The sequence below is a fragment of the Arthrobacter sp. SDTb3-6 genome (assembly GCF_013376095.1).
Classification (GTDB): Bacteria; Actinomycetota; Actinomycetes; order Actinomycetales; family Micrococcaceae; genus Specibacter.
Map to the genome: position 1 here is coordinate 55,436 of NZ_JAAMFN010000007.1, position 57,367 is coordinate 112,802.

The following is a 57,367-nucleotide window of genomic DNA, read 5'->3' on the forward strand; positions in this document are numbered from 1 at the left end:
GCACGGGCCCGGACCAGGGGAAGGCGCCGGGCGGCCGCCGCTGTGCCCGAATGCCGGTGGCGCCCTTGCTTCGCAGCAGGGTGCCGGGGCGGCTCCTGCCCTCAGGGCCGGTCCCTCCCGCTCCCGGGACCGGACGGGAATCAGCGTCGCGCCGGGTGCCCCCCAAGGGATGGCGCCTGCGGGCTAGTTTCCGAAGGGGGTGGTGGTGAGCTGGTGGAGCTGGGCGGTTCCCCCTTCTGCGTAGAGCCAGACTTCGCGGGCGGTGTCCGGTGGGAAGATTTGTTCCGTCAGCGTTGTCAATCCGTCATGGCTGAATACTTCCACGGACGTGCTGTCGAGGTGGATGCCCAGTTTCAGGTGGCCGCCGGCCAACGCCACCGGGGCGTGCTCGATGGAGGCAAAGGACGGGTTGAATCCGGTGTCCCCAGATGCGGTCCGGTCAACGACCACGGATGCGCTCGCGGTGTCGTAGCCGATTTTTGTTCCGACGCCGCCGGCGCCGGCGCGCACGATCAGGCCGAACGTGGACGCCGTCCCGGGGGTGAAGTCCACGTCGATGCGCTGGGCTGTCCCGTGGGCCGGGACGGGCAGCAGGTGGCGGCCTTCCTCGATGGGGCCGGGGACGGCAGTGTACGACGGTTCGGCACCGCCGGCCTGGAGAACCTCCGTTGCGACCGATTGTGTGAGCCTGATGCGTCCGTCGATGGTGCGCAGTCGGACTTCGCGTGGCAGGGCCATGGCCCCGCGCCAGGGGTCCGTCGGGATGTCCGCGCCATAGTCCCAGTTGTTCATCCAGCCGACCATGATTCGCCGGCCGCCGGGCACGCCGTTGAAGGAAACCGCGGCGTAGTAGTCCCGCCCCCAATCAAGCCAGCCATAACGGCGCAGGCAGTCGGGATCGGGTTCCAGTCCTTGTGTCACGGTGCTTTCAGGGACGAAGGTGGTGCCGTCAAAATGGCCAATGAAGTACTGCCCGCCGGATCCTCCGGACACGGCTCCGGGGTTCAAATTGATGGTCAGCACCCATTTGGTGGCGCCGGCAGCCCCTTCGACGGGCAGTTCAAACAGGTCCGGGCATTCCCACACGCCGCCAGTGGCGTTCTCCGGGCCGAACTCGCTCAGGAATTCCCAATCGGTCAAGTTGCCCGATTTATAGAACACGGCCTTGCGTTCCTGGGCCTCGACGGCGACCATGACCCAGCAGGCCTCGGGGCCGTGGCCGTACCAAAAGACCTTCGGGTCGCGGAAATTGGCCGAATTGCGGGTCAGTACGGGGTTCGCGGGATGCCTGGCCCAGGTATAGCCGCCGTCGAGGCTCAGGGCCAGTGACTGGGCCTGTTCGCCGCAGTGCTCCGACTCCTGCTTGAAGGCGCTGGTGTAGACGGCAACGAGCGCCGGTGTTTCGGCGGTGCCCAGGCCGGAGCTGTTGGACGCATCGAAGACCACACTGCCGGAGAAGATGTCCTCGCAGGCATCGGTGACGATGGCCGGGGCATGCTCCGTCCAATGGAGCAGGTCCACTGAGGTGGCATGGCCCCAGGACATGTTGCCCCAGGTCGATCCCCGTGGATTGTTTTGGTAGAACAGGTGGTAGATGCCGTTGTGGAGGATCAGGCCGTTGGGATCGTTGATCCAGGTGTCCCGCGCGGTGTAGTGAAACGCGGGGCGTCCGTGTTCCCGGGCCAGGTCGGATGGCCGGTCCTGTGGCCGGTCCCCGCTGGCGATGGCAGTGCCTGCGATTGCGGTGCTGGAGGAATCGGGCATGGTGGTGGAAGTCAAGGTGGGGTTCTTTCGGTGCCGGGTTCTGCTGGTGGCGGGTGGAGGTGCTTTTCGGCGGTGGTTGGCGGGCCAGGGCCGGGTCTTGGGATGTTCTCAGCCCTTGACGCCGGTGGAGGCGATGCTGTTGACGAAGGACCGCTGGAAGGCGATGAAAAGGACCAGGATGGGCAGTGTGATGAGGGTGGTGTAGGCCATGATCTGCCCCCAGGCCACATTGAGCTGGTAGAAATACTCCACACCCACCATCACGGGGCGCAGGTTCTCGGACTGGACCACCATGATGGGCCACAGGTAGGAGTTCCAGGCCGGAAGGAAGGTCAGGATCGCCACGGTGGCGATGGCCGGCCCGGAGAGCGGCATGATGATCTTGCGGTAGATCTGGAACCAGCCGGCCCCGTCCATGCGGGCTGCCTCGTCGAGTTCCTTGGGAATGCTGTCGAAATATTGGTGGAAGAGGTAGACGGAGAAGGCATTGGCGATGAAAGGGATGATCTGGACCCGGTAGGTGTCCAGCCAGCCGTGCGTCAGGGCCAGGCTAAAGCCGTTGACCTGCAACCAGGGCAGCTGGTTGACCCACCAGACCAGGGGCAGGGCCAGTGTTTCGAAGGGAACGATGAGCGTGGCGATGATGGCGGTGAGAATGATCTTCTTGCCCCGCAGGCGCATGCGGGAAAGTGCGAAGGCGGCCAACGAGTTCACCAGCAGGCCCAGGATGACGGTGGCCGCCGAGATTCCGACGGAGTTCATCAGGAAGGTCACGATCGGCACGCGGTCAAACACACCGGCATAGTTGGCGAACGAGATGTGTCCGGTGGGCAGGAACGCATTGATCGAGCCGAGGTCCGAAAAGATTTGCGCGTCCGGCTTCAGGGAGGAGACGAACATGAACACGATGGGCAGGACGAAGACCAGGGCCAGGACGATTTTGGCCACGGTGCCTACAATATGGCGCGGTTTCGGGGCAGGGCGGAGGGCCTGGGCGGGCTGGCGGCGTGCGGGGGCTGTGGTGGTAGCCATGGGGTTAGGCCTTTTCTCGGGTGAGGAAGCGCTGTATCGCGGCGACGATGAGGACCAGGGCGAAGAACACCAGGGAGATCGCCGAGGCGTAGCTGGTCTGTTGCTGCTGGTAGCCGGTCTGGACGGCGTCGTAGACCACCGTTGAGGTGGAGTACAGGGGCCCGCCCTGGGTCATGACACTGACCTGGGTGAACAGGCTCAGGGCCTGGATGGTGATGGTGACCAGCACCAGGGCGCGGGTGTTGCGCAGGCCGGGCCAGGTGACAAAGCGGAAGCGCTGCCAGGCGCTGACTCCGTCCAGGGAGGCTGCCTCGTGCAAATCCGGGGCGATGGTTTGCAGCCCCGAAAGCCAAATGACCATGTGGAAGCCGACGCCCTGCCACACCGACATCAGGATGATCGCCGGCATGGAGGTGGCGGGGTTGTTCAGCCAGTCCGGTCCGGTGACCAGGCCGAGCGTGAGGCGGTGGATAAGTTCGTTGATCAGGCCGTTTTGCTGGTACATGAACAGCCAGAGCATCGATACCACCACCATGGAGGTGACGACCGGCAGGAAGTAGACGGTGCGGAAGAAGCTGGTGCCACGGGTCTTGGTGTTGACCAGGATGGCCAGGCCCAAGGCGGCCCCGCCCTGGACCGGGACGACGACGGCGGCAAAGTAAAGCGTATTGAGCAGGGACCGGTAGAAGACGGGATCCTGGAAGAGCTGGATGAAGTTGGTCAGGCCCACAAACCCAATCGGGTTGGGCGAGATGAGCTGGGCGTTGGTGAATGCCAACACGAAGGCCAAGGCGGCGGGGACAAAAATGAAGAGGGCCAGGAGCAGGACCGCGGGGGCCACCATGCCCAGGGCTGTGAGCGATTCTTTCCGCCGGCCGCGGTTGACCTTGCGGGGTGGGCTGGGTTTTTTCACTGACGGTGCTGTCTCCGCGCGGGAGGGGTGAATGAGAACCATGGGCTGTCCAAAGGTGTGGGTCCGGGTGCGGGCGGCAGCCCGCACCCGGACGAGGGGGAGTGGCGGCTTACTTGTAGCCGTTGTTGGTCTTGATGTTCGCGTCGATGCCGCGTACCGCCTGGTCCAGGGTGCTCTTGGGATCGGCACCGGCCAGGATGTTCTGTGCGGCCGTGGTGAAGGTGGTGGAGATGAACGGGTAGGCCGGCGTCGGGGGCCGCAGCTCGGCATACTTGCGCGATATTTGGGCAAAGATTTCATTCGACCCGCCGGGGCCGTAGCTGGGGTCCAGCTTCAGGGCTGCGGGGGAGGACGTCGCGGGGATTGTTCCCGCCGCGACAGCCACAGAGGCCTGGTATTGGGGTTGGAGGGAGAACTTCAGGTAGGCCGTGGCAGCCGCCTTGTTCTCGCAGGTGTTCGTCATGCCCCATTCCCAGGACCCGCCGCCGATCTTGGGGCCGCTGCCAAAGTTGACCGGCGGGATGACCGCCAGGTCCTTGCCCAGCGTTTTGGACAGGGGCGCCGCGGCCCAGGATCCGCTGTATTCGATGGCTGTCTTGTTGTTGGTGAGGTCGGCGTTGGCATCCGCGCCGGACTTCTGGGCAATGAGGCCCTGCGTGACCAGCCCGCGCATCCACGTGGCCCAGTTGACCGCGTTGGCGCCGTTGAGTGCCCCGTCAGCGCTTTGGTAGTCGGTGCGGTTGATCAGGTCGCCACCGAAGCTTTGCAAAAGGGGCGAGTAGGCGTACGTCCACCATTCCCCGGTGCCGCTGGTGCCCAGGTCAAGCGGGGCAGCCCACTTGCCGGTCTTCTTCAGCGCGGCCAGGGACTGGTTGAATTCGTCCTGGGTCCACGGGGTGTCGATGGTGGGGATCCTGATGCCGGCAGCCGTCAGGACCGACTTGCGCGCAAACATGGCCAGGGCCACGTCGTAATAGCCAACCGCATAGACCTTCCCGTTCCACTTGCCGATGGTGCTGGGCAGTTGTCCCTTCAGGGAGGTGCCAAGGTCCAGCGGCGCGAGGTACTTGGCCCAGGCCCAGTTGGGCACGTTCGGTGCATCCATGTCCAGGACGCAGGGGAGTTTGCCGGAAGCGGCGGCAGCCACCACGGACTGGTTGTACGACGCTTGCGGAAACGCCTGGACAGTGACCTTGTATTTGCTTTGGCTGGAATTGAAGGCGGAAACAATTTTCTGGTCCGCAGCCAATTCCGCCGGATTTCCGGCATTGTGGGTCCACAGCGTGATCGAGTTTCCTGATCCCCCGGACCCGCCGGAAGCGCTGGCGGTGCCACTGCATCCCGCCAGCGGTGCCGCGATGACCATGGCCGCTATACTGGCGGTGAGAAGCCGCCGCGATTTATGGAACTTCACTGTATTTCCTCCATTGTGGTATTGACCGGTGGTTTTGCCGGCCGGAAACGCTCGCTGCAACGAGCGTCCGTTGCCCCGGACCCGCCACCCCGCTTACAGCAGGGGTGGCGGTGCGACGGAGGCACGGCGGACTATTGGGCAATCCAACGCAGTCCGCAACGGTTCATGTGGCCCGTCCTTGGCGCGGGCGATCTCCTCCTCAAGCCGGTTGATGGCCCATACCCCCATTTCGTAGTGGGGCAGTTGCACCGTTGTCAGGCGCGGGTGGAGAAAGCCTGAAATCAATTCAAGGTTGTCAAAGCCGACGACCGAAAGGTCGGCCGGAATTTTCAGGCCCAGTTCTGCCGCGGCCCTGTAGGCCCCCATGGCCATCTGGTCATTGAAGCAAAACAGGCCCGTGGGACGTGCCGGCAGCGTCAGCAACTGCATGGCAGCCGTGTAGCCGCCGTCCGTGCTGGACTCGGCCGCCACCGTCAGGGCCGGATCGTAAGGCAGCCCGTGCCCGGCAAAGGCCGCCTTGACGCCGTCGAGCCGGCCGGCAGTTGCCGGAATGGCGTCTTGGTTTGAGACAAAGCCGATCCGCCGGTGGCCGGCGGCCAGCAGTTCATGCATGGCGGCGCGTGCACCGCCAAATTCGTCGGGGACCACCGAAGGCAGGGAGGCCTCCGGCGACGTGGCGTCAAGCAGGACGGCGGGAATGCCCTTCAGTGAGTCCGGGACCTGGATGCGCCGGTGGTACATCGTGGCGTAGACAATGCCATCCACCTGATGCTGGAGGAGTGCCTGGATGCCTTGTGCCTCCGCCTGGGCGTCACCGTCGGTGTTGATCATGATCAGCAGCAGGCCGTGCTTCTTGGCCGCGTGCTGGGCCCCCAGGATCATCTTCCCCGCAAAGGGGGTCGTGGAGATCTCATCGCTGATGAAGCCGATGGTCTGGGACTGCAGGTTGCGCAGCCCGCTCGCCAGCCGGTTGGGCGCATAATTCAGGTCCGCCGCCACTGCCAGCACGCGCTGGCGGGTCTCCTCATTGACGCGGGCGCCCTGCACGTCGTTGAGCGCGTGGGAGACAGTTGTCACCGAAACGCCGGCCGCCTTCGCGACCTCGCGGATTCCGATCCTGCTGCGCATCAAGTCCTCCAAAACGTTTTGGCATTGTCTGTGAGAGACATTACAAAAACGTTTTGGCAATGTCAAGGGACGGGTGCCTGGGAACGGAACCGCCTGGCGCCGGCAGCAAAGGCAGCCGCCCAGGTCCCCACGGCCAAAATTGCCCATTCGGTGCGGCGCGGGCCTGCACTCGCGCCCGAACAGTTCCGTGCGCGCCGACATTGCCGGGCGCGCGCCCCTGCTCGCTTGAACTAGCGGTGTGGCCGATTTCGGACGACCCGTCGGGGCCGGCCACGCATGGGGCCGGCACCGTGGACGGCTGGCCGCGGTGTTGTTTACGAGGTGTGTTTTAGGAATCCTGCTCCAGCACGCGCTTCAGGTTTTCCAGCTGGGCCACTTCCGCCTGCATTGCTTTGGTGACCATGGGCCCCATCAGTTTCATCAGCCCCTTGGGCTCCAGGGTCAGGCTGAAGGACACCGTGGTGCCGGCGTCGTGCCCGGAGAGGGCAAAGCTGCCGGTGGGCCGTGCCGGGCCGGCAACCACGTCGAAACCCAGCCGCACCCCCGGCTCGGCCACGTTGATTTGGTAGTCGCCGTCAATGCTCCGCCCGCCGGGGCCTGCCATCCGCTGGCTGTACACCGCACCGACCCCGGAGGCCGGCCCGCTGGCGAGGCGCACCTGGGTCACCCCGGGGCGCCAGAGCGGATTGTTCAGTCCGTTGGCCAGGAAGTCGTAAACGTCGCGGGTGTTGCGTCTGATGAACACTTCATTTTCTGCGTGCGCCATGGCCGGCTCCTTCGTCTCAGGCTGGATCGAATCCTACGTTGCCCCGTCCCCTTTTTGAAAGAGGCTTGCGCCTCCTTGCCGGTTCGGCCTGGAAAATCACCCGCCGCCGCTGCTGCGCCTGCTGAACCTGGTTGCCGACGGCGGGGCCGATGTCGTGTTCATCGCGCCGACGGACACCGCGTCCGTGGCGGCCGCCTGCCCCACCCTGGTTGTTGAGCCGCTGAGCGAGATTCCGCTGTGGCTGGTGACGCCCTTGGAACGGGAGGTGGCCGGCCTGGCGCCGTTGCAGTCGGCCGTTTCGTGCCCACCGGACGGCCAGTTGAAGATCACACTGCGCAGCGAAATCCGATATGTGTTGACGCGCTGTCCTCGGACTGTGCCTGCCTTGCAGCGGGCCGGTAGCGATGGCAGTAATCGGCTGAACAGAGATGGGAACCGCCCTTGACCACGCGGCGGGCGGTTGATTCCCCCGGCGGGGTGGACAGTCGCTTCATGCGTCGCTTCGGGTCCTCCAGGCAACAGCAAGCCTGGGGGCGCAGCGTTTCCCCGACTGCGGCATGGTATGGATTTCCATGGGCCGAAGCCTTGCCGGCGCCCGACAACCTGTCCGCGACTTCCCTGTCCGATCCTTCAGCGAAGAGCGTGGAAGTCCACTCCCATACGTTTCCGATGAGGTCGACCAGGCCCAACCTGTTGGCCGGGAATGACCCGATGGGTGATGTTCCAACCCATCCCTCGGCGCCCGTGTTAAGGTAGGGGAAGCGGCCCTGCCACGTGTTGGCCATCAGCTGCCCGTTGGGGCGTTCTTCCTCTCCCCAGGCATAGGTGGTCGCGGGATGATCGGCACGCATGGCATACTCCAGCTCCACCTCCGTGGGCAGCCTTCGTCCTGACCAGCGGGCGTAGCCGGCCGCGTCCTCGAAGGAAACCTGCACGACAGGGTGGTCCATGCGTTTCGCGATGGAACTGCCCGGTCCTTCCGGACGGTGCCAGCAGGCGCCTGGCACCACTCTCCACCATTGTCGCCAATCGTCGAGCGGGACCGGGCCCGGCGTCGGGGTGAAGACGAGGGCTCCTGGAGTGAGAAGCCGTGGATCCACGCCCGGATAATTCGCAGGCTCAGGTTTCCTCTCGGCTTCCGTGACGTAATCGGTGGCTTCCACGAAGCGGGCGAACTGCGCATTGGTGACCGGGTGGCGCTCCAAATGGAAGGAACCAACACTGCGATGGCGCGACGGAGCTTCCTCCGGATACGCACTGTCCGAACCCATCCGGAAGGAGCCTGCAGGCACGCTGACGAGCTCGGTCAGCTTTGGGTTGGTGGAGTTGGCACCGTGGCTGTTCGTCCCTTCCAGCCACGGAGGGTCGATGTCTATAGGCAATTGGCCACGACCCTGTCGGCATCTTCCATCCAGTCGATCTGGCGCCACCGGCCGCTGGGCGGGTTTGGCTGGTTCCGTTGTTCAGCCCCTGGGGTTGACCGTCCGCGGCGGATGTGGCTTGCCAGGAGCTCCGAGAGTTCGTCGACGATCTCCGGGTGGTCGTCGATGAGGTTGTGCGTCTCCCCGGGGTCCTCGCCCAGATGGTAAAGCTGGGCGGCCCGGTACTCGGTAGGCTTTCCGCCTTGTGCTTCTTCGAACCGCTGGTCCATGCCGTCCCCGGTCGTGACGAATTCCAGCTTCCATTCTTCCCGGCGGATGGCAAAGCCGCCGCCGCCCGAGTGGGAAACCACATCCGTGCGCACCGGAGCGCGATTACCTGTCCATAGCGGGAGGTTGCTGACTGAGTCCTCAGCGGCGGTTTCGGGGAGGGGCACATCGAGGACCTCGGCCACGGTTGCAAAGAGGTCTGAATGGGAAACGATATATGAGCTGACAGAGCCCGCCTCGATGGTTTTTGGCCAGCGCACGATAAAGGGCTCACGGTGCCCGCCTTCCCAAATGTCAGATTTGTGCCCGCGCCATCCATTGGAGGGGTCGTGGCCTTGCGCCTTGAGCGAGGGAAGGTTGGCGACACCGGAAGCACCGTTGTCGGAGGTGACGATGACAATCGTGTCTTCCCGGGCGCCTGCTTCGTCGATGCGTCCGACCAACTGTCCCACATAGTCGTCGAACTGCAGGACGAAATCGCCATAGGGACCATGGCCGCTTCGACCTTGCCATGGCAGGTTGGGGATGATGGGGCCATGTACCAGGTGGCTGGGTACGTAAAGAAACCAGGGGTCTTCCCCGGCGAGAAGGTCGTCCAGAATGGTCAGGGCTTTAGCCTGAAAATCCGGTGCGACTTGGCGGACGTCATAGCCCTCAACCATCGGTCCCTTTTGAATGGCTTGCTGGTGGTTGGCGGTGCGCCGATCAAGTCGCGTGTGGTCCCCACCCAGGACGGACGGGACTCCCAGTGGAAGGCCGTTCTCAAGATAAACATACGGAGGCTGGTCGAGACTGGCCGCCGTGATGAACGAGTAGTCGAAACCGACTTCGCGTGGGCCGAACGTGACGGGCTTTGCATAGTCGATATCAAGGCCCTCCGCGTGGCCCGGGAACCCCGGGTCGAAATTGCCGTTGCGCCCCATGCGGTGCGGCGATTCCTGATGGTCCCCGGCGCCGGGTCCGGAAAGCATCAATTCGTCGCCGCCGGACTTCAGCTGCCAGTCCAGTCCGAGGTGCCACTTTCCAACGACGGCGGTCCGGTAACCCTCCGCACGCAGAAAAAGCGGCAATGTCAGCCGGTCCTTTTCTATGAGCGCCGCAGAATCGCCAGGGAGTACGGACCGTTTCAGCCGAGACCTCCAGTTGTACCGTCCCGTCAAGGCACTGTACCGCGACGGAGTGCACAGGGAACTGGTTGCATGGGAGTCCGTGAACTGCATGCCCTCTGCTGCCAGGCTGTCCATGTGCCGCGTCGTCCAGCCCGCGTCCGGGTTGAAGCAGGACACGTCGCCTTGACCTAGGTCGTCGGCCAAAATGAACAAGATATTGGGACGTCGTGACACTGTTCCTCCTGGATACGTGGGGGTAGTCGATGTGGGCCACTGGTCCCGAGCATTCTGTGCGTCGAGAGACGTGAGCAATGGGCGTTGGCGGCTGCCCCCTGTCCCCATTCACGAGGGAAGAATGATCGGTGGTTCCGCCGGCCTTTTCTGGAGACCTTGACCGCGGGGACCGTAATCACGATGGGAGCGCTGGTTGGCAAAACGGCAATCGTGGCGCCGGCACCCAGCCGACGCCATTCTACGAACGCAGCTGCGAGTTTTGTCAACTGCGGGCCACATGACGGAACCCGATCCTAGAGGTTGCATTCAATCGTAGAGAATTTATTCTGATCATGATAATGTTTTCTTGAAGTTCACGACGGAGAGGATGGGCCATGGCCTGGGGCTTGATTAGAGAGATGGGCCACGTGTCCATCCAGACCGACAACATCGAGGGCTCGATCTTCGACGCCACCCAGCTGTTGGGACTGCGCGTCACGGACCGCACGGCAAACGAGGTCTATTTGGCGGCCAATGCGGTCCACCATGAATTGGTGTACGTGGAGAGTGACGTTAACGGGATTCATTCTCTCGGCCTCATCGCCCAGGACGGCAACGCGCTGCGGGAAATCCGGCGACGCGTTGAGAACGAAAACTTCAAATTTGTGTCCCACACCGCGGTCAGCGCAGGGGTGGAGGACGGCTTTAGCTTCATCGGCCCTGAGGGCTGGATCTTCGAGATCTACACCGGGATGCAGACCGTTGACCCAGTGTTGCTCGGCTTTGGGCCGGACCGCTACGGACACATCAACTTCCATCCGCGCGACGCGCGCGGCATGATGGAATTCCTCCGCCGGATCTTTGACTTCCGGCTTTCGGACATCATTGGCGACGATTTCGCCTACTTCATGCGCTGCAACCCTGACCACCATGGGATCGCGTTGATCCAGGGTCGGGGTGCCTTCCACCATCATGCTTGGCAGGTCCAGTCGATCGCCGAGCTGGCCAAGCTGGGGGACCGGTTGGGCAGGGCGGGGCGCGAACTGATTTGGGGTCCGGTCCGCCATGGCGCCGGCCACAACATCGCCGCGTATTACGTGGAAACCTCGGGAGCCGTAGTGGAACTCTATGCCGATCTTGAGCAGATTTACGACGACGAGCGCGCCCCGGTCATCTGGGGCGAAGACCAAAACTGGTGGAACATGTGGTCAAACCGCCGCACCGACGATTTCCGCACCTACGGAATCCCCTCGGTCACCGAGCTGAAGACTTTTCGCTAGCCAGACACGCGGGCCAGGCCCTTGCCTCCCGCACACTTCATACACTGAAACGACACACAGTTGAAAGGCTTTTCCCCCATGCAATATGCATCCTTTCTTGCCATCGACGGTACCGAGACCTGGGGTCTCATCATCGATGAAACCGCCTACGATCTTGGACCCACGGGACTTAACCTCGCCCGCACCATGCGCGAGTCGATTGAAAAAGGCGTCTTCGGCACCGACATCGACGTCACCGGAGCGCCCGCCCGCCCCGAGACCGAAGTTACTTTCCTGCCGGCAGTGACCAACCCCGGCAAGATCATCTGCATCGGCGTGAACTACCGTGCTCACCAGGAAGAATCGGGCAAGACCGGTCAGACCGCTCCCACGGTGTTCACCCGCTTTGCCGATTCGCAGATGGGCCACCTGGCGGACGCCGTCAAGCCGGCCAGCACCACCAAATTCGACTATGAAGGCGAAATGGCCTTGGTCATCGGCAAGGAAGCCTGGCACGTTTCGGAAGATGATTCCTGGGACCACATCGCCGGCTACGCGGCGTACAACGACTTCTCGGTCCGCGATTGGCAGAAAGCTGCCAGCCAGTGGATCCCCGGCAAGAACTTCCCGACCACCGGAGGCTTCGGTCCGTACCTGGTTCCGGCGGCCGACCTGGGCGACGTCAACAACCTCACCCTGGAAACCCGCGTTAACGGCGAAACCCGCCAAAAGGCGTCGGTCGCCGACCTGTACTTCACCATCCCGCAGCTGATGGCCTACGTCACCGGCTTCACGAAGCTTAACCCGGGAGACGTCATCGTGACCGGCACCCCCGGCGGCGTGGGCCTTTTCTGGGGCGAGGGCGGCCTGCTCAATGCCGGCGACGTGGTCGAAGTGGAGATCACGGGACTGGGTACCCTGCGCAACTCTGTCGTCGACGAAGTCAACTAGGCGCAGCGAACGTCCGGGTGGAGGAGTACAGCATGGCAGAGCGTATCGATGCCGATGTTCTGGTCATCGGGGCCGGTCCCACCGGCCTGACCGCGGCCAACCTCGTGGCCGATCAGGGGCTGCGAGTGGCGCTGATCGAGAAGCATTGGGGCAGCGGCGACGAACCACGGGCCATCAGCGCCACCGACGAGACGCTGCGCGTGATGAACCAGATCGGCATCATGTCTCGCCTCGCTCCCGAGATGCTCATGGACACGGGTGCCAGATACTACGGGCGCGGGGGCAGAATCCTTGCCGACGTCCGGCCGGGCAACCCGCGGGTCGGACAGCCGGGTAAATCCCAGTTCGACCAGCCCGTCATGGAGGGACTGCTTTTCGAGGCAGCTTCCGAACGTCCTGGAATCGACTTGCATTTCAATACGGAGGCCACCTCGATCACGCAGAATGCCGACGGGGTCACGGTGACAGCGGTGCGCCGCGGCGCACGTTCCCGCGGTGTCTCCGGCGTGCTGGCCGGAGACGTTGGCAACGACCACACGCCTGCGCTCGATGCTGCCGACACCGAGCTCGTCGTCAATGCTGCCTGGGTCATTGGCTGCGACGGCGGACGCAGCTTCACCCGCCGCGAGCTGGGCATAGGCCTCAGTGGTTCCACCCAAGTGGAGAAGTGGATTGTCATCGATCTCCTGGATGTACCCGGTGAACCTGAGCCCTTTGCCTCCTTCCACTGCAACGGAACCCGGCCCACCGTCGTCGTGCCCGGGGTGCGCGGCCGCCGCCGCTACGAATTTATGCTCTTTGAGGGCGAGGACGAGCAGGAGATGGTTTCCCCTCCTTCGATCGCCAAACTTGTCGCCCCGTACCAGGACATCACCACGGTCACCGTCCGTCGTGCGGCCGTCTATACTGCCCACCAACGCGTTGCCGAGCGCTACCGGGTCGGCCGCGTCCTGCTGGCCGGAGACGCAGCCCACATGATGCCGCCCTTCGCGGGCCAGGGGCTGAACGCCGGCATTCGGGATGCCGCCGGCGCCGCCTGGCGCGTGGCTGCCCACATCAGGGGAGAAGGCACCGATGCGCTCATCGACGACTACGCCTTGGAGCGTCGTCCGCATGCGGTGGAGATGGTCAAGCTCTCCAAGCGCATCGGCTCGGTGGTGATGAACACCAACCCCATGATCACACGGCTGCGCGACGCGTTGGTCGTGGCGACCCGGGCGGTGCCGCCGCTGAATCAGTGGCTTACCCGAATGAAGTTCCTTAAGCAGCCGCACTACGTGGACGGGACGGTGGTTCCGCCCTCAGGGCGGATATCGGCTGCGGCGGCAAGCTTGGTGGGTCGTGCGCTCCCACAGCCGAAGGTGGGCCTTGAGGGTGGGCATGTTCCGCTTGATGAGCTGCTCGACGTTGGCTGGACGGCCATCGAAGTCCACGACGGAGGAACCCTCGTTGTGGAAGGCGGGGAGGGGTGGCGCCAAGAGGCGATGGATTGCGCGGGCGTCTTTGCCGCTGCATGTGGCCTCGTGTTGTTGGTGCGACCGGATCGCTACGTTGCCGCCACGGCCGAAATCGGCCTGCGGGCAGATGTGGTGGCCGCCTTGGCAGGGAAGGTGCCGGGTCTGCGGACGATGCCCAGCGTGCCCTGACACCGAGACCTCGTGAGGTCGCAGTGGCCATGGCGGTTCGAATCCATGGATATGCGGCAGCCCCGGGTTACCCTCCAAGTGAGGTGAACCCGGGGTTGCCGGCTCGCATATGCCGGGGAGGCTAATGCAGCTTCACGGTAACTGACTTGAGGGAGGTATAGGCCTCGATGCCCTCGCGTCCATTTTCATGTCCCCAGCCCGACTGCTTGAATCCACCAAAGGCATGTTCGCGTCCATGCCCGCACCAGTGTTCACGCTGACATTGCCGCCCTGGATGCGCATGGCAAAGGTGAGCGCGCGTGAAATATCGCGGGTGAAGATGAAGGAGTTTAGGCAGTAGTCAGTGTCGTTGGCCCGGCGAAGCACCTCGGCCAGGTCGTCATCGTCCGTGAAGGTGCTCACCGACAAGACGGGCCCGAAGACTTCCTCCCGGACCACGGACATGTCCGCCGTCGTGTTGCGCAGGACCGTGGGAGCGACAAAGGACCCCTCACCCTCGAGGCCGGTTCCGCCGGTGGCCGGCTCGGCCCCTTCGGCGATGCCCGAGGCGACGTGAACGAGTACGCGTTCGCGCTGCTGCTCGGAAATGTGCGGACCCAGATTTGTCGACGTGTCCATGCCAGGGCCTGAGACCATCGGATCGGCGAAAGCGGCGACGCCGGCAATGACTTGTTCTGCCACGTCCTCATGGACGTATAGGCGTGACCCGGTGACACACGCCTGTCCCGCGTTGGCGAAGATGCTCATCGCGGCGCCCGGAATTGCTTTGGCGAGGTCGGCATCCGGGTAAATCACGACCGGAGATTTGCCGCGAAGCTCAAGGCTCAGCCGCTTCAGATTGTCGGCGGCCGAAGCCAGAATCCGCTTGCCTACGGCCGTCGATCCAGTGAACGAGACCTTATCGGCACCGGGGTGGTCTGCCAGGGCCTGTCCGGCCACACGTTCCAGACCCTGCACAACGTGGAGCACGCCACCCGGGAGGCCGACCTCGAGAGCGATCTCGGCCAGACGCACCGCGGTGAGGGAGTGAGCTCTGAGGGCTTGAGCACGACGGTACAGCCGGCCGCCAGGGCCGGTGCTATCTTCGAGATCGGTGAAAGGCACGTTCCACCGCACGATCAACGAGGCCACGCCAAGCGGCTGGCGAAGCGTGTATGCGTGCCATTCGCCGGGAAGGGAAGTGGTGCCCCGCGTCTCGCCGTTGAGCTTGGTGGCCCACCCCGCGTGGTACCGCAGTATCTCGATTCCCTGAGTGAGTTCGAAGTTCCTGGCCACCCCAAATGGCTTCCCGCAGTTTAGGGACTCCAGAGTGGACAACTCGTCGAGGTTGGCTTCCAGTGCATCGGCGTAGTTCGTTCAGGAGGCGCTGGCGGCCTGCCGGGGCCAGTGAAGCCCAGGGGCCGCACTCGAAAGCGGTGCGTGCCGCGGCCACCGCCTCGTTGATTTCCCCGGCGTTTGCGCTGGCCGTGGATGTCAGCCGCCGGCCCGTAGAAGGGTCGGTGACCGGCAACAATTCGCGGCGCCAGCGACGGGCGCGGCCGTTGACGATGAGCGGCAACGTGGAAGCCGCCAGGCGCTTGCGCACCTGGGCTTCCACGGCGTGGGATTCGGCAACGGTAAGGGTCATGGCATTTCCTCGGATCAGGGTCGGTGGGTCATTGCGCCTGTTCGGATGGAGCGGCAAACTCTGCGTTCTGTGAGACTTGCCACATAATCAGACTAAGGATATATTGTGATGAACGGAATGCATTATGTAGTCCGACATCGTGGGAACATCTCCCACTGCCCCACAGATCGACGGGGCACCTACAACTCCCTGGCCCATGTGCCAGGAATCTCGCTGAGGAGAAATTCTGTGGGACACACTCGACGCCAATTTTTTGCACGGGCCGCTTCCGGTCTTGCCATCGCTTCCTTGGCCGTGGCCGGACTTGCCGGCTGCGGCAGCGACACCGGCTCCCCCGCCGCCAACGGCGCCGGCGCGGACAAAGCTGCGACCATCCGCGTGTCCGTGGCAGCCATCCAGTTCGAAACCGCTTACCTCGCCCAGGAAAAGGGCATGTTCAAAAAGCAGGGACTGAACGTGGAAATCGTCAACGGCGCCGATCCGGCGTCACAGCTCGCCCAGGTGGTTTCCGGGGACGTGAACATCGCCACGGGTTCGTGGATCAACGTGGCAACCTCGGTCGCCAAAGGCCTCCCGGTCAGCGTGATTGCCGGCAACGGCGTGGTCGATCCCAAGACTGACAACTCGGGCGTGCTGGTTTCGAAGCGCTCCGGCATCACTTCGCTGAAGGGGTTGGCGGGGAAGACCATCGGGGTCGTCGGCGTGAAGTCCGGGGGTGACATCCCGGTGTTGCAGGCGCTGGAAGGTGCAGGCGTGGATGTGAATGGCGTCAAGGAGGTCGCCATTCCGTACTCCGGCATGCAGGCGGCACTCGAGCAGGGCACCGTGGATGCGGTGGTCCCCGTCGATCAGTTCTACCGTCAAATGCTTGGCGCGGGCTTCGTTTCCATTTCCAACCCGGTGCGGGAATACCAAGCCAACATGCCAGTGACCGTGTGGACCGCCAAGAAGGACTGGCTGGCCTCGAACGGGGCCGAGGCAACGAAATTCGTGGCGGCGATGAAAGAGGCGGTCGCTTACTACAAGGACCCTGCCAACCTTGCCGCGGTCCAAAAGGTTAACGCCGAGGTCAACCAGATCGACGTTGCCAAGGCGCCGAAGGCTTTCGTCCCGGCGGACACCACGATCAACGAAGCGGAAGCGCAGGCCGGCATCGATGCCATGGTGCATTTCGGTTTGCTGAAAAAGTCGATTTCCGTTGACGACGTGCTGTGGTCCGGCGCTCCCCGCCGTGCCTCGGCGAAAGCGCAGTAGCAACCGTCCCTGTGTGCGGTCGGCGTCCCGGATGCACGGGACGCCGGCACCGCACGCTCCCACCCCCCGACTTGAGGTAGAACATGAAAGAGACCACGACGTCCCCGCGCCTGTTGCTGGCGCAACGGGTCGCGGCGATCCTGATCCTGCTGGGCATTTGGTGGCTTGTCATAGCAAGCGGCGCCGTGCCCTCAATGCTCCCGGGCGTTTCCCAGATTCTTGCTGCCATTGGGAAGGCCTTCGTCAGCGCCGCGTTCTGGGGCGCTTTGGGCAAGACGCTTCTGGCAGCACTGTCCGGCTGGGCCATCGCCGCGGTCGTCGGGGTCGTGGCCGGCCTGGTCATCGGATCGATCAACTTCCTTGACCGGTCCACGTCCATCTTGGTGGACTTTGGACGCTCCTTCCCGGTGCTGGCACTGATGCCCGTGGTGATCATGCTCCTGGGGTCCAATGCCCGCATGGAGATCGTCGTGGTGGCGCTCAGCTGCCTCTGGCCGGTGCTGGTGCAGACCGTCTACGGGGCGCGTCGCCAGGAGGCGGCGGTTTCGGACACAGTTGCCGTCTTCCGCATACCGCCGTTGCTACGCTTCCGCAGGGTGTTGCTGCCCTCGGCCCTGCCATTCATCGCCACGGGCGTGCGGATCTCCGCCTCGGTCGCCCTGTTGATTGCCGTCGGTGTCGAGGTCATCAGCCAGGCACCGGGGATTGGACGGCAGATCACGCTGATGCAGCAGGAGCAGCGCTGGGACATGGCCTTCGCCTACCTCTTTTTCACCGGAATGGTCGGCTGGGCCATGGCCGCGGTACTGCAGCGCTTCGAAAACCGTCTCCTGATTTGGAAGAGGCAAGAAAATGACTAGTGCCACCCTGACCGCCGCCCAGCCGCGTGCCGCGCGCAAGGTTCGCCGGGCAGGCGGCCCGAACACCGGGACGAGGATACTGCAGTCGACGTGGCTGGTCTTTGTGGTGTTGGCGGCCTGGTGGGTCTTCTCGGCCCGCAGCACCAACTTCTTCATTCCCTCCCTCGAGCAAATCCTCACCGTGCTGGTCCGGGACCTGGGCAACGGTGTCATTATGGCCGGCGCCCTCTACTCGCTGGCCAACCTCTTCGTGGGACTGTTGGTCGCGGCGGCACTGGGCATTGGCTTCGGGCTGTTGCTGGGCGAGGTGGGGTGGCTGTGCCGCATTGTTGATCCGATCATCCACTTCTTCCGTTCGGTGCCGCAGGCCGCCTTGGTTCCCATGATCATCGGAGTCTTTGGCTTGGGCCAGGGACCGAAGATGGGAACGATCGCGTTCGCTTGCCTGTGGCCGATCCTGCTGAACACGATTGACGGTGTGCTCGGCGTGGAGCCGACAATCCGCAAGTTCTCCAAGGTCTACCGCATCCCGAGGGGTCTGCACTTCCGCAAGGTAGTGCTTCCGGCGGCCCTGCCGCAGATCGTGGCAGGCGTCCGGGTTGCGTTGCCCATCGGCATCACGGTCATGGTGGTCTCCGAAATGTTCGCCTCGACCGAGGGCCTGGGGTTTTACATCCTGAACTCCTCGGCCACTTTTCAGGTGCCTGAGACTTGGGCCGGCGCCTTGCTGGTCGGCGTCGTCGGTTACATCATTTCCATGCTTTTCATCCTGGCCGAGCGCCGGATGCTGCGCTGGTACTACGCCTCCGGCTCGCAGTAGCCGACCGTGACCATTTCCGATCCACACAAAGACCAAGGAGAAGCCATGACTGCCCCCGTACAGGCCGACTCGCAGCTCGCCCAGAGCACCCTGTTGATGAAGGTCCGCGGCATGACCATGAGCTACGGCTCGGGAACCGCTGAAAACAAGATCCTCGAAAACCTCGACCTGGACGTCAACACCGGTGAGTTCATTTCCATCGTCGGTCCCTCCGGCGTCGGCAAGACCACCTTGCTGCGATGCCTCTCCGGATTGCTGCACCCCAAGGCCGGAACCATCGAGGTCGGGGGCGCCATCATCGACGGCCCCCACCCGGACTTGGCTGTGGTCTTTCAGGACTACAGCCGTTCGCTGATGCCGTGGATGACCACCCGCGAGAACGTTGCGTTCCCGTTGCAGGGCAAGGGGATGAACAAGGCCGACCGCATACGCGTGGCCGAGGAGAACCTTGCTGCGGTAGGGCTGGCGGGCCAAGGCGGCAAGTATCCGTGGGAAATGTCCGGCGGCATGCAGCAACGCGTGGCCATCGCCCGTGCGCTGGCCTACAATGCCAAGGTGCTGCTGATGGATGAACCGTTCGCCTCCGTCGATGCACAGACCCGCTTCGACCTCGAGGACCTGGTTATCAAGCTCAAGCAGGAATTCGGCGTGACCATCCTGCTGGTCACCCATGACATCGACGAAGCCCTCTACCTGGCCGACAAAGTCGTGGTTATCGCGGAGAAGCCCGCCACAGTGGTCGACGTGATCGTGACCGGCTTCGGCGAGGAGCGCGACCAGGTCGACACCAAAGCGGACCCTCGCTTTGGTGAGGCCCGCGCGCGGATCCTGCATCGGCTGCGCAAGAACTAGGGCGCGTCAGGAGACGCCGCATGCGTCGCTGGGATGCGCGCGTTCGGCAGCGGTTTCGGCAGTGAGAACGTCAAGGTAGCCGCCCCCGGCACTGCCGAGGTCCTGATCAACGACTGTGTCGAAACCCTGGAGTCCGCGGTTCACGCTGGATCGAATCGAGCCGGGCGCTGAGTTGTCTCGTCCCGTGGGGCGCCGTGGCCGGCGCTGTCTTCACCTCGTTGACGCAGGCCCAGCCGATATCGTCAGCTGGCACGGCAATGGTCCCGGTTCACCGAACCGGGACCATTTTTGTGGGGGACTAGAAACTCGTGATCAGGTTGCGTGCCACGGCGCCTGAGCGCAGCGACTCGTATCCAGCCTCGATGCCGTCCAGCCCTATGTACGAGGACACCAGCTCGTCGAGCGTGAAGCGTCCCTGCAGGTAGAGCCCGGCGTACATGGGGATGTCAATGGCGACGTTGCTGGATCCCATGGTCACCCCGCGAATGTCCTTTTGCTTGCCCATGAGGTCGCCAAATGGTGTCACGTTGATCGTCGCGCCCGGCTGGTGGACTCCGATCAGGTAGGCTGTGCCACCGACTCGAGCATGGCCACGGCCTGTTCGGTGGTCCGCTTCAGACCGATGACCTCGAAGACGTGGGTGACCCCGCCGCCGGTCAGCCGCAGCACCTCCGCCACGGAGTCTGCGTCGGCACCGTCGATGACATCGGTTGCCCCGAACACGGTGGCCAGTTCCAGCTTGGCCCGCTGCAAGTCAACGGCGAGGATTCGCGGGGCGCCCGCCAGCCGTGCACCCTGAATGACGTTCAGGCCAACGCCACCGGCACCGATCACCACGACGGAGTCCCCGGGGCGGAAGCGCGCGGTATTGATCGCGGCTCCAGCCCCCGTCACCACGCCGCAGCCGAGCAGCGCGGCCTTGTCGAAAGGAATCTCGCGGGGGACCGGTACCACGGTGTTCTGATGGACCAGAACCTGTTCGGCAAAGCCGCCGACGCCGATTAACTGGGTGAGTGCCCGACCCTCCAAGCTCAGGCGCGGCGCGTGCCCTGGCGCCCTGGAGGTGTGTGCCGGGAAGCGGCACTGGAAGGGCCGGCCGGCCCGGCAGGAGTTGCACGTTCCGCAGGAATGCACGGGGGACGTCACCACATGGTCTCCCACCGACAGCCCCGTCACCGCGGAACCAAGCGCAGCCACGACGCCGGAGACCTCATGTCCCAACACCGCGGGCATCGGAAAACCCACGTCGTTGCTGGCAACATGCAGGTCCGAATGACACAGGCCGCTGGCCCGGACATCGATCAGGACCTCCTGGGGCGCGGGGTTGTCGATGGAAATCTCGAGTACCTCGAACGCGCAGTCATCGATGCCATCGGAGCGGGCTTCGAGATCGAAGACCTCGAGATCGACGAGCCCCGCGGTGCCGAAGTCATGGTCAGGGTTGAAGCCGCAGGCCTGTGCCATGCCGACATGATCGTGGCCAGCGTGGACCGCGGCCGGCCGTTGCCCATGGTCGTTGGGCACGAGATGGCAGGCGTCGTGGTGAAGCTGGGCCCCGACGCGACTGATTTCGAGATCGGCGACCACGTGGTCGGCAGTGAAATAAGCTTCTGCGGCGCCTGTGAGGAGTGCGTTGCCGGGGCAAGCTACAGGTGCCTGAATCCGGGTGCCGTCATGCGCACCGCGCAGGACCCGTGCCGGCTGAACCGCAATGGGGAGCGCGTCGAGGCCTTTGGCGTCGCGGGTTTTGCACAGTTCACCGTCTTGCACCAAAACAAATTGGTCAGGTCCCCCGCGAGATCCCGTTCGCCCAGGCCGCCGTACTCGGCTGCGCCACTGCGACGGGAGTCGGCGCGGTACTGAACTCGGCCAAGGTGGCACCGGGGCAGAGTGTGGCTGTGGTGGGCCTTGGCGGTATCGGGCTGAACCTGGTGGCGGGGGCGCGGCTGGCAGGGGCGCGAACCATCATCGGGATCGACCTGCAGCCGGAGAAGCTGGAACTGGCCCGCAAGTTCGGCGCCACCCATCTGGTCAATGGCGCCGGGCAGGATGTGGTGGCGCGCGTCGAAGAGATCACCGGACGCGGCGTGCACCATGCGTTCGAGGCCATCGGCCTGGGCGCCACCCAACGGCAGGCCATCGAGGTGACCCGTACAGGCGGCGATGTGCACTTCATCGGCATCCCCCGGGGCAAGCCGCTGGAGCTGAGCGTCATGATGGATTTGTTGGTGAGGCAGCGCTCGCTGCATGGCATCTATATGGGCTCATCCAACATCCGCAAGGATATTCCCTATTATGCGGAGCTGTACCTGCAGGGTCGGTTGAACCTCGATGACCTGATCGCGCAGGAGGTTGGGCTGGAGGGGATCAACGAAGCTTATGAGCGCCAGGAGACCGGCGTGATCGCGCGCAGCATTATTCGTTTCTGACCTGGCCGGGGCGGCAACCCGTAGGCGCTGGGCGGTGCGGTGACCTTCCAAGGATGCCGCGCCGCTACGCCCGCAACATTGCACGGTTCCCTTAAGCTGAAGTTACGTTAGTTGAGACAGGAAGATCCCCGGGTTTCCGGGGATCTTCCAGTCTTTGTGTCTGGGGTGTCTGGCTACTTTCTGTTGTTTTTGGTGGTGTGGTCGTGGATCAGCACGGCGGCTTGGTGCTGGGTGGGTGTGGGGGTGGCGAGGAGTTCGAAGGTACCGTTCTGGCCGGTCCTTGTCATGGTGTTGCGGGTTCTGGTGCCGAGGTGGCGCAGCAGGTCTTGGTAGGACCGGGCTGGGGTGCCGTCGTCCAGTTTTTGGGTGCTGGCCTTACGTGTCGCGGCGCTCGAACGGTGGACGGCGGTGACGGGTTCCTCCGGGACGGGCCGGTCTTCATCGGTGCAGGTCAGCGGTGCCAGGGCGGTGCGGAGGTGCCAGGTCAGGTGGCCGGCGAGCATGCAAAGGAACACGTGGGAGCGGGTGCGTTCCTCGGTGTGGTGGTAGATCGGGCGGATCTGCAGGTCCCTGAATTTGAGGGTCTTGAAAATCTTCTCCACGTTCGCCAATGACTTGTAGACCCGCACGGCCTCGGCGGCATCCATGGTGGTTGTGTCAACGCCGGTGCGGATGATGTAGATCCCGTCCAGCTCCGCCTCCCTCGCGATGGTCTCCGGGTTCCTTTCCCAGGCCAGGGTGGTGTCGGTGATGGTCAGGGTGAAGTGCTTGGCCATGTTGTTCTTCCCCAGGGTTTTGCCGACCCGCAGCCCGGTCTTCCCGGCGTCCTTCAGCCGACCTGCCGTGACGGCTTTTTGGATGGTTTTCAGCCGTTCCTCGGTCACGGTCAGGAGTTCTTCGCGTTTATGTTTGCGCATCGCGGCCAGGGGCGGGTTGTAGCAGGCGATCAGCCGTTCCCCGCGGTAGTCCGGGTGGCTGATCTCGGCCAGGTTCTGCTCATCGAGGAGGGACATTTGCAACGGTCCGTGGTCCTGGGCGAGGGCCTGAATTGCGGTGTTGCGCAAGGCACTCACCCAGCCTAGCGTCGTCTTCTTCAGCGCCGTGATGCGGGCGGAAGTGATCATGCCCCGGTCCCCGACCATGACCATGTCCTCCACTTTCGCAAGGTCCTGGATTTCCTTGGCAATGGCGATGAACGCGGTCGGGTCCGCAGTGTTCCCCGGCACGACGCGCACCGCGACCGGGATCCCGGCCCGGGTGGCGAGCATGCCGTACTCGATCTGTTCCACGCCGCGCTTTTTGTCCCGGGAGTAGCCATGGGCGGCCAGCAGGTTGCGGGTGCCTGTCACCCAGGAGGAGGAGAGGTCGAACAGGGCCAGTTTCCCCGGGTTCACTTCCGGGCGCAGGTACTGCCGGGCCAGGGTCTTTTCAATGGCTCCCTGCCGGTTCCCGAGCCAGTCCATGGCCCCGTAGAGGTCATCCGTGCTGACCGGTCCCAGATCACGGCCCAGGGTCGTGTCCGCGAACCAGGACAAGGTCGCCAGCTTCGAGGACGGGGCACAGATCCGGGCTGCGAGCAGGGCCATGACCAAGTCCCTCTCCCGGCACGCCGGACCCAGCATGGCCTCGAAGCCCAGGCCGCGGGCCATGGCGTAGACGGCCTCAATGTGCCCGTGCGGCAGGGAACGGGTGACCTGCAGCCCGGCGCCGGCTTCGATCATGGTCTTGCCCGCCAACGAGGAGCGCAGCGTCTGAACGGCCGCGTCCGGCAGGGCCGAGAGGTTCGCCATGGTTTCGTGCTTGACCTTCCCGCCTTCCCGGTAGGAGCGGCGCAACAACACGGAACGGTACTGGACCTCAGCGCCGGACTTGTTGACCCGATGCGTCATTTGGACGGCTACGTGCATCGCGGGTGTCACCTTGCTCATACCCAAGTAATACGCGTCTCCGTCATGAAAATGAAGGGATTTTCAACGAATTTAGTGGCTACAAACATTGGCACAAGAACGGCCCTTCCCCGGAATCCAGCAGGAAGCAGGGGAAAGGACCCACGTAACTTCAGCCTAAGGGGACCGTGCAACGTCTTTTGATGGTCTGCAGCCATCGGTGCCTGCCACCACTACCGGGCCCACGATGGCGAAGCACCGAGGCAGATCCGCCCCCGAACAGGAAGGGACCTGCCTCTGTGTTGTTGTGCTCCGCTGCCGGCTACACCGTGCCGCCGTGACGGGTCACGACTTCGCGGGCCAGGGTCTTGCCGAAGGCCGTGTGTGCCGCCAGCGCATCCTGCGCCGCCACAGTGTCGTGTGCGGCCAAAGCCTCCGTCAAGTCCACAACGTGGGTGTGGTCCATCTGGCGGGACCATTCAGCCGGAGTGAGCGCCTGTCGCCACACGGTTCCGACGCCCAAGCGCCGGAACGAGTCGCTGAGCTGCGTCGAACCGGCGACCCCGACCAGGGCGTCGTGGTAGGCAACATTGAGGGCCAGGAAGTCGTCCAGGTCCGCTTCAGATTGCTGGCGCAGGCGTCCCAATTCCGCAGTGATGCGGCGCAGCTCCGCGATGACCTCATTGGAAAGCTTGTCCATGTGCGAGGCGATGATGCCGGACTCGATGATCGCACGTGAATCGTAGGCCGAATCTGTGAATGCCGCGTCGATCGGCGTGGACTGGAACGTGCCCGCTTCGGTGCGGAAGACCAGGTGCTCGCTTTCAAGCTTCACCAGGGCATTGCCCACATGGGCGACCTCGGAGCGGGTGGCCCCGGCGATTTCCTCGATGTCCAGGTCGGTGTCCAATGGGGTCTTGCGCTGCAGGACCCAATTGCGGGTGGCCCGGTAGGCGTTGAGTTCCTTGACAGGCTCCAGGCGTCCCATGGTGCCGCGGTAGTAGGCCAGCGGCTTGCGGTCGTGGGCTTCGGCACTGGTCGCCAGCCCCAGGAACACCGTGTGGGTGCCGCCGGTCGCCGTCTCGTCGACCTTGCACACGATGGTCGCCAGGGCGCCGTCGATCAGTGGAATGCCTTCGGGTGAGATGGTGTGCGGGACGGTGGCGAACTTGTCTTCGCCCTTGCGGCCGAAATGGAAGGCCAGATCGCTTTGGTCCTCTGCCAGGATGTTGATGCCGAAGTAGCCTGCGGTCACCACCCGGTCATGGGTGGAACTGGAACGGTTGAGGCAGGCGAGCATCATCGGCGGTTCCATCGACAGTGAGGAGACCGCGGATGCTGTCGTTCCGTACAGCATGCCATCGACGACGGTGGTGATGACAGTGACGCCCGAGGCGAAGTGGCCCACCACGTTGCGGAAGGTCCCGGCGTCGACGACAGAGGCTTCTGGAGCCGTGTTTTGGGTATTCATCGGTACTTCTCCTTTAGGAGATCAGGGTTGAAAGGGTGGGTTTGGGGTCGAAGGCCCGCAGGAGGCCATCGAGAGAGCCGGCCGTCTCCAGGGTCTGGACCCCGTCGATGACCAAGGCAGCGCGGTCGGCGAGCCCAGGCAGGCCGAAGGCGAGGTTGAGCGTGAACTTCTCCCTCAAGGCCGAACTGCCCAGGGGAGTTGAAACGTGGTCGCCGGCGGGTGTCTCGACACGTACATGCCGGATGCTCCCATCGCGCAACATGGCGGTGGCCTCGGCCGTAAGCCGTTCGCCGTTGTCCAGGGAACCGGTCAGCTCGATGCGCTCGAGCAGTACCGCGAGCCGTGGATCGGCCATGGCCTCCGGGAGCAGGTGCTCAGGGCGCACGGTCCCGTGCAGCAGGGCCGTCGCCGCCGTGAAATGGATCGAGAACAGCCCTGCCACGGCCCGGCGCTCGACCGGGTCGAAGCGGGCGCCCACGAAGCCGTTGAGGGTCCGCGGCGTCACGTGGAGCTGGACCTTGTCGATGTCCTCCACTTTCACGCCCTCCTCCGTCACCAGGCGGATGCAGGCCTCCAGCGAGGGCTGCGCGGCCCGGCAGCAGGACCACGGCTTGATGGTGGTGTCGCCGAAGAAGCGGACGCCGAGTTCCTCGCCGGCCAATCCGGGCTGGGGGTCGGTGCAGTACATGTCAAAGAACCCGTGCCGGCCTTCCAGTGGATCGTTCGGTCCGGTGAGCCCCGCCGCCGCCAGCTGGGCGGAGGCGATGGCGGTGCGCGCGGCAAAGGCGATCGGCAGCTTGAACGCGCTGGCCGCATCGAAGATGTTGGCCACGGTGCCGCCGAGCTGGTTGGCCGCGATTCCCAGCGCGTGCTTGGCGGCGGCCGCGTCGAGCCCCAGCATCCGGGCGGCCATGAGTGTGGCACCGAGGGCGTTGACGGTGCCGGTGTTGTCCTGCCCGGAGTAAACGTCGAACCCGCTGGCCACGGCCAGCCGCGCGGTCACATCGTCGCCCACTGCCAGGGCCGCCAGCAGGTCCCGGCCCGAGGCCCCGGTCAGTTCCGCCAGGGCAAGTGCGACGGGCACGGTGGTGCCGGAGATGTGCGCGGCGGCGCGTTTTCCCCCCGGCCCATCGGCTTCGACGGGCTCGAAGTCGAAGGACCTGGCCAGCACCGCGTTGGCGAAGGCGGCGGAGGCGGCGGGCAGGCGCAGACCGGCGCCGGGAACCGCCGCGTCGTTGCCTTCCCCCCAAGCTGCGGCAACGCGGAGCACGGCCGCCGTGTCGGGCGCGCCGTGGCCGGCGGCCATGGCCCCAAGGGTGTCGAGCAGGCGTGTTTTCACGCGTGAAACGGTCTGCGCGTCCAGGTCGCGGTAGTCGACCGTGAGGGCGTGATCGACCAGGCGGTCAACCAGGGGGAGTGGGCTTTCCATGGTGGCCGACTCTATGCCCGGGTCTCAAGCCCGGCGATGTCCAGGCCGAGATCCTCGGGCTCGGTCACGACGGGCACTATGCCCAGCTCGGCGAACATGGCCTCGAAAGCCCCGCTCTCACCCTTGGCCTGTGCCTTTTTGTGGTCAAGTGCGCGGGCGCGCCCGACGGAACCAAGGTAGAAGCGCTCGTAGAGTTCGATCCGGCTGCCCAGCGCGGAGCCCGCGAAGTCCCAGGCGGTGCGGAAGATCTTGGCGCGCTCCTCGGGAGAAATGCCGCCGGCGCCTGGCAGGTACTTGCGCAGCAGTGGTCCGAGGCGGGGATCCTCGAAGGCCGCCGCCGTCGGGGTGGCCAGCAGGTTGTGTGAGCCCATGGTCTTGATGATGTCGTTGACCCGGGACATCCACAGCGGCATCACGGTGCGCAGGGCCGAGATGTCGTCATGGCAGAAGAAGGCGCCGCCGCCCCAGTCGGAGGCGTTGACTTCGGCGGAGTGGATGACGGAACGGGCGATGCGCAGGTACGAGTAGATCTCACCGAGCATCGAGGCCGTGTCGGGCTTGGAGTCGGTGCCGGTGACCTTGGCCATCTGGGTGCACAGGTCGTAGGCGAACTCGAGTTTCACCGATGCCCGGATGGCGGTCTGCTGCTGCGTGTTTCCGGTGGCGGTGCCGCCGTTGAGTGCGTTGTAGACGTCCAGCTGGCCGTCGATGAACACGCGGTCCCAGGGAACCAGCACGTCATCGAAGATGATGACGGCGTCCTGCTCGTCGAAGCGCGCCGAGAACGGCTTGTCGACGACCTCCTGGTCGACCCCGTAGTGGTCCCGGCAGACGGAGACGACGCCGGCCGTTGCCACGGGAATGGCGAAGGAGAGCGCGTATTCCTCGTACCCCTTCTGGATGGGCACGGCCGGGTAGACGTAGAGCTCGTCGGCGATCGGGCCCAGCGTGGCCAGCATCTTGGCTCCGCGCACGATCAGGCCCTCCTCGGTACGGTCCACGACGCGCAGCGTGAGCTCCTCGTTGATGCCTTGGAGCTCACCCACCGATTTGTCGATGGCGGCGTGCACGATCGTGTGGGTCAGCGCCAGGTCGTTCTTCTGCACATGGCGCCAGTACGCCTCAAGCCGCTCAAAATACACCGGATCGCCGGCACGGTCGAAGATGTCCTTGCGTGATGCATGGCCGGCCAGGACCACGTTTACGTAGTCGGGGGTACGGCCCAGCATCCCGTTGGAGTAGCGGGCCAGCCGGTCAAAGGCGCGGTGGCGGCGGAAGATGTCCGCCGCGTTCCGGGGCCGGAGGAGGGCCACGTTGTGCTCCTCGCCTGTTTCCGGGTCGGTCATGAGGCAGTCTGCCGCGTACTTGTGCTGGTAGTCGAAATAGGCAGCCATGCCCTCGATGGATCCCGCGAAAGTGGGGTGTTCGGTGACGTCGATGCGTTCATTGCCGAGCCAGACCTCGCGGGAGTCCTTCAGGCCCGCCTTGTACTGTGCTCCTGTGCGTGCGCTCACGTGTTTCTCCTTAGGATGTCTGCCCGCCCCGGTGAGGCGAGAATATATTCTGTCTACAAGTTTATATAGCTGGCGCCGATTGCGCAATGACCGGAGCGGCTGTTTTTGGCTGGATCCTCCCAAGGTGACCGTGGATCCCAGGGAGAAGAAAATATTCTTAGCCAAGAAATGCGTAACTGTTGCCAAAGCATGTGACGTCCGTCATTATGTACTCAGTCACATTTTTTGTCGTCTACGGAAGTGCTTCAGTGTCACGAAAAAAAATCTCCCCCGCCTTGGATGCGCCTGCATCCGAAACCTTGAACACCAAAGACCTGCGCCGGGTGCTCGGTTCAAGCCTTCTCGGCAGCATCATCGAGTACTACGACTTCATTCTTTATGCGACCGCTGCCGCGCTCATCTTTGACAAGGTCTTCTTCGGGAACCTGACACCGGGACTTGCACTGTTCGCTTCCTTTGGCACCCTGGCTGTCGGGTATGTGGCCCGCCCGCTGGGCGGCCTCATTTTCGGCCACTTCGGCGATTCAGTGAGCCGCAAGAAGATGCTCGTCCTGTCCATGATGATGATGGGCTTTGCAACAATCGCCATCGGCCTTCTGCCTTCGACCTCGACCATCGGGGTGGCGGCCCCCGTCATCCTCGTGCTGGTGCGCCTTGTCCAGGGCATTGCCGTCGGCGGCGAATGGGGCGGCGCGACCCTCATGGCACTCGAGCACGCGCCCGCGTCGAAGCGCGGATTCGCGGCGTCATTTGCCAACGCCGGCGGCCCGGCCGGGGGACTGCTGGCCACGTTCGTCGTCTCCGGTGTCTCCGCCGTCACCGGCGACCAGTTCCTGGTGTGGGGCTGGCGCATTCCTTTCCTGTTTTCCGCCGTGCTGATAGCAGTGGGCTTGGTGATTCGACTCAAGGTTGCGGAGTCGCCGGTGTTCAAGGAATTGGATTCCCAGGCCCAGGGCGTGCAGAAGCGCCGTCGCGCGCCTATCCTGCGCGTACTGCGGGACCATCCGCGCATCGTCGCGATCACGTTGGTGGCCACACTTGGCTTTTACACCTGCCAGGGCGTCCTGACCTCGTGGGGCGTGTCGGTGGCCGTCGGCGAAGGAGTCGACCGTTCCGCGGTGCTGAACATCAAGGGCCTGGCCGCGGTCTTCACGATCGTCGTCTGCTTCTGGGCCGCGCGGCTTTCGGACCGCATCGGGCGCCGCGCGGTGCTGACGTTGGGCGGCGTCCTTGGTGTCCTCTGGGTGTTCCCGGCGCTCTACCTTATGCATGACGGGACCGCCTGGGGATTCATGCTTGCGGTGGTCGTGGGCAACGGCGTGGTCCAAGGCATCTTGGCCGGACCGATCGGGGCCTATATATCCGAGCTGTTCCCGGCGGACGTCCGCTACACCGGCGCGTCGCTGTCCTACCAGGGAGCCGCCACGCTGGGCGCCGGGTTTACGCCGATGATTGCCACAGCGCTCACCCTGATCGGCGGCTTCGCCTGGGTTGGTGTTTTCTGGGTAGCCATCCTCGTATTTGGCCTCATTGCCGTCCGCGTGGGACCGGAGGGTGCTCACTCGAAGCTGGCCGGCGCGCCGCTGAAGGACAAGCAGCTGCAGTCCCGCTAGGCATGCCTATTCCCGCACCGAGGACATGAGTCAAGGGGTCGATGCCGCAGGCATCGACCCCTTGACGATCCATCCGTGCTGTCCGTCAGTTCGATTGACTTTATTCAGCGGAAATTTCTGTATTTACGAACTTGTCGTCTCTTGCGACGATTGAAGCAACGCCACACATCCGAACCCCGTCCCACTGCGCTGCAGCTGTGGACGCCCGCGAAAGGAACAGCCGCAATGGCACCGAAGAACCCCAAGCACATGGTCTTGACGACGTTTATGTTGCCCGCCGGTTATCACAAGGATTCTTGGCGCATGGAGGGCAGCCGCTCCGAGGAACTCGCCAACCTGGACTTTGTCTACGACCTGACGAAGATGGCCGAGGATGCGAAGCTTGACGCAATCTTCTTCGGAGACATCGTCCACGCCAACACGGTAATGCGCGGCGATATAAAGATGAATGGTTTCTACGAGCCGATGACCGTTCTCTCAGCCCTGGCCGCCCGCACCAAGAACATCGGTTTGATCGGGACCGTGTCCACCTCCTTCTCGGAGCCCTACAACGTCGCCCGCCAGATGGCCGGCCTGGATCATATGTCTGGCGGCCGCGCCGGCTGGAACATTGTCACCTCCTCGGACGGCTTTCAGAACTTCGGCATCACCGAAGCACCCGACCCGGCGACCCGCTACCGCCGTGCCACCGAATTCGTCGACGTGGTGCAGAAGCTCTGGGACTCCTGGGAGGACGATGCGGTGACGAATAACAAGGAAACCGGCTGGTACGTCGACGCCGCCAAGATTCATCCGATCAACCACCGTGGCGAGTTCTTCAGCGTCGAGGGCGCCATCAACATGCCGCGTTCACCGCAAGGCCGCCCGGTGCTGGTGCAGGCCGGCTCCTCGGGACCCGGCATGGAGCTCGGTTCCTCGGTCGCAGATGGCATCTACACCGCGCAGCCCATGAAGGAGCCGTCCGTGGAGTTCTACGCCAAATTCAAGGCCATGGCTGAGGCGAAGGGGCGCCGTGCCCGTGACGTGCAGATCATTCCCGGCATCCTGCCGATCCTGGGCGACACGCAGGCCGAGGCGGACGAGCTCGCGGAGCATCTCGCAAACCACATTCATCTGGACAATGGGCGTGTCCAGGTGGGTGCGGATCTGAAAATGGACCTGTCCTCGCTGGCCTTCAACGAGTCGATCCCGGCCGAGTGGTTCTCGGACGACCCGGCGCTCGGCTCGCGCTACCAGATCTACCGCCGCAAGTCGGTTGACCAGGGCATGAGCCTGCGCGAATTGATCGTGGATCTGGCCCGCTCGACCGGCCACCAATGGATGGCCGGTACCCCGGCCGCCGTGGCTGACCGGATGATCGACTGGTTTGATTCCAAGGCCTGCGACGGGTTCAACCTGAACTCGCCCTTCAACCCTGGCGGCTTCAAGCTGATCTGCGACAAGCTTGTGCCTGAACTGACGGAACGCGGCTACTTCCGATCCGAGTACGAGGGAAGCACGTTGCGCGACAACCTCGGTTTGTCCCGCCCCTCTTCGATCCGCACCAACGTTCTGGCCTAGGCGGACGGCCCGGCATGGTCGAAAAGCTCGCTGGCCACCTCTATCCAAGCCTGGGCGCGCGCACTCAGTCTCGTACTGCGCGGCCAGGCCACGGAGACGGGAACCGCTTCGGCGGGGCCCTGCCGGGGAAGAACCAGACGCTTGAGCACCACGCGCAATTCCTGATAGGGCGCCTCGAGCGCCGGCTGCTGGAACAGCACCGCCGTCCCGCGGCCCGAGCCAACCAGCGAGCGCACCGTCGCGTAGCTCCTGGAGCGGTGGCGGACCAGCGGGACGATCCCGGCCTGCTCGTAGAGGCCCAGGATCCGGCGGGAAACCGGTTCGGCGTCGAAAAGTATCAGCGGCTCTTCGGCAATGTCGGAAAGTGTGATCGATTCCCGCGTGGCGAACCGGTGGCTGGAGGCGACGAGCACGTACGGTTCGGCGGCGGTGACCGGGGCACTGCGCAGTGCCGGGGAGATCTCGGCGCCGTAGAGGAAGGCCACGTCGATCGACCCGTCGAGGAGGGCCTGCTGCATCTCATCGTGGTAGCCCTCGACGAAGTCGACTTCCACCTCCGGGCATTGTTCGGCGAAGGCGGAGAGCATTGTGGGAATTATCGTGGGTCCCAGCGTCATGAAACATCCGACAGTCAACGGGCCGCGCAGCGAGACGCGGGCGCCGCGTCCCAGGGACTCGAGCTCGTCGGCCAGTTCCAGCAGCGTCCGGGCCTGATGGAGCACGGTCTTGCCGGTGGCGGTCAGCGTCAAGCCCTTCGCGCGGCGCTTAATGGCCAAATCGGAGCCGACGATCCTTTCGAGCTCCGCAATCGACATGGAGATCGCCGAGGGGGCCATGTGCAGCCGGCGGGCCGCCTCGGCCATGCTTCCGGTTTCGGCGGCCACCACAAAATGCCAGAGCTGGCGCAGGGTCAGCTGTGGATGGGACTCAAGATTCATATTTATCAATCTAATTGATGCCAAACGTAATCCAGTACATAAACACTGACTGAAACCGTCAGGGCCGGGCGGCAACGCCCGATCAAGGAAGGAAGAACAATGGATCGCCGTGAGGAATTCCTCCGTCGGGCGGCAGACGTCGTCGGGACGGAAAACGTCGTCGCACTCGAGAATCCCGAAGGATACATCGATCCCTATCCGCTGAACGCCGGGCGTGTCCCGTGGCCCGGCGTGCGCCCGGCGGACACCGGCGAGGTGCAGGAGATCGTGCGCCTCGCCACCGAACTCGAGGTGCCGCTTTGGACCTTCTCCTGCGGCAAGAACCTTGGCTATGGGGGCCCCGAGCCCCGCGATGCCGGCACGGTGGCACTGGACCTCAGCCGCATGAACAGGATTCTGCAGGTCGACGACCGCCTCTGTTTCGCGGTGGTGGAACCAGGTGTTACCTTCTTCGACCTGTTCGACTACATCAAGGAACGCGGACTGAAGGTCTGGATGAGCGTTCCCGCCCTCGGCTGGGGCTCGGTGCTGGGCAACATGCTCGACCGCGGCTACGGCATGACACCGCATGGGGACCACGTGAAGTCGCTATGCGGCATGGAGGTCGTGCTGCCGGACGGCGAGCTGGTACGCACCGGAATGGGGGCGATGGAGGGCACCGAGCTCGGTCCGATCTTCCAAGGCGGGTTCGGCCCCACGCTGGACGGGCTGTTCACGCAATCCAACCTCGGCGTGGTCACGCAGGTGGGGCTCTGGTTGCAGCCGGCCCCGCATACCTACGTCAACGGCGACATCGCAGTGGAGCACGAGGAGGACCTGCCGGCGCTTATCGACATCCTGACCACCTTGCGGCGGGAGGAAATCATTCAGAACAACGCCCTGTGTGGCAACGTGGTCCGCGCCGCGACCATGCGCGGCAACCGGGCCAAGTTCTGGGATGGAGAGGGCTCGATCCCCGACTGGAGGCTCGAGGAGATGCGCCAGGAATTCGGCCTGGGCCAATGGAACGGCAAGTTCGCACTCTACGGCGACCGTCGCCTGTGCGAGCGCCGACTGGAAATCATCGAGGAACGCATCGCTGCGATCCCTGGTGCGCGCGTGGACGCCCGGTTCTATTCAGGCACCGAGGGCATGGCCCTGCAGCATGAGGACATCGCGGAGCGTGACCGCACCCAGATGGCCGGGGTGCCGACGCTCAAGCCGCTTTCCACCGTGGGATGGGCCGCGGAAAACGGGGGCCACATCGATGCTGCTCCGATCATCCCGGCGCGCGGCGCGGAAGTTTACTCCTTCTACAAGGAAGCCAAACGCCTCTACACAAAGCATGGATTCGATCTGTACATCGGATACCACCTTTACCCGCGCCACATGGTCCATGTGACGATGATCTTCTTCGAGCGCGGCAACGAGGAAATGCTGGCCCGGGCGCGTGCCCTGTATTCCGAGTTGCTGGAGACGGCCCGTTCGCGCGGGTATGCGCCCTACCGCAGCCATGTGGACTACATGGACCGAATCGCCGACGGCTTTGATTTCAATAACCACGCAGTCCGCCGCCTGCAGGAAAGGATTAAGGATGCCCTGGATCCGGCGGGGATCATTGCTCCGGGTAAGCAGGGGGTTTGGCCGGCGCGCTTCCGCGAGGCGCGGTCCAAGTCCGACGCTATTCTGGCGGCACGTTAGCCGCCGTGCGAACAAGTCCTGCGGTGTCCGGCCCTCGAAGGTCCGGACACCGTGGGACTTGTCATGCCCGTTGCCGTCTGCCGGCGGGGGAGTCTCGCTGGTGGGGGTGGGAAACGGCCGGAACGCGCCTAGGAGGCCTGTTCCGCAGCGTCCGCAAGGCCGACCTCACCGGCTTGGCGTACGGCCTTCAGCGTCGTCTCGTAGTGCCGCCGCAGCAGGCCAGCGGTCTTTTTGGCGTCGCGGTCCAGTGCCGCGTTAAGGATCTCGCGGTGCTCCTTGGCCACATCGCGCTTGACGTCGCGGGTGGCGGCGCCGGCCCATCTGCCGTACAACTGGCTCAGGTCCGAGAGCGTGCAGGTCAGGTCAATGAGCACTGGTACGCCGCAGGCTTCCACGAGTTTCGCGTGGAAGGCCTGGTGGGCATGGTTCCAATCCTCCGTGTGAACATCGGGGTTCTCCGGATCGCGTCGGACCGTACGTTCCAGGGTGTGATGTGCTGCCATGAGTTCGCTCTCCCATTCGAGCGAACCACGTTCGATGGCCATGGAAACTGCCAGGGACTCGTTGACGCAGCGCATCTCGGTGATGTCGCTGAGTTGGGCCAGGGACAGCTCGGGCACGAAGAAGCCGCGGTTGGGCCGCAGCGCCACCAGGCGGTCGCCCACGAGCCGGGTGAGCGCCTCGCGGATCACGGTGCTCGAGGTCGCGTAGTGCAAGGAAAGGTCGGTCAGTTGCAGCCGGGCCCCCGGCGCCCATCGCCCTTCGAGGATGTCATTGCGCAGGGCGTCCCTGATGTGCTTGGACAGGGTCGCTGAATCGGTCATCTTGGCCATAAGGAAATCTTACCAAACGATGTCAAGAATGCATTGTGTCTTGACTTATGCATAGTTTAGGCATGAGACTTGATGCAGATCACTACGTGGCCCCGTGGCCAAACCCGGCTAACCCCAGCACCTAGGAGCGGACATGACCGAATCCCTCATGCAGGATCGAACGCAAATGCGGGTCGATGACTTGTACTGGCGGGAGGAATACTCGCCCATTACGGAGGACGACGCCTTCCTGCGCCGCGTCGCGGAAACCGCCGACCTTCCGGCCCTCATGATTGCCCTGGCCGCGGTGACCGGGGACTACTCGATGCTGCGCCAGGAGTTGCGCCCGCCGCAGCCGCCCGTCGACACCGTCGGTACGCCCCACGGTGGCATGGACGAGGCACAGCGCCAAACGGCCCGGGAACTGGCTTTTGAGGCGCTGCGGCAGGTCCGCGACAACGCGCTGACCCGTGCGAATGTGCTCAGCGACGAACAGGCCACGACCATCCTGGACTGGCTCACCAATGGCGCCAATCCCGATTACCACCCGATGCTCATGCACGACATGGCCCTGGTGCCGCAGCACAACGGGGCCCCGCGCTGGAACGCCGCGGAGGTGGCCCCGGAACGCAATTTCACCGTGGCGATCATCGGATCCGGCGTGGCCGGCATGGCCGCCGCCTACCGCATGCGCCAAGCCGGCATCCCCTACACCGTGTTTGAAAAGGGCAACGAAGTGGGTGGAACCTGGTGGAAAAACACCTACCCGGGCGTGCGGCTTGACACACCCAACTACGCCTACTCCTTCTCATTCGCCCAGCGCGACGACTGGCCGCAGCAATTCTCCGAGGGCCGGGAAATCCTCGAATACACCCGCACCGTCGCCCGGCGCAGCGGCATCACCGAGAACATCCAGATGAACACCGACGTCCTCGGGGCCACGTGGAACGCGGGGGATTCCCTGTGGGAGCTCGAAACGATGCGCGACGGCGTGCGCGAAGTAAGGCGGTTCTCCTCCGTACTGTCCGCCGTCGGCCAGCTGGACCGCCCGAAGGTCCCCCAAACCCCCGGCCGCGAGTCCTTCGCCGGCGTGCAGGTGCATTCGGCGGAATGGGATCCGGCCATCGACCTGCGCGGCAAGCGCGTGGCGGTGATCGGTTCGGGCGCCAGCGCCTATCAGATCGTGCCGGCCATCGTGGACGAGGTCGCCGAGCTCAAGGTCTTCCAGCGCAGTTCCCCCTGGATGCTTCCGACCCCGTTTTACTACGAGGACATGCCTGAGACCGTGATGTGGCTCGCGGAGCACCTGCCGCAATACGGCCAGTGGCTGCGCTTCTGGCAGCACTGGCTCGGCGTTGAAGGACGCCAGCACACCACCGCCGCGGATCCGGCGTGGACCACCCCGGGCTCGGTGTCCGCCGTGAACGAACGCGTTCGCCAGCAGCTCATGGAGTTGCTCAAGGTGCAGTACTCGGATCGCCCGGACCTGCTCGCCAAGGTCACCCCCGACTACATCGTCGGCGGCAAACGAATGCTGCGCGACAACGGGGTCTGGTCGGCCAGCCTGAAGAAGCCGCAGACCTCGCTCATCACCAACGGCCTGGCCGGCATCCGACCGGAGGGCATCGTCGACGGCACGGGAACGCTGCACGAACTTGACGTCATCATCTATGCCACGGGCTTCCAGGCCTCCGAATTCCTCGAACCGCTGAAGGTCACGGGCCTTGAGGGCCGCGACCTGCACGAATATTGGGCGGGCAATGCCACCGCGTACGCGGGCATCACCGTGCCAGGCTTCCCGAACTTCTTCATCGTTTCCGGACCGAACACCGGCCATGTGGTTAATGGTTCGCTGTTCTCCATGATTGAGTACGGGCTGAGCTACATCCTCGATGCCATGCACATCGTTCTCCGAAGCGGAATCGTCGCGCTCGACCTCAAGCAGGAGGCGCTGGAAAGATTCGTCGAGACCATAGACGCGGCCAACGCACAGAAGGCCTGGGGCCACCCGGATGTGCAGACCTGGTACAAGAACAAGTTCGGCCGGGTATCCCAGATTTGGCCACTGCCTGTGCTCGAATACTGGAACGTGACCCGGGCGGTCAAGCTCGAAGACTATGAGATCGTCACGTGAGCCCCAGGGCCGTCCAGGCTTTCCGCGGCATACACTATGGCCGGCCGGCCAACCCGGGGGACCGGTTTAGCACCCTCGTGGATCCGGCACCGGGCGAACGCAGCGAACCGGCCGCCTTTCCGCAGCTTCCCGGCGGCCTGGACTGGCTGTTGGGCCCCGCGCTGGCCGAACTGCCGCAACGGGAGGACGCCTTTCAGCTGAACGTGTTCGCCCCGGAGGGGGCCTCGGGGCTGCCGGTGCTTTTTTATATCCCGGGTGGCGCCTTTATCTCAGGTGCCGGAACCGTGCGCTGGTACGACGGCGGACGGCTCGCAGCGGAAGGCAGCTGCGTTGTCGTCAGCGTCAACTACCGCTTGGGCATGCTCTCGCACGCCGGCGAAATTGGCGGCGGCAACCTTGGCCTGTCCGACCTGGTGCAGGCGCTGCGCTGGGTGCGCGGGAACATCGCGAGCTACGGGGGCGACGCCGGGAAGGTCACGCTGGTCGGACAGTCCGCCGGGGCGTTTTATGCCTTTGCACTCAGCCAGCTGGAGGAGACCCGCGGGATGGTCGCGAGGACGGCACTGCTGTCCCTGGCGTTCCAGCCGCCGCTGGACACCGCTGAGACGGCCGGGCGCCGGGCGCTGGCGGCCGACGTGCTGGAGGGTAAGGACCCGTCCGCCGTCGGCATCAACCGGCTGCTCGAGGCCCAGGCAAGGATTGGCCGGGCTCATGCGGGGAAGGGGCTGGGCATCATGCCCAGTGCCGACGAAACGATGCCTGCCGACCTTTTTGCGCCTGGGGCCGCTGCGCGACGGCTGCACGTGGACGAACTGTTGCTTACACATACGGCCTCTGAAGCATCCGCGTTCCTTGGCCAGGCCCCGGAGGCAGCTTTTGACCCGTCCGCCGTGGCAGGATTTCTTCGTGCACACTTTGAGGATCCGCAGGCCGTGGGGACACACCTGGCAGCCCTGAACCCGGAATCACCCAAGGCGCAGCTGGCCGGGGCCATGACGCTGCACCAGTTCGAGACGTACGCGACGGAATTGGCTTTGGCCGTCCAGGCGGCAGGCCGGAAGGCGGCCTGTGTCCGCTTCGAGCATGCTGCGCGGGACGTCCGCATGGGAGCGGCCCACGGTTTCGACGTCCCCTTCCTGTTCGGCAACCGCCTCGATTGGGCAGATTCGCCCATGCTGGAAGGCACCATCGAGGAGGAGTTCGAGGCTGTGGGCGCCCACCTCCGCTCGCTGGTGCTGGGTTTTGTCAACGAGGGATGGGGCGGCGTTCCAAATTCCACGGGGGTCAGACCCTTGAACGGGGCCGATCCACACGGCTACGCCCTGGATGCCCGGGGGGTGCGCCGAGTGCCGCTTGCGGACCGCTTTGCCGCCAAGCGGGGGGGTGCGGAACGCCGCCGTCGGCAGCTGACCGGGTAGGCGGTCTGCAGGGGAGCGCCACTCCGGCAGGGCGTGGTCGCCTGTCCTAGAGCCCTAGAGCCTTGGAGCCTTGGAGCCTTGGAGCCTTGGAGCCTTGGAGCCTTGGAGCCGTGCGCCCGCCTGACTGGCTCTTGTGGCAGCTGGGCGTGAAGGCCTACGCCCCTGTTACGGACCGCAGCGCGGCATCCGGCACCGTGTTCGCCTCAACTCACCACCAAACAACTGCGCACGCAAGGTCATTGTGACCGTATCGTCGTAATTTTTTTATGTCCGCCCCCAAAGTTTTGTGGTCGCCGTGGTGGTGATTGGTGCGGGCCACTGTCCGGGGCAGTAGGCCGGCCATCAGGGTGGGCAGAAAGTTGTACCAGTCGTCGATATCAGCTGTGACTTCCGTCCGACCAGCAGCCCAGTTGGCGTTGTTGGCTGGCAGGTTGTCCGCTCATGCGGCGGGAGGCCTGGCGATGAGGGCTGCACCGTCGGTCTTCACCGTTATGGGCCCGGTGGCGGCAGGAACCACGGCGGTCGTGCCCTTGGCCATGTTCAGGGTTCCCGCTGTGCTGATGAGCCGTGATGACCCTTCCGTGGCAATGATGATGGCAAATCCGGGGCCGTAGCCGGCGGACGAAGTCGTCCGGTCGAGCCGGAACCAGGCTTTGGTGAAGGTGGGCAAGGCAGGTCCCTCCAGTGCCGCGCGGCGCACGAGATCGCCGATTTGCCTGGGGGCGGTGGCCTGGATGTTCACTGCTTCGAGGGCGCGGTCGAAGCCCAGTCCCAGATGACCCTCTGCCGCTCCGTCGACGGCAAACCCTTCCCATTCCAGCAGGATCGACAGGTCGGAGGGCTGCTGGACTTCCGCCAGGAGCACGGACTTGCCAATGGCGTGGAGTGTTCCGGGCGGGACGGTGACCGAGTCATTTTTGGCGACGGCCACCTTGTTGAGCAGGCGCAGGAGCGTGGTGGTGTCCTGGGTGCGGACCAACCGGGCGAGCCCGGCGCGGTCAATGTCCGCGCGCAGGCCCAGGTAGACGTCGCCAGGTTCCAGAATGAACCACGCCTCGGCCTTCCCGTGGGCTGAGGCGAGTTCCGTTGCGGCGAAGGCATCGTCTGGATGCGCATGCACGGGCAGTCGCTGTCCGGCGTCCAGAAGTTTTACGAGGATCATCGAGTCCGCGCCCCAGCGCGCCACGTGCCCGGCGCCCAGCCAGGCGATCGGGTCTTTTCTGACTGCGTCCAGCAGTAGGGTTCCATCGGGAAGTGTGGTCAGCCCGGCTGGCGCCGCGCCGCGAACCGGTGTCGTGGATGCCACCCAGTCCTCAGGGGTATGGTCCAGGCCAGGGGGGAGTGAGCGGAAAGCGTCGATTTTCGCGCCGCCTTTGTAGAACCGCGCCGCCGGCCGGTTTGTCCCCACTACCAATGGGCCGTGGGGCGGTTTCATTGCGCGGCTTTGTGGTTTTCGGACTGGCCGGAGGCTGTGGCGACAAGGATTTGGACGCCCGCATGCCCAAGTGCCTCGGCGAGTTCTGACGGCGGGGCGGCGTCGGTAACGAGGTACTGAGCGCGATCGAGCCCGGCGATCTGTGCAAAGAGAGGCTCGGTGAATTTGGACGAATCGGCGAGAATGGCAACGCGCGTCGCTCGCTCCATCATTTCACCCATCATTACGGCTTCGGAGAGATTGCTGGTCGAATAGCCGCCCTTGGCCGACACGGCACCCACGGAGATGAGTGCAAGATCGCAGCGCAGCTGAAGGTCCCGGCCCCCTGGAAGCTGGAGACTCACCGGTCCGATCGTCGCCTGGCCGCCAATACGTACGGATCCGCCGAACAAGTAGAGGTCGCGGACGATATTCGGAGAGATTTCTGTTGCGATGCGCAGATTGTTGGTTGCGATCGTGAGATCCCGCCGCTCACCCAGGTGCCGGACCACCGAAAGGGTGGTCGTGCCGGCGTTGATCATGAGCACGGAATTGCTGGAGACCAGCGTTGCGGCAAGGGCGCCGATCCGTTCCTTCTCCTCGGTGTGGATTTGCATGCGCACGTCAAGCCTTTTCTCCGCCGCGCCAATGACGTCCACGCTCACCGCACCTCCGTGGGTACGGACCACCAGGCCTCTTCGGTGTAGCTGGTGGAGGTCCCGTCGGATAGTGTCGGCGGAAACTTCGAACCGGGCTGCGAGCTGCGCGACCGTGGCGTGCTCGGCCTCGGCGACGTAGGCGAGGAGTTCAGCCTTGCGGCCGGCGGGGAGGCGCGCCGGCGCTGGCGTTGTTTGATGGTCCACGTCCCATTCCTAACAGATTATGCGGTTTTGTGCGAGTTAAAGATGTAGATATCGGAAAATTACCGCACGCCGGACACCCCGGAAGCGTTCCACACGGCAATGCTCGACGGCTGGTGTGGGCGTGGATGCACGGCTTCCCCCTGGTTTGCGAACTATTTTCGGCATATCCGTAAAAGTCCTTGCCCGGGGGAGGAGGACGCGCGTAAAATCGCAATACCATGCAGAAAACTGTAACTTCAAGCACATTCAGGCAAGACCTTGAAACCCTCTGATTGGAGAAAAATGAGCATCGATGCTCGGGGTCGTTCGAAACGGCTCGCTTGGAAGACAACGATCGTGGCGCTCGTAACGGCGGTGGTGCTACTCGTGGCAGGATGCACGGGCACCCCCAGCAACAACAACGCGAACACGAACCAGAAAGTGCAGCTCACCTTCTCCCAGTGGTGGGCGCCGGAGATGCCGGCCGGTGCACTGCAGAACTTGATAGACCAATTCCAAACCCAGAACCCCAACATCAGCGTCAAGCTGATCAGCGCTCCGTTCGCGTCGCTGCAGACCCAAACCATTTCGGAGGCAGCGTCCGGTACCCTTCCCGACGTCGTCGGCCTCGACGGGGCATGGGTCAATCCCTTGTTCAAGCAGGGTGCCCTGCTGAACCTGACCAACGCGATGAAGAGCGCGAATTATGACCCGAAGGATCTGGCAAGCCAGGTCGGGTATAACGGCGCCACGTACATGATCCCCGTCGTGAACTTCGTCTACCCCCTGTTCACGAACGACGCCATTCTCGCCAAGGCGGGCATCTCGAGCCCGCCAAAGACGTGGTCCGAGTTCACGGCCGACGCAAAGAAGATCAGCCAGTCCCAAGCCGGCGCGAAGGGGTGGGTGGTGCCCTTGGGCACGACCAACCCGAACGGCGTCCAGAACGACATTCTCTCCTGGGCCTGGGCATCCGGCGGGAGCATGCTCAAGAACGGCAAGCCTAACCTGACCGGAAACCCTGATGTCACCGGCGCCGTAAATCTGGTAAAGGATCTCGTCCAGTCAAACGCTGTCTTGCCTGGTGCGAACGGCCTGCAGGAAACCGACAAGGTCGAGAACTTTATCAACGGCCGAGTCGGAATGATGGTCGACTCGCTCGCCCATGTCACCACCATCACCAAGGGCAACGCCAAGCTGAAGTTCTCGGTCTCGGCGCAGCCGGTGAAGGACGGCTATATGGGAAAGCCCGGCATCCTCACGGCGTCCTGGGGCATTGGCATCTCAGCGAAGTCGCAGCATCCGGCCGAGGCGTGGAAGCTGGTGCAGTTCCTCATGAGCCAGGCGACCAATTCGAAGCTTTCGACACTCGCTAACGGCTTCCCCGGGAACAAGGTGTCCAAGCCGGACTTCACTGGGGCAGACCCGCACTTCCAGCAGGCCTTTGCGATCTATCAGAGGAGCAACCCGGTTAACGAGTTTACCGGCCTTCCAGCTGCGAACCAGCTCATGACCGATTTCCTGAACGAATTCCAAAAGACGGTGGCCAACCAGGAATCCACGGACAAGATGCTCTCCAACGTCCAGGCCCAATGGCAACAGCAGTTCTGATCCGTGCAGCCCGGACTTAAGACCCCTTTGCCGGCTGCGTGCCTGAAAAAACCCGCAGCCGGCTGGGACGGAGACGAGGATATGGCTTCATCACTTTTGACACCTGGGCAGGACCAGCGCTCCGCGACTGTTCCCGCCGGCCGCCACCAGCGGCCGCTGAGGGAACGACTCGAGCCGTACCTGTTGATCAGCCCGACGATGCTCCTCATCCTGGGGCTGATGGTGATTCCCATCGTCATCGTCATTGGCTACTCGCTGATGGACAACGTGGTCACCAACCCAACGCCGAAGTTTGTTGGCATTTCGAACTACGTCACCATCCTCACGACGCCCGCCTTCTGGAGTGCCGCGGGCAACACGCTGATCTTCACGGTCGGCAGCGTCGTCGCGCACATGGTGATCGGCATTCTGTTCGCGCTGATGCTCAACTCCAAGACCATGGCTCGGGTACCCCGGGCGATTTTCCGGGCGATCTACATACTGCCTTGGATCTTCACCGCCTCGGTCGTGGCCGTGCTTTGGCGGCTCCTGCTGGATCCCAGCGGCGTCATCAACTACCTGTTCACAAGCGTTGGTCTCTTGCATGAAGCAGTGCCGTGGCTCGCAACGGCCTCCACAGCACTGCTGGCGGTGACCGTGATCAACATATGGTCCGGCTATCCCTTCTTCATGATCAGCCTGCTCGCCGGACTTCAGGGCGTGCCGACTGACCTCTATGAGGCGGCCAGGGTCGACGGCGCAGGGTTTTTCCGCCAGTTCGTCAGCGTTACGTTGCCTGCGCTGAAACCGATCCTGTACAGCATGGCGCTTCTGGACCTGCTCTGGACCACCCAGCAGTTCACGCTGATTTGGGCGACCACCGGAGGTGGCCCGCTGGAGCGCACGGAGGTGCTCAGCACGTTCACCTACAAACTGGCCTTCAACAGCTATCAGTTCTCGATGGCCGCGACGAGCGCCGTCATCGTGCTCGCCGGTTCCCTGGTGGTGGCCGTCTTCTACGTGCGCCGCCAACGCAAGGCGGCGCAGCGATGAGCGCCTTCACAAGCAGTGCATTGCGGCGCCGGGTAAGGGCTCGCATCGGCCTCTATTTCGGCCTCACGCTGGGAGCAGTTTTTGCAGGCTTTCCGGTCCTGTGGATGCTGTCGAGTTCGTTCAAATCGAACAGCAACATCTTCGCGTATCCGCCCAAGTTGTTCGACTCGTCGTTCACTCTGGCGCCCTACCTGGCCGTTCTGTCCAACCCGGTCCAAATTGGCTACTTCGTCAACAGCTACGTTGTCGCCCTGTCGGTGACCGTGGTGACGCTGTTTGTCGCGCTGATCACCGGATACGTGTTCAGCCGGTACGAATTTCCACTCAAGCGCATCATCAACGTCGTGATCATTGGTGTCCAGGCCGTGCCACCCATCACGCTGCTGATTCCCTTTTTCGGCATCATGGTCGCCCTCAAGCTTTACAACACCTATCAGGGGCTGATTATCACCTACGTGGTCTTCACCCTGCCCTATGCCGTGATCATGATGACGGCCTACTTCGACAGCCTCCCGAAGGAGATGGACGAAGCGGCAAAGGTCGACGGTGCGAGCGCGCAATCGATCCTGTGGAGGATATTGGTGCCGATCTCCGTCCCGGGCATGGTGTCCGTGGGGCTGTACACCTTCATGATCTCGTGGAACGAATACCTGTTTGCCCTCACGCTCACGCAAACCGATGACCGCCGGACGGTTCCGGTGGGTATCCAGCTTCTCATGGGCCAAAACAACTACCTCTGGAACGAGGTCATGGCCATGAGCATCCTGGGCTCGATTCCAGTACTCGTGCTCTTCCTCATCTTCCAGCGCTACTTCATCGGTGGACTCGCAGCAGGTGCTGTCAAAGCATGAACATGGCACTGCAAGCCCCTTTACCCGCACAACAAATCAAGGAGAAAACAACGTGTTGATCAACGGCAAGGACCTGCTCGACGTAGCGAACCGCCACAACTTCGCAGTCCCGGCGTTCAACGTCAGCGACTACGCCATGAGCAATGGCCTCTTCGAAGTCTGCGAAGAAAAAACAGCACCATGGATCCTAGCGATCCACCCCGATGAGGTCGCACACATCGGCCACGAGGTGATCCTGGCCTTGCGGGAGCGGGCACACCGCTCCCCGGTACCGGTCGCGATCCACTGGGACCACGGCGGCAGCTACGAGCAAATCCTCACCGCGATGAAGATCGGGTTCACCTCCTTCATGATTGACGGTTCGATGCTTCCCTTTGAAGAAAACGTAGCCCTCACCAAGCGCGTCGTCGACGCGGCCCACGCCGTGGGCCTCTCCGTCGAAGGCGAGCTCGGCACGATCGGCAAGACCGACAATCAGGCCGAGGCCGGCACCGACGACATCATCTACACGGATCCGGCCCAGGCTGCGGAGTTCGTCGATCGAACAGGGGTCGACAGCCTCGCCGTCGCGATCGGCACCCGGCATGGAATCTATCCATCGACACTCAAACCCGAACTCAAACTCGACCTGCTTCGGGAAATCAAGGCGAGCGTGGGCCTGCCGATTGTGTTGCACGGTGGATCGAACAACCCAGACTCAGAAATCGCACAGTCGGTCAAACTCGGCGTGAACAAGATCAATATCTCCAGCGACATCAAGGTCGCGTACTTCAACGCCATGCGCGAAGTGCTGGCCGATCCCGACCTGCGCGAACCGAACCTCATCGAACCCCCCGCGGCAGATGCCATGAAGCGCATCGCCGCCCAAAAGATCGACCTGTTTGACGCAGCGGGCAAGGCATACCTCTACACCGGCGCCCCGGCCCCGGCCACCGAAGCTGCAGCAACCGGAACCGGAGTGCGGGTCGGTTGATGGCCAAGGAGGCAATACTCGGACTCGGCGGCACCATCGATTACGAGCTCAACTGGAATGCGGCGGCCCTCGAATCGCTCGCCGCCGAGTTCGATATCGCCAACCTTGACTCCGCCATGCCCCAGACCATTGACTCCGAACGCTCCCTCGTGTTGTCAATGCTGCACCATTTCCGGGCAGGCAGCGGCAGCGAACATTTCGTTGAGTCCACCGACGTCATCGAAAAGTTCGCAACACGGTTCGGCTACCGGGTCACCCTTGGCGGAACACCCGTGCGAGCGGCGCTGGCGATGAGCGCACTCGGCATCGGCAGCACCGTCCACCTCGTCTCCATCGACGATGATGTTCGCCGGCTCCTGCCCGCCGACGTCGACTACCTCTGCAGCGCTGAACACGATTCCACGGACCCACACCTGATCGTTCAATACCCGGCACGAGCCCGGATCCGCCTCGCCGGCGGCGAGATCACCTCCCCGGGACCCAACCGGCTCATCTACCCATGCGACCGCCCCAACGCCGAACTCGTGCTCAGCGAAAGGCTGCCGGAAGCACTCAGCACCGCGAGCGTCTTCCTCATCTCCGGAATGAACTCCATCCAGCACCACGCCACCCTCGAAGCGCGGTTGGAGCAGCTGCGCGCAGCACTACGCCGCCTTCCCCGGGATGCGGTGACGGTCTATGAGGACGCAGGCTTCCACGTGCCCGAACTCAGCCAGGTGGCACGGGCCGCCCTCGCACCGCACGTGGACATCTACAGCCTCAATGAAGACGAACTCATGGGTGAGCTTGCATGCCGGGTGGACCTGCTGGACCCCGGCGGAGTATCAACTGCCGTTCGGGAACTGGCGGTGCACGTTCCCACGCCGACCATCATCCTCCACACACGCCATTTCGCCCTCGCTCACGGCCAGTCCGCACATCGCATGGGGCCGATCCTGGCCAGCGGGATCGCCATCTCGGGCGCGAGATTTGCCTTCGGTGACGCCGCAGGACGTGAGGAGGCCGAACTGCTTGATCGGACTGGCCGGCGCAGCCGGGCAGGTCAAGCTGTAGCAAACGCGCTCAACGGCCGTAGGGACTTCTGCGTGGTTCCTGCCTTCGACCTTCAGGACATCACAACGCCGACAACCATCGGCCTCGGAGACTCCTTCGTCGGCGGCGCCATTGCAGCCATCGTCCGCAATGCCCGCCAAAGGAAAAAAGTGTCAGCGTCGGAAGCGTAGCGGTCTTATGACCAATAATCCTGGGTGCTTCCCGGTGAGGGGGATCCACGCGTTGTTTCCGATGGCCGTCCGTCAGGTGACGGCCCGGCCTGGGCCGACGGCGATCAAGCGGACTGGTTATGAGCGGTTGGTGCCGTCCCGGCCTGACACTGTAAGGGTCCGGCGGCCGCTGGTCCTGGTTTCATGGTTCGAGGGTTTTGGAATCCCAAGTCGAGGGCTGCCAGTTCGCCGGGTCGATCCTTCCGGCGTACATGGGCAGCTCCACGGTCCGGTCACTGGACCGGTACTGGCTCCACATCCGGTTGAGCCCTGCCGTGCCAAAACGCCGTACCCGGTCCACATGTCCCAGATCCAGCGTATCCAGCAGGACCATGGGATTTTCGCTGAAGGCTTCGGTCCTCACGAGTCCCTCCGGATCCACAACCAGGCTCTTTCCCATCCCCACCGGGCCGGCGCAGTTCACGCTGACCATGAAGGTCTGGTTCACGATCGCGTTGGCCCGTGCGAGGATGAGCTCCTGCTGCCGGTCCGGTGTTGTTGTTTTGACCACGTTGAGAATCACGTCGGCGCCGAGCCATGCCAGCTGCCGGCTGTGCTCCGGGAACCAGGCGTCGTAGCAGATGGATAGTCCGGCCCGTCCGACGCCGTCCAGGTCGAAGACCACGAACTGGTTGCCCGGAACGTATGGTTCGGAAGGGCGCCAGGGGAAGATTTTACGGTAACTGGCCACCAGTTTTCCCTCTGGTGAAAACGCCAGCGCGGTGTTGAATAGGTCGCCGTCCTTGGACAATTCGCAGATGCTGCCGGGCACCAGCCAGATCTTCAGGTCCCCTGCCATCGCACCCAGATCCTTGACGAGGTCGCCGTTGATGGGTTGCGCCGCTTCCAGCAGCGTCTGGTTGCGCCGTGCGGCGGGCTCCTGGTCGCCGAAGAGGTGCAACTCTGGGTACATGACCAGGCGCACCTCCGGATTTTCGAAGGTGATTTCGGCCAACTCCTCGGCGAAGGCGGACAGCGGTTCACCGATCAGCCGAGGCTGGGCTTGGACCGCAGCGATCGGCAGGGTCCGTGGCAAGGTGGCCTGGCGAGCCGACCCGGACGTGGGGTTGCTTTGCGCCGCCACTTACGCCTCGACCTCTTCGAGGGCCAGTTCCGGCGGCTGCCGTCGGAAGCCGCGTGTCAGGTAGGTCAGGTACAGCAAGCCCAGGATGAGCCAGCTGGCACCCAGCCAGAGTGCTGCACTGTCGAGGCTGCTGAGCAGGTAGGCGCAGATGATGGCGCCCAGTGCGGGCAGAATGACATAGCCCAGGACCGGGAGCCGGTTTCCGGCCTGCCGCTGGCGGATGAAATAGGCGATCGTGGAAATGTTCACCATGGTGAAGGCGATGAATGCCCCAAAGTTGATGAACGACGTTGAGGTTGCGACGTCCAGGAACAGGGCGATCAGGCCGATGGCGGCGCAGAGCAGAATGTTCAGCGCAGGAGTGTGGAATTTGGGGTGGATGTAGCCGAAGAAGCGGCGGGGGAGGGAGCTGTCACGGCCCATCGCGTAGAGGAGCCGGGATGCGCTGGACTGGGCGGCAATGCCGGAAGCGAACTGGGTAACCACCAGACCGGCCAGAAACACTGCGCTGAACAGGTTGCCGCCGATGTCGCCGGCGATCTCGAATGCCGCCGAAGCGGGATCGCTGAAGGTGCTGCCGGGGTGGACCAGTTGGGTGACGTAGCTGATGACCACAAAGATCCCGCCGCCAATCAGTGCCACCAGCATGATGGCTCGGGGGATGGTGTGCCGAGGGTTCTTGGCCTCTTCCGCCAGGGTGGTGACGGCGTCGAACCCCAGGAAGGAGTAGGCCGCAATGGCCGCACCGCCGGAAATCATGCTCAGGTTGGTGTTTGGATTCAAGAAGGGGGCGGCAGAGACCAGACCGCCGGCTCCGTGAGTGCCGACGATGGAATTGATGGACAATACCAGGAAGATCGCGATGACCAGAACCTGGAAGGCCATGAGCGCCAGTGTCGCCCGTTCTGCCACCATAATGCCCAAGAGATTCAGTAGCGTGGTGAGCACAATAAAGCCGACGATCCATAGCCAGAACGGAACGCCGGGGAATTCGGCTTGGAGGAATGAAGCGCCGATCAGCCAGATGACCATGGGCAGGAAGAAGTAGTCCAGCATCGCCGCCCAGCCGACCAGGAAGCCGACGCGGGAGTCGATGGTGCGCCGGACGTAGGTGTAAGCCGATCCGGCCACCGGGAAGGCCTTCGCCATCCGGCCGTAGCTTTGAGCCGTAAACAGCATGGCCACCAAGGCCATGACGTAGGAGGCCGCAACGGCACCGCCGCTGGCCACGGCGATGACGCCGAATGTGCCGAGCACAATCAGTGGCGCCATGTAGGCGACCCCGAAAAGGACCACGGAGCCAAGTCCCAAGGAACGATTTAGGTGGGGCGCGCCGCCGGGCGCGGTGATTGTCGGTTGGGTCTGGGTCACGGGTAGCTCCTGGATGGATGAACGGGCTTTATCCTCCAGTGGACTGTGAGCCGCGCCACTGGAAAGACATCGCTAACTTACCCCGTGGTGGGGCTCTTGAGGGCCGGCAGATGAACAGGATCGATGGCCCTAATTTGTGCAATTGCCCGATGCAGCAATGAACAAATGGCTGTTCGCCAAGCGGCTGTCTGGTTCGGGCATCGGCGCTGCCCGGTTCCATTTTGATGGGCAGTTGGCCTTTGAGGGCATGTCGCAGGGCGAGGCAGCGGCCGGGCAGCCATCGCCAGGTACGATTTCCAAGAGATGTGTGTATGTTGCCCGGCCGGCTAGCCAGCGTCCGATTACGGGTGTGGCCCTGAATGCGTTGACGGTCCTGTCCAGGAGAACTTGTGTGTCGCTTCCGGAGTCAAGGATTGTGTTCCGGGCTGAAGCGGAATCGACCATGACGGCGGTTATGGCCAGGCCGTCTGAGGCCTCGGTCGTGAGGAGTGCGTCTACCTGGGCTGCAAAGGCGGAGTCACTTGATTTTGCGTGAACGTCCATTGCCACGGCGTGGTTGCTGGAGACGTAGTTTCCACTGCCTGCCGTCAGCCGGATGATGACAGGCGTCGCACCTGTTGGGCGGATGGTCTGTGAATCGATCACCTCGGAGAAGTGGTTGCCGATGATGGAATTGTTGCTGCCGTTGATGCGGAGAAGTCCGTACACGTCGTCCCGCCCGTTGTCGGTTCCGAGGAAGGGCGTCCATGGCTCATGGTCGCGCAAGAAATGATTCGTGGCCACGAGGTTCCCTGAACTGTTTCCGGCCAGCCCTACCATGCCGGGGTGGAACGCATGCAGGCGGTTGTCGGTGATTCTTGAGGCCTGTCCCCACCCCCGCAGTTCACACTGACTTGGAACGGAAACACCATGGAATTGTTGGCCGTGACAAGCCATGTCCCGCCACTCATCGAGCGACAGTTTTTGCCAAACATTGGGGACGGCTAGAGGCCAAACATTGGGGACGGCTAGAGAAGGTCGCGTTCGACGGCGAAGAGGGTCGCCGCCGCACGTGAAGAGACACCAATCTTGGCGTAGATGTGACGGATGTGGTGGTCGGCCGTGTTCGGGGAGATGCCGAGCGCCCCAGCGACGCCGTTTTTGGTCGCTCCCCGGCAGATGAGTCGGAGTACCTCGACCTCGCGTTCGGTAAGGCCGGCAGGCCAGGCCGGCGGCCCGCGGCGGGCCCGGAACCCGTCGGCGGCCAGAACGGCGTCGACCGCATCGGCGTGGAGGTGCTGCGGTGCGAGCCGGGCGAGGGCGGCCGCGGCCTGGGCCGGCACCTGTGTGCCGGGTCCCGGGGTCTCGAGGATGAGCTCGCGGAAGGTGTCGGCGGTGGCAAGGATGCGCGCTTCCCACGCAATGTCCGCGCCGGTGGCGCCGCGGTAGTAGCACGAGCCGTCCAGCCGCTCGTGGTGCAGCCCCGCGATCCGGGCGGGCGGGGCCGTCGTCGGCGCTCTCGCGAGGAACCGCTCGCTGTAGTACGGGTGCAGGCGCAGGCGCTCGACATCGGCCGGGGAGCTGCCGCGGTGGTCGGCGCGGTTCGGGACGGCGACCCGGCCCAGGTCCTGGACGGGGCCCACCCTCCGCACGAGCTCGGCATGCTCCGGGGCAGCCGCCGCGGCGAGCCCCGCGACGTCCCGGGAGTAGCCCGCCCGCCGTGGCTCCTTGAGATCGGCGAAGTCGGCGAACACGGACAGGACCTCATCGAGGCGCTCGGCTGGAACGCTCGCATGAGGCTGCGGCTCACGACGCAGCGCCACATCCCATGGCATCTTGGTGCGGGCGGCTTCGACGAGGCTGTCGAGGTTTGCGAGGTTTGCGAGGTTTGCGAGGGCCGCATGGGCGGGGTCCGGGTCGTAGGAGTGCCCTTCCCGCTCCCGCAGGGCCACGCTCACCGCCTCCCGCCCGCCGAGGCGGCCTATCACCTCGACGTCACGGGCGATGGCGAGAGCGGCGCGGGTCCCGTCCGTGAGGCCGAGCCGGGCCGCGAGCATTTCGGACGCCTCACAGTGCGCAGGAAGGGACCGGGCGCTGCACCGAGCACAGGGGCGATCGCGGCGCGCAGTGCGATGTCGCCGCCGCCTATGGCCGCCGATTCATGGGCGTCGGCGGTGCAGCCGGGGAAACGCAGGAGGGCCGTGTAGTAGACCTCGGGGGGACACCCGCCTCCGCTCCCGCAGTATTCGCGAGTTCGAGGGCCACCAGGCACGTCCTGAGGCGCTGTGCCATCGGCTGGCCCATGCCAAGATCCGTGGCGAGCGACATGGCAGCGATGAAATCGGCGAGGCGCAACGCAGGTGTCCTTGATCAATCATGCACAGCAATAGCGTCATCGCGCGATGCGTGGAGTACCGAAACGGACGCACTCTGGGTGCATGGACTCAAAGAAGATCATCCACCGCGTCATCCTCCTCCCCGGACGCGTGCTCCCCGCCGCGCCCGCCTACGGGGCCCTTCTGACGGCGCTCGGGGACGGCGTCGACGTGGTCGCGAAAGACCTCGAGGTCGATGCCGGTCCCATGCCACCGCTGGGCTACAGCGTTGATATCGAAGCCGAGGGGATCCTCCGGGCCGCCGACAAGTGCGGTTGGGACACCTTCCAGCTTGTGGGCTACTCCGGCGGCGGTGCGTCGGCCCTCGCGTTCGCCGCCTCGCACCCTGAGCGGCTTGAGACCCTGGGCCTGCTCGAGCCGGCGTGGGCGGGGAACTGGGGCTGGAGCACCGCACACAGGGCCCTGTGGACCAAATATCGGGCGCTTGAGGGTCTCCCGCCGGAAGAATTCATGGCCAAGTTCCTCAAGCTCGGCATACGACCCGGGGTCACTGCGGGGCTGCCCGTTCCTGGCGGTGAGCAGCCGCCATGGATGGCGCTGTGTCCGGCGGGCATCCACGCCCTCCTCCACACTTTCGAAACGTGCGAACTCGACCGCCATGCCGTGGCGAGGTTCGAGAAGCCCGTCTACTTCGCGCTCGGTGCCCTTTCCAACCCGGATGACCACGTCGAGATCGCAGAGCGGCTCTCCGGCGTCTTCCCCGACTTCCGCCTCGAGGTGTACGCCGGACGGCACCACTTTGATCCGCCACACCGCGCGGAGCCCGAACGTGTGGCAGGGGCACTGAAGGCGCTGTGGGATTCCACTGAGACAGGTGCCGCGGGGTGCGGCTTGGCAGGTGTGCGGGGCGTCGAAGGGTAATGCGTTGTTCCCCATCAGGGGACCACTGCGGTGCGAATAATCCGGCGGGACATACAAACTCATGAGACCCGGTGTCCACGAAGAAGTGGGACTGCACACTGTAAGGCTTGTTTTAGCTGGTCTGGGACTGGCTGGCAGGATTGGCACAGGTCGCTCCGCCTCGAGCCCATGACTCTTGATGCCAGACAAGGGCCACCAAGTCGGGCCATGCGCCAAAATGGCCGCGGCGTCAACCACCCGCCGGGTTCGGAATGGGTATGGATATTGGAAGGGCAACATTGCGCCGCGTGCGGCTTTGAGAGGCGAATTGGAGACACCGTGGTGGCACTCCGGGTTGTCGAAGAGTGTTTGAGGTCAATGACAGGGGGACCAGCATGGCTTCAACAAGTGGCGTGAAGTACGCGACGAGGGCTGTCAAGACGGTTCGCGGCATGGCGGCCAGGACGACGGCCAAGATGGAAAAAGAGGGCTGGGAGTTCGTCTCTCTAACCCAGGGGACAGTGCGGTCGGAGATGATCTTCCGCCGCCCGAAGCCAGGGATCAAGTGGAAGCCGATCGGGATCGGCGGTGGCCTGCCCGCTCTCCTGGTCATCGTGCCGCGCCCATTATCAATGGGCTTGGTGGCGGGGATGGTCGAAGCGGCAAGGCCGAGGGCTGGCCGTCGCCAACTCCGCCTCAGGTTGTGACAACCCAGGCAAGCACGCCATCAGTGGCGCCAGTGCGCGCGGAACCCGTGGTTATAGGCATCACAGTCGATGAGTTGCCGGACAAACCCAATTCGGCCAGGATGGGTGGACTTAAGGTTGGGGACCAGATGCAGCTGACTGGCGAACTGGTCATGTCCGGGCTTTGGATGACCGGGCGGCCGGCGGGTTCACCGTCTTGCTAAAAGCCCAAGGGGGAGCCCGGGACCTGCCCGTGTTCGTTAAAGAATCAGACGCCACCGGATGGAAAGACGGTACAAGGGCCCAGATGAATTTGGAAGTCGGCGAGGCGACGATCAAGGGTGAGACCACAGATGACTGGCTCCGGGCCGTGTCCGACAGGACGATCCCGTAGTTCGGCAGCTGCGCCGGTACCACCACCAGCGGGAGGTGTATTGGATGGCGGAGGGATGGTTCAAAGCGGAGGACGCTCCACCTTGAACCAGCTTCCGAGCTGGCGCCTGCGCCGGCGCCGCATGACACCCTGGTGGCCGGCAGGGGTCCTGGCCGGTGCGGGGGTTCCGGGATCACCTGCTTCGGCTGAAGGGGTGATCCGAAATGTATCTGAACCCTGGTTGAACTGCGCGGGCGGCTACGTCGTGTGTTGATCATGGAGCCGTCTGGGTTCCACTAAGGCGAACGGAGAACCGGCCATGAAACTTCACGTCAGAGTTGGGGTTGCCCTCAGCGCGGTGGCCCTGGCTGCCTTGACAGCTTGCGGCAGTACCGCCGCACCAGGAACTAATTCCGCCCCAGTGGGCTCGTCGAGCTCTATGTCATCCACTTCCGCCAACGGCGGCCTGCACACGGCCAGCACGGACTTGGGCACCATCCTGGTCAACGGTGCGGGAATGACCGTCTATTTCTACGGTCCCGACAAGGCGGGGGAAACCTCCAGCGCCTGCACCGGACCCTGCGCCAGCCTGTGGCCGGCGGTCAGCACGACGTCGGCCGCTCCCACCATCATGGGCGTCACCGGAAAGGTGGGAACCATTACCGGTGTGGATGGGGCGAAGCAGGTCACCTTGAACGGGCTGCCGCTGTACACCTACGCGGCTGACCAAAAGCCAGGGGACACCACCGGCCAGGGCTATGGGGGCATTTGGTGGGTGGTTGGCACCAACGGGGCCAAGATCACCTCTGCACCGGCCGCGACCTCGACGGCGCCGGCGCAGGGTGGCGGCGGTTACTGACACAGGAGTGCACCACATGCCGGCTACAGGGAACTGTGCCTGACAGCGTGGCTCCCTGCAGTCTCGGATGTTCAGCAGAACCATGGAATATGCTGGGGTGCTTGTGGTTGCTGACGGCGTCAGCCCGCTGCCGGGACCGAAATTCCGGCTGGCCATCATCGCATTCACCCCGGCAGTGGATCCCATCACCGGCCCATATTTTTGGTTCACTGGTTCGCTTGCGTCCAGGGAAGCGGAAGCCTGGGAGGTGGGCGGGCTAATTTATGTACCCCCGGGAAAGGCTGGCCAGCGTTCCGGACGGCCGCCGTCGTACCGGCCAGGACAACCGCGGCAGCCGCGGTGGCGGGCCCCAACATGCCCGGCATCCCGGTTGGCCCGGCCACCTGGCGGCGGCAGGCCGAACAGTGCGCAAGGTGTTCCTCGTAGTCGCGGCGCTCAGCAGTGGACAGGGGGCCGGACCCACAGGCCGCAAGCTACAGGACCGAATCGCCTGAAGCGTCCATCACCGGCTCCCCACAGTGCAGCCGGGACTTCACTGTTCCCGCCAGGAGATCCAGGGCCATCGCAATCGCCGCGGTTTCCGCGCCGGCGTAATAGGCCAGCTGGATCACCTCGCGATGTTCTGTGCTGGGAGCCTCCAGCACGTCCCCGACCAGACCGGCATCCACAACCCGATCGGTATGCCCGGCGGAGGGAACCTCCGGCAACTGGTCCGTGCCGAAGCAGTGCCGGCGCCGGGCATTGCGCCAACCATCAATGACCAGGTTCCTTGCCCCGTGAAAGCCCGGCACGCAGTGCCGATGGATCCTGCGCCAAAAGCTGAGGATGCCGCCAGACGGGCAATGGGGCCTCCTGATCGATGTCCTCCGCCTGAAGCTTTACGCACCATGGACCAGCAGGCAATAGCTGCTTGTTTAACCGTGGCCGCCGCGGGGGCGCGGCTTCAACAAGCCGAGGAGTGCCAGGACGGCGCCTGCCGCTTCGGCAATTGCGCTGAGGGATTTTTGAAAATACCAGACGGGCTCATACATGGCCGGAACCGGACCGAACGCAGGGACATTTACGTACCGGTACAAGAGGACAAGGAAGACTCCGCCACCGGCGACGATCACAGCCGCTGCATAAGCCGGTCGGCTGCCGCGTACGAGGACGTACAGCCCGACGAGGATCGCAATCGTGGCCTCAATACGGAACAGGGTGCCTTGCCCGATGCCTGCCGGAACGGCCAGTTGGTAATAGGCGGCCAGCTGCAGGTGCACGGTTGCGTCGATAGCCAAGGCTCCGGCAACCAGCAGCCGAAGCACGATGTCCAGCGCACCTTTGGGAGATTTCATCTCTGCCCTTCCCTGGAACAGTGGTTCTCGCGCTTTCCTTGGTCATTGTCAACGTGTGTCGAGGAGCGACATTGGCAGTGTCCGGATTGCAGGACCCCGTCAGCTGTTATTACGGGGCAGGAAATCATCCGGTTCAATACTTGAACCGGATGGCCCCAGATCGACCGGAGCTGATGGGCTGCCCGGTGGTCGCATTCGTCGCTGGAGCCAGGGGCACGCAAGCTGTTGAGCGCAGCCGGTAGGCGCATGGCCGGGTAATCCAATTTCCCTGCCCGGATATCGTGCCAGTCACGTGCCTTGGTTCGGCGACCTGGATGGATTTCGGTGCAAATCGGCCAACCACGGTGCCATGGCGGGCCATGGTCATTCCCGTCAACGCGCTTTCCACCTTTGCCGAGAGTCGTTGATGGGCCCGCGTTTCGGGACACAATGGTTTCGAGACACTGAGCCTGTTGAGGGAGGAGCCGGACGCCGGTGAGGTGTATCGCCTGCGGACCGAGTGGGGGCGGCCAGGCCTTGCGCATCGCGGACCGTCCTGGACGGTTTCGGGCATGCGGGGCCCGGTCTTCACTTCTGAAGAGGGCCAGGGGCTACGGTTCCCTTTTATTGTTTCCTGCGGAGATGGTGGCGAGGTCCTGTCGGAACGTTTCTGGTTCATTGGTGACGGGGAGGTTGACGTTGTCTTCGGCGGCGTCGAGTGGTCCTTCCGGGTCTGCTGTCAAGGAGTCGAAAACTGCGGTGAGGTCGTCTTGTTCCGGTCCGTGGTCCGCGATGAGTTCGAGGGTTTTGTGGTCGGCGGCGTCGATGCGCAGGCTGTCGATGAGGACGCGGGCGATCTGGTCCCGGGCGATGACGCCGTCAGCGGGTGAGCCAGCCTGTCGTTTGTCGCCCTGGAGCATGATGATCTTCCGCTGATCGGGTTGGTTGTAGTCGAACCACCCCGGGCGCACGATCGAGTAGGGGTTGCCGCTGGCCCGGACGAGCCGCTCGCTTCGGAGCTTCCAGGTAGCGTAGGCGACTCCCGGTCGGGTAGTGCCGATGGCTGTCATGAGGGCGATCCGGACCCGCCGGCCACGCAGGGCCTTGAGGACGTTGGCGACGCCGGCGTAGTCGTTATCCCGCACGTCGCGTTCACTGGTGGTGGAACCGTGGGTGAAGACAATTGCGTCCACCTCCTGGACAACCGCGGCAAGGGTTTTGGGAAGGGTCAGGTCGCCGACGACGAGTTCGACGCCGTCGGGGAGGGTTTTGGCGGCGCGGGCCTTGTCGCGGACGAGGGCCCGCACGGTGTAGCCCTGCCGTATCGCTTCGGCTGCGGCATAGCGGCCGATGCTGCCGGTGGCACCGGCAATCAATACCGTTGACGGGTGGTTTGTCATCGTTTCCCCTTGACAGTGGCTTCTGTTGTTTCGCGCTGGGTGGCCGCCCAGCTGGCGAGGAGTTTCAGTGCGTCTTCTGAGGGTGTGCTGGGGTCGGCCGTGTAGACGTTGATGCGCAGTCCCGGGTCGGCGGGAAGTTCCATGGCCTCGTAGCTCAGGTCCAGGTCACCAACGATCGGGTGATGCAGGCGTTTGCGGCCGGTGCGGTGGTATTTCACATCGTGGCGGGCCCATCGGGTGCGGAACTCTTCGCTGCGGGTCGAGAGTTCACCGACCAGGTCGGTGAGGTCTTTGTCGTAGGGGTTTTTCCCGGCGGCGGACCGCAGGACAGCGACGACGTCGTCAGCGGCCCGCTCCCAGTCGATGAAGAATTCGCGTGCTTTCGGGTCCAGGAAGGTGAACCGCGCGCTGTTAGGCGTAGCGGCACCTTCTTTCATCATGTCCAGGTATAGTGCCCGGCCCAGCTCGTTGGCGGCGAGGACATCCCCGCGGTCATTGCGTACCCAGGCCGGCGCCGTCGCGATGGCATCGATGACGCGTTGCACGCTCGGGCGGACTGTGAGCGGGCTACGCTTGCGCCGGACCCTGGGAGAAGCGGTCGCGGCGCGGGCCAGGTCGAAAAGGTGGGCCGTTTCGGCGTCGTCAAGTTTCAAGGCGCGTCCGAGGGCTTCGAGGACGCTGTCGGAGGCGCCGGAGAGGTTTCCGCGTTCAAGGCGGATGTAGTAGTCGATGCTCATGCCGGCGAGCATGGCAACTTCCTCGCGGCGCAGGCCGGTGACGCGGCGGTTGCCGCCATAGGCCGGAAGCCCGGCTTCCTCGGGCGTGATCCTTGCACGGCGGGAGCTGAGGAACTTCCGTACGTCGTCGCTGTGTGTCATGGTAGCCACGCTACGCCGCCGTCGCGGGCGGAGGGAGGGACTGTCATTACCCGGAACGTCAG

At 64.0% G+C, this 57,367-nt stretch carries 52 protein-coding genes and 1 pseudogene; 22 read left to right on the forward strand and 31 right to left on the reverse strand.

Annotated elements, in window-relative coordinates:
• Positions 1–183: 183 nt before the first annotated feature.
• From G6035_RS05415 to G6035_RS05455, 9 genes are all read right to left on the reverse strand, one after another.
• Entirely contained in the window at positions 184–1,779 is a 1,596-nt protein-coding gene (locus G6035_RS05415) for a glycoside hydrolase family 32 protein (protein WP_371130859.1), read from the reverse strand.
• 93 nt (positions 1,780–1,872) lie between these two features.
• The gene (locus G6035_RS05420) at positions 1,873–2,796 is read right to left on the reverse strand and encodes a carbohydrate ABC transporter permease (protein ID WP_176616055.1); all 924 of its coding nucleotides are present in this window, start codon (positions 2,794–2,796) and stop codon (positions 1,873–1,875) included.
• Positions 2,797–2,800: 4 nt separating this feature from the next.
• On the reverse strand, positions 2,801–3,751 hold the full coding sequence (locus tag G6035_RS05425; RefSeq protein WP_176616056.1) for a carbohydrate ABC transporter permease: 951 nt from the start codon (positions 3,749–3,751) through the stop codon (positions 2,801–2,803).
• A 67-nt stretch (positions 3,752–3,818) separates the two neighbouring features.
• Positions 3,819–5,123: an extracellular solute-binding protein gene (locus tag G6035_RS05430; RefSeq protein WP_371130860.1), complete on the reverse strand. Its 1,305-nt coding sequence runs from the start codon at positions 5,121–5,123 to the stop codon at positions 3,819–3,821.
• 93 nt (positions 5,124–5,216) lie between these two features.
• On the reverse strand, positions 5,217–6,251 hold the full coding sequence (locus tag G6035_RS05435; protein ID WP_176616057.1) for a LacI family DNA-binding transcriptional regulator: 1,035 nt from the start codon (positions 6,249–6,251) through the stop codon (positions 5,217–5,219).
• Between the two features lie 328 nt (positions 6,252–6,579).
• On the reverse strand, positions 6,580–7,017 hold the full coding sequence (locus G6035_RS05440; RefSeq protein WP_176616058.1) for an SRPBCC family protein: 438 nt from the start codon (positions 7,015–7,017) through the stop codon (positions 6,580–6,582).
• A gap of 96 nt (positions 7,018–7,113) precedes the next feature.
• Positions 7,114–7,347, reverse strand: coding sequence for a hypothetical protein (locus tag G6035_RS05445; RefSeq protein WP_176616059.1), 234 nt, complete (start codon positions 7,345–7,347; stop codon positions 7,114–7,116).
• Positions 7,344–8,288, reverse strand: coding sequence for a formylglycine-generating enzyme family protein (locus G6035_RS05450; protein WP_176616118.1), 945 nt, complete (start codon positions 8,286–8,288; stop codon positions 7,344–7,346). Before G6035_RS05450 ends, G6035_RS05445 begins: the two co-directional genes overlap by 4 nt.
• A gap of 101 nt (positions 8,289–8,389) precedes the next feature.
• Entirely contained in the window at positions 8,390–10,009 is a 1,620-nt protein-coding gene (locus G6035_RS05455) for an arylsulfatase (protein ID WP_176616060.1), read from the reverse strand.
• 374 nt (positions 10,010–10,383) lie between these two features.
• Here G6035_RS05455 and G6035_RS05460 point away from each other — a divergent pair, with 374 nt between their 5' ends.
• The 3 genes from G6035_RS05460 to G6035_RS05470 all read left to right on the forward strand — a co-directional run bounded on the left by G6035_RS05460 (position 10,384) and on the right by G6035_RS05470 (position 13,844).
• Positions 10,384–11,268 (forward strand): VOC family protein, encoded by an 885-nt coding sequence (locus tag G6035_RS05460; RefSeq protein WP_176616061.1) that lies wholly within the window; start codon positions 10,384–10,386, stop codon positions 11,266–11,268.
• Positions 11,269–11,346: 78 nt separating this feature from the next.
• A complete protein-coding gene (locus tag G6035_RS05465) occupies positions 11,347–12,198 on the forward strand; it encodes a fumarylacetoacetate hydrolase family protein (RefSeq protein WP_176616062.1) in 852 nt (283 codons plus the stop codon).
• Positions 12,199–12,230: 32 nt separating this feature from the next.
• Positions 12,231–13,844 (forward strand): FAD-dependent monooxygenase, encoded by a 1,614-nt coding sequence (locus tag G6035_RS05470; RefSeq protein ID WP_176616063.1) that lies wholly within the window; start codon positions 12,231–12,233, stop codon positions 13,842–13,844.
• 121 nt (positions 13,845–13,965) lie between these two features.
• On the opposite strand, the gene G6035_RS20510 is transcribed toward G6035_RS05470, so the two are convergent.
• From G6035_RS20510 to G6035_RS20520, 3 genes are all read right to left on the reverse strand, one after another.
• The gene (locus tag G6035_RS20510; protein WP_176616119.1) at positions 13,966–14,181 is read right to left on the reverse strand and encodes an aldehyde dehydrogenase family protein; all 216 of its coding nucleotides are present in this window, start codon (positions 14,179–14,181) and stop codon (positions 13,966–13,968) included.
• 532 nt (positions 14,182–14,713) lie between these two features.
• Positions 14,714–14,935 carry an aldehyde dehydrogenase family protein gene (locus G6035_RS20515; protein ID WP_176616120.1) on the reverse strand — a complete coding sequence of 74 codons (222 nt, stop codon included), beginning with the start codon at positions 14,933–14,935 and terminating at the stop codon, positions 14,714–14,716.
• Entirely contained in the window at positions 14,923–15,471 is a 549-nt protein-coding gene (locus G6035_RS20520) for an aldehyde dehydrogenase family protein (RefSeq protein ID WP_176616064.1), read from the reverse strand. The genes G6035_RS20515 and G6035_RS20520 overlap by 13 nt, the downstream gene beginning before the upstream one ends.
• A 294-nt stretch (positions 15,472–15,765) precedes the next feature.
• On the opposite strand from G6035_RS20520, the gene G6035_RS05490 reads away from it, so the two are divergent.
• From G6035_RS05490 to G6035_RS05505, 4 genes are all read left to right on the forward strand, one after another.
• Positions 15,766–16,725: an ABC transporter substrate-binding protein gene (locus tag G6035_RS05490; protein WP_371130870.1), complete on the forward strand. Its 960-nt coding sequence runs from the start codon at positions 15,766–15,768 to the stop codon at positions 16,723–16,725.
• A gap of 83 nt (positions 16,726–16,808) precedes the next feature.
• Positions 16,809–17,585 (forward strand): ABC transporter permease, encoded by a 777-nt coding sequence (locus tag G6035_RS05495; protein ID WP_176616066.1) that lies wholly within the window; start codon positions 16,809–16,811, stop codon positions 17,583–17,585.
• Positions 17,578–18,405, forward strand: a complete 828-nt coding sequence (locus G6035_RS05500; protein WP_176616067.1) for an ABC transporter permease — start codon at positions 17,578–17,580, stop codon at positions 18,403–18,405. The genes G6035_RS05495 and G6035_RS05500 overlap by 8 nt, the downstream gene beginning before the upstream one ends.
• A 45-nt stretch (positions 18,406–18,450) precedes the next feature.
• Positions 18,451–19,257 (forward strand): ABC transporter ATP-binding protein, encoded by an 807-nt coding sequence (locus tag G6035_RS05505; RefSeq protein ID WP_176616068.1) that lies wholly within the window; start codon positions 18,451–18,453, stop codon positions 19,255–19,257.
• A gap of 298 nt (positions 19,258–19,555) precedes the next feature.
• On the opposite strand, the gene G6035_RS19950 is transcribed toward G6035_RS05505, so the two are convergent.
• Both G6035_RS19950 and G6035_RS05510 read right to left on the reverse strand, forming a co-directional pair.
• Positions 19,556–19,762 (reverse strand): hypothetical protein, encoded by a 207-nt coding sequence (locus G6035_RS19950; protein WP_256127754.1) that lies wholly within the window; start codon positions 19,760–19,762, stop codon positions 19,556–19,558.
• Between the two features lie 53 nt (positions 19,763–19,815).
• Positions 19,816–20,721, reverse strand: coding sequence for an alcohol dehydrogenase catalytic domain-containing protein (locus tag G6035_RS05510; RefSeq protein ID WP_256127755.1), 906 nt, complete (start codon positions 20,719–20,721; stop codon positions 19,816–19,818).
• Positions 20,722–20,727: 6 nt separating this feature from the next.
• On the opposite strand from G6035_RS05510, the gene G6035_RS19955 reads away from it, so the two are divergent.
• Together G6035_RS19955 and G6035_RS19960 are read left to right on the forward strand one after the other, a co-directional pair.
• Positions 20,728–21,120 carry an alcohol dehydrogenase catalytic domain-containing protein gene (locus G6035_RS19955; RefSeq protein ID WP_256127756.1) on the forward strand — a complete coding sequence of 131 codons (393 nt, stop codon included), beginning with the start codon at positions 20,728–20,730 and terminating at the stop codon, positions 21,118–21,120.
• Between the two features lie 35 nt (positions 21,121–21,155).
• Complete coding sequence (locus G6035_RS19960; RefSeq protein ID WP_371130862.1) at positions 21,156–21,686, forward strand: zinc-binding dehydrogenase; 531 nt, start codon at positions 21,156–21,158, stop codon at positions 21,684–21,686.
• A 173-nt stretch (positions 21,687–21,859) separates the two neighbouring features.
• Here the strand turns inward: G6035_RS19960 and G6035_RS05520 are convergent, their stop codons facing one another.
• From G6035_RS05520 to G6035_RS05535, 4 genes are all read right to left on the reverse strand, one after another.
• The gene (locus G6035_RS05520; protein ID WP_176616069.1) at positions 21,860–23,614 is read right to left on the reverse strand and encodes an IS1634 family transposase; all 1,755 of its coding nucleotides are present in this window, start codon (positions 23,612–23,614) and stop codon (positions 21,860–21,862) included.
• Between the two features lie 280 nt (positions 23,615–23,894).
• Positions 23,895–25,043, reverse strand: coding sequence for a flavin reductase (locus G6035_RS05525; protein WP_176616070.1), 1,149 nt, complete (start codon positions 25,041–25,043; stop codon positions 23,895–23,897).
• A 13-nt stretch (positions 25,044–25,056) separates the two neighbouring features.
• Positions 25,057–26,472 (reverse strand): MmgE/PrpD family protein, encoded by a 1,416-nt coding sequence (locus G6035_RS05530; RefSeq protein ID WP_176616071.1) that lies wholly within the window; start codon positions 26,470–26,472, stop codon positions 25,057–25,059.
• A gap of 11 nt (positions 26,473–26,483) precedes the next feature.
• Positions 26,484–27,986, reverse strand: coding sequence for a 4-hydroxyphenylacetate 3-hydroxylase N-terminal domain-containing protein (locus G6035_RS05535; protein ID WP_176616072.1), 1,503 nt, complete (start codon positions 27,984–27,986; stop codon positions 26,484–26,486).
• 248 nt (positions 27,987–28,234) lie between these two features.
• Here G6035_RS05535 and G6035_RS05540 point away from each other — a divergent pair, with 248 nt between their 5' ends.
• Both G6035_RS05540 and G6035_RS05545 read left to right on the forward strand, forming a co-directional pair.
• On the forward strand, positions 28,235–29,599 hold the full coding sequence (locus G6035_RS05540) for an MFS transporter (protein WP_371130863.1): 1,365 nt from the start codon (positions 28,235–28,237) through the stop codon (positions 29,597–29,599).
• 225 nt (positions 29,600–29,824) lie between these two features.
• Positions 29,825–31,159 (forward strand): LLM class flavin-dependent oxidoreductase, encoded by a 1,335-nt coding sequence (locus G6035_RS05545; RefSeq protein ID WP_176616074.1) that lies wholly within the window; start codon positions 29,825–29,827, stop codon positions 31,157–31,159.
• On the opposite strand, the gene G6035_RS05550 is transcribed toward G6035_RS05545, so the two are convergent.
• Complete coding sequence (locus G6035_RS05550; RefSeq protein WP_176616075.1) at positions 31,156–32,097, reverse strand: LysR family transcriptional regulator; 942 nt, start codon at positions 32,095–32,097, stop codon at positions 31,156–31,158. The two genes, G6035_RS05545 and G6035_RS05550, sit on opposite strands and share 4 nt — an antisense overlap.
• A 99-nt stretch (positions 32,098–32,196) precedes the next feature.
• Here G6035_RS05550 and G6035_RS05555 point away from each other — a divergent pair, with 99 nt between their 5' ends.
• The gene (locus G6035_RS05555; RefSeq protein WP_176616076.1) at positions 32,197–33,777 is read left to right on the forward strand and encodes an FAD-binding oxidoreductase; all 1,581 of its coding nucleotides are present in this window, start codon (positions 32,197–32,199) and stop codon (positions 33,775–33,777) included.
• Between the two features lie 128 nt (positions 33,778–33,905).
• On the opposite strand, the gene G6035_RS05560 is transcribed toward G6035_RS05555, so the two are convergent.
• Positions 33,906–34,610, reverse strand: coding sequence for a GntR family transcriptional regulator (locus G6035_RS05560; protein ID WP_176616077.1), 705 nt, complete (start codon positions 34,608–34,610; stop codon positions 33,906–33,908).
• A gap of 133 nt (positions 34,611–34,743) precedes the next feature.
• Here G6035_RS05560 and G6035_RS05565 point away from each other — a divergent pair, with 133 nt between their 5' ends.
• Positions 34,744–36,723 (forward strand): NAD(P)/FAD-dependent oxidoreductase, encoded by a 1,980-nt coding sequence (locus G6035_RS05565; RefSeq protein WP_218062981.1) that lies wholly within the window; start codon positions 34,744–34,746, stop codon positions 36,721–36,723.
• Complete coding sequence (locus tag G6035_RS05570) at positions 36,720–38,141, forward strand: carboxylesterase family protein (RefSeq protein WP_176616078.1); 1,422 nt, start codon at positions 36,720–36,722, stop codon at positions 38,139–38,141. The genes G6035_RS05565 and G6035_RS05570 overlap by 4 nt, the downstream gene beginning before the upstream one ends.
• A gap of 439 nt (positions 38,142–38,580) precedes the next feature.
• Here G6035_RS05570 and G6035_RS05575 read toward each other — a convergent pair whose 3' ends face one another.
• Both G6035_RS05575 and G6035_RS05580 read right to left on the reverse strand, forming a co-directional pair.
• Positions 38,581–39,447, reverse strand: coding sequence for a class I mannose-6-phosphate isomerase (locus G6035_RS05575; protein WP_371130864.1), 867 nt, complete (start codon positions 39,445–39,447; stop codon positions 38,581–38,583).
• 125 nt (positions 39,448–39,572) lie between these two features.
• Positions 39,573–40,418, reverse strand: a complete 846-nt coding sequence (locus G6035_RS05580; protein WP_176616080.1) for a DeoR/GlpR family DNA-binding transcription regulator — start codon at positions 40,416–40,418, stop codon at positions 39,573–39,575.
• A 282-nt stretch (positions 40,419–40,700) separates the two neighbouring features.
• Between G6035_RS05580 and G6035_RS05585 the strand changes: the two genes are divergently transcribed.
• The 5 genes from G6035_RS05585 (at position 40,701) to G6035_RS05605 (ending at position 46,087) form a co-directional block, all read left to right on the forward strand.
• Positions 40,701–42,008 carry an ABC transporter substrate-binding protein gene (locus G6035_RS05585; protein WP_176616081.1) on the forward strand — a complete coding sequence of 436 codons (1,308 nt, stop codon included), beginning with the start codon at positions 40,701–40,703 and terminating at the stop codon, positions 42,006–42,008.
• 81 nt (positions 42,009–42,089) lie between these two features.
• Positions 42,090–43,040 carry a carbohydrate ABC transporter permease gene (locus tag G6035_RS05590; protein WP_176616082.1) on the forward strand — a complete coding sequence of 317 codons (951 nt, stop codon included), beginning with the start codon at positions 42,090–42,092 and terminating at the stop codon, positions 43,038–43,040.
• Complete coding sequence (locus G6035_RS05595) at positions 43,037–43,891, forward strand: carbohydrate ABC transporter permease (RefSeq protein WP_176616083.1); 855 nt, start codon at positions 43,037–43,039, stop codon at positions 43,889–43,891. The genes G6035_RS05590 and G6035_RS05595 overlap by 4 nt, the downstream gene beginning before the upstream one ends.
• 52 nt (positions 43,892–43,943) lie before the next feature.
• Positions 43,944–44,864 carry a ketose-bisphosphate aldolase gene (locus G6035_RS05600; RefSeq protein ID WP_176616084.1) on the forward strand — a complete coding sequence of 307 codons (921 nt, stop codon included), beginning with the start codon at positions 43,944–43,946 and terminating at the stop codon, positions 44,862–44,864.
• Complete coding sequence (locus tag G6035_RS05605) at positions 44,864–46,087, forward strand: ADP-dependent glucokinase/phosphofructokinase (RefSeq protein WP_176616085.1); 1,224 nt, start codon at positions 44,864–44,866, stop codon at positions 46,085–46,087. Before G6035_RS05600 ends, G6035_RS05605 begins: the two co-directional genes overlap by 1 nt.
• 181 nt (positions 46,088–46,268) lie before the next feature.
• Here the strand turns inward: G6035_RS05605 and G6035_RS05610 are convergent, their stop codons facing one another.
• The 4 genes and pseudogenes from G6035_RS05610 to G6035_RS05625 form a co-directional block, all read right to left on the reverse strand.
• Complete coding sequence (locus G6035_RS05610) at positions 46,269–47,210, reverse strand: carbon-nitrogen hydrolase family protein (protein WP_371130865.1); 942 nt, start codon at positions 47,208–47,210, stop codon at positions 46,269–46,271.
• Positions 47,211–48,581 (reverse strand): APC family permease, encoded by a 1,371-nt coding sequence (locus G6035_RS05615; protein WP_371130866.1) that lies wholly within the window; start codon positions 48,579–48,581, stop codon positions 47,211–47,213.
• A 336-nt stretch (positions 48,582–48,917) separates the two neighbouring features.
• Positions 48,918–49,522: pseudogene (locus G6035_RS05620) on the reverse strand (right-handed parallel beta-helix repeat-containing protein); the annotation flags it as partial.
• Between the two features lie 66 nt (positions 49,523–49,588).
• A complete protein-coding gene (locus tag G6035_RS05625) occupies positions 49,589–50,617 on the reverse strand; it encodes an HD domain-containing phosphohydrolase (protein ID WP_176616086.1) in 1,029 nt (342 codons plus the stop codon).
• 381 nt (positions 50,618–50,998) lie between these two features.
• On the opposite strand from G6035_RS05625, the gene G6035_RS05630 reads away from it, so the two are divergent.
• From G6035_RS05630 to G6035_RS05640, 3 genes are all read left to right on the forward strand, one after another.
• On the forward strand, positions 50,999–51,817 hold the full coding sequence (locus G6035_RS05630) for an alpha/beta fold hydrolase (protein WP_256127758.1): 819 nt from the start codon (positions 50,999–51,001) through the stop codon (positions 51,815–51,817).
• 374 nt (positions 51,818–52,191) lie between these two features.
• Positions 52,192–52,503, forward strand: coding sequence for a hypothetical protein (locus G6035_RS05635; RefSeq protein WP_176616087.1), 312 nt, complete (start codon positions 52,192–52,194; stop codon positions 52,501–52,503).
• Between the two features lie 791 nt (positions 52,504–53,294).
• Positions 53,295–53,714: a hypothetical protein gene (locus G6035_RS05640; protein ID WP_256127759.1), complete on the forward strand. Its 420-nt coding sequence runs from the start codon at positions 53,295–53,297 to the stop codon at positions 53,712–53,714.
• A gap of 206 nt (positions 53,715–53,920) precedes the next feature.
• On the opposite strand, the gene G6035_RS20525 is transcribed toward G6035_RS05640, so the two are convergent.
• From G6035_RS20525 to G6035_RS05665, 5 genes are all read right to left on the reverse strand, one after another.
• Entirely contained in the window at positions 53,921–54,163 is a 243-nt protein-coding gene (locus tag G6035_RS20525) for a zf-HC2 domain-containing protein (RefSeq protein WP_176616125.1), read from the reverse strand.
• Between the two features lie 24 nt (positions 54,164–54,187).
• The gene (locus tag G6035_RS05650; RefSeq protein WP_176616089.1) at positions 54,188–54,505 is read right to left on the reverse strand and encodes a hypothetical protein; all 318 of its coding nucleotides are present in this window, start codon (positions 54,503–54,505) and stop codon (positions 54,188–54,190) included.
• 123 nt (positions 54,506–54,628) lie between these two features.
• Positions 54,629–55,048, reverse strand: a complete 420-nt coding sequence (locus G6035_RS05655) for a hypothetical protein (protein ID WP_176616090.1) — start codon at positions 55,046–55,048, stop codon at positions 54,629–54,631.
• Between the two features lie 590 nt (positions 55,049–55,638).
• Positions 55,639–56,427, reverse strand: coding sequence for an SDR family oxidoreductase (locus G6035_RS05660; RefSeq protein ID WP_176616091.1), 789 nt, complete (start codon positions 56,425–56,427; stop codon positions 55,639–55,641).
• On the reverse strand, positions 56,424–57,305 hold the full coding sequence (locus tag G6035_RS05665) for a helix-turn-helix transcriptional regulator (RefSeq protein ID WP_218062982.1): 882 nt from the start codon (positions 57,303–57,305) through the stop codon (positions 56,424–56,426). The genes G6035_RS05660 and G6035_RS05665 overlap by 4 nt, the downstream gene beginning before the upstream one ends.
• Between the last annotated feature and the right edge of the window lie 62 nt (positions 57,306–57,367).

Excerpts from the sequence above, each read along its gene's own strand:
- G6035_RS20520 (WP_176616064.1), bottom strand. The coding sequence starts at position 15,471 with ATGACCCTTACCGTTGCCGAATCCCACGCCGTGGAAGCCCAGGTGCGC.
- G6035_RS05655 (WP_176616090.1), bottom strand. The coding sequence starts at position 55,048 with ATGAAATCTCCCAAAGGTGCGCTGGACATCGTGCTTCGGCTGCTGGTT.
- G6035_RS05545 (WP_176616074.1), top strand. The coding sequence starts at position 29,825 with ATGGCACCGAAGAACCCCAAGCACATGGTCTTGACGACGTTTATGTTG.
- G6035_RS05595 (WP_176616083.1), top strand. The coding sequence starts at position 43,037 with ATGAGCGCCTTCACAAGCAGTGCATTGCGGCGCCGGGTAAGGGCTCGC.
- G6035_RS05555 (WP_176616076.1), top strand. The coding sequence starts at position 32,197 with ATGGATCGCCGTGAGGAATTCCTCCGTCGGGCGGCAGACGTCGTCGGG.
- G6035_RS05470 (WP_176616063.1), top strand. The coding sequence starts at position 12,231 with ATGGCAGAGCGTATCGATGCCGATGTTCTGGTCATCGGGGCCGGTCCC.
- G6035_RS05640 (WP_256127759.1), top strand. The coding sequence starts at position 53,295 with ATGTCATCCACTTCCGCCAACGGCGGCCTGCACACGGCCAGCACGGAC.
- G6035_RS05500 (WP_176616067.1), top strand. The coding sequence starts at position 17,578 with ATGACTAGTGCCACCCTGACCGCCGCCCAGCCGCGTGCCGCGCGCAAG.
- G6035_RS05465 (WP_176616062.1), top strand. The coding sequence starts at position 11,347 with ATGCAATATGCATCCTTTCTTGCCATCGACGGTACCGAGACCTGGGGT.
- G6035_RS05565 (WP_218062981.1), top strand. The coding sequence starts at position 34,744 with ATGACCGAATCCCTCATGCAGGATCGAACGCAAATGCGGGTCGATGAC.
- G6035_RS05605 (WP_176616085.1), top strand. The coding sequence starts at position 44,864 with ATGGCCAAGGAGGCAATACTCGGACTCGGCGGCACCATCGATTACGAG.
- G6035_RS05590 (WP_176616082.1), top strand. The coding sequence starts at position 42,090 with ATGGCTTCATCACTTTTGACACCTGGGCAGGACCAGCGCTCCGCGACT.
- G6035_RS05425 (WP_176616056.1), bottom strand. The coding sequence starts at position 3,751 with ATGGTTCTCATTCACCCCTCCCGCGCGGAGACAGCACCGTCAGTGAAA.
- G6035_RS05660 (WP_176616091.1), bottom strand. The coding sequence starts at position 56,427 with ATGACAAACCACCCGTCAACGGTATTGATTGCCGGTGCCACCGGCAGC.
- G6035_RS05440 (WP_176616058.1), bottom strand. The coding sequence starts at position 7,017 with ATGGCGCACGCAGAAAATGAAGTGTTCATCAGACGCAACACCCGCGAC.
- G6035_RS05495 (WP_176616066.1), top strand. The coding sequence starts at position 16,809 with ATGAAAGAGACCACGACGTCCCCGCGCCTGTTGCTGGCGCAACGGGTC.
- G6035_RS05460 (WP_176616061.1), top strand. The coding sequence starts at position 10,384 with ATGGCCTGGGGCTTGATTAGAGAGATGGGCCACGTGTCCATCCAGACC.
- G6035_RS05625 (WP_176616086.1), bottom strand. The coding sequence starts at position 50,617 with ATGCTCGCGGCCCGGCTCGGCCTCACGGACGGGACCCGCGCCGCTCTC.
- G6035_RS05420 (WP_176616055.1), bottom strand. The coding sequence starts at position 2,796 with ATGGCTACCACCACAGCCCCCGCACGCCGCCAGCCCGCCCAGGCCCTC.
- G6035_RS05505 (WP_176616068.1), top strand. The coding sequence starts at position 18,451 with ATGACTGCCCCCGTACAGGCCGACTCGCAGCTCGCCCAGAGCACCCTG.
- G6035_RS05630 (WP_256127758.1), top strand. The coding sequence starts at position 50,999 with ATGGACTCAAAGAAGATCATCCACCGCGTCATCCTCCTCCCCGGACGC.
- G6035_RS05510 (WP_256127755.1), bottom strand. The coding sequence starts at position 20,721 with ATGGCACAGGCCTGCGGCTTCAACCCTGACCATGACTTCGGCACCGCG.
- G6035_RS05560 (WP_176616077.1), bottom strand. The coding sequence starts at position 34,610 with ATGGCCAAGATGACCGATTCAGCGACCCTGTCCAAGCACATCAGGGAC.
- G6035_RS05635 (WP_176616087.1), top strand. The coding sequence starts at position 52,192 with ATGGCTTCAACAAGTGGCGTGAAGTACGCGACGAGGGCTGTCAAGACG.
- G6035_RS05530 (WP_176616071.1), bottom strand. The coding sequence starts at position 26,472 with ATGGAAAGCCCACTCCCCCTGGTTGACCGCCTGGTCGATCACGCCCTC.
- G6035_RS05585 (WP_176616081.1), top strand. The coding sequence starts at position 40,701 with ATGAGCATCGATGCTCGGGGTCGTTCGAAACGGCTCGCTTGGAAGACA.
- G6035_RS05665 (WP_218062982.1), bottom strand. The coding sequence starts at position 57,305 with ATGACACACAGCGACGACGTACGGAAGTTCCTCAGCTCCCGCCGTGCA.
- G6035_RS19950 (WP_256127754.1), bottom strand. The coding sequence starts at position 19,762 with ATGGGCAAGCAAAAGGACATTCGCGGGGTGACCATGGGATCCAGCAAC.
- G6035_RS05435 (WP_176616057.1), bottom strand. The coding sequence starts at position 6,251 with ATGCGCAGCAGGATCGGAATCCGCGAGGTCGCGAAGGCGGCCGGCGTT.
- G6035_RS05450 (WP_176616118.1), bottom strand. The coding sequence starts at position 8,288 with ATGGGTTCGGACAGTGCGTATCCGGAGGAAGCTCCGTCGCGCCATCGC.
- G6035_RS05525 (WP_176616070.1), bottom strand. The coding sequence starts at position 25,043 with ATGAATACCCAAAACACGGCTCCAGAAGCCTCTGTCGTCGACGCCGGG.
- G6035_RS19955 (WP_256127756.1), top strand. The coding sequence starts at position 20,728 with ATGATCGTGGCCAGCGTGGACCGCGGCCGGCCGTTGCCCATGGTCGTT.
- G6035_RS05550 (WP_176616075.1), bottom strand. The coding sequence starts at position 32,097 with ATGAATCTTGAGTCCCATCCACAGCTGACCCTGCGCCAGCTCTGGCAT.
- G6035_RS05520 (WP_176616069.1), bottom strand. The coding sequence starts at position 23,614 with ATGAGCAAGGTGACACCCGCGATGCACGTAGCCGTCCAAATGACGCAT.